Below are 57,184 nucleotides of genomic sequence, written 5' to 3'. Positions count from 1 at the left end.
ACCACTGTCCCCGCAAAAGGGCCCAGTCCGATTGCCCGTGTCTTTTACTCTGCTTTTTTAAATTACTTAGCTTTTGTCGTGGCGGGCATCAGTTTTATTTTGATTTACCAAAACGTCCAAATTCCCGGAACTGAAGAAGTTATCCTTAGAGTACTGGCGGGTATTTTGGCTCTGATTTTTAGCGGAATAACCCTTTTTGCTCCCAAAAATAAAAAACTACTCACCAGCAGCTTGAAAAAAATGATGATTAGTGTGGTCTTTTTACTAAGTTTAGCCATTTTCCCTGCAAATGCAGCGGGTACGTTTTACGAATTTCTTTTACAAGTCGTTGTCTATGGTGGGATGTATTTTATTTTCAGCATCGCTTACAGCGGTGCTTTAGACCGAATGGCAATGGCCGACATCCCGGCATTTATTAAAGGATTGCCACTAGCAATTACTACGCTTTTTCTATTCTATTTGAGCTTTTCTTTTTTCAATGGCGTCTTTTTCGGCTATTTATTTTAAAGCAAAAAAATTGCGCCGCTGCTTTTAACAACGGCGCAATTTTTTATTTATTCAACGCCCACTCGACAGCCTTTTGCGAGTGGATTTTTGTGGTATCAAAAACTTTTACTTCCACATCCGCAGCTTGAATTAATAACCCAATCTCTGTACAGCCTAAAATAACGCCAGTCGCTCCTTTTTCAGCTGCTGCTTGAATCAGCTTTTGAAAATAAACTTTGGAGTCGGCGTGAATTTCCCCATGACAGAGTTCATCAAAAATAATTCGATTTACCTGCTCGACCTCTGACTCCTCAGGAATAATCACCTCAATTCTTTCGGCAATAATCCGTTCCTTATAAAAATTCTGTGTCATCGTATACTTTGTGCCCAGTAATAAAACTTTTTTTACCGCTTGCTTTTTTAGTTCCGCAATTGTCGCATCAGCAATGTGCAACAGCGGCAGTTGGCTTACCTCTTCAATCTGTGGAGCAACTTTATGCATCGTATTGGTACAAATGACTAAAAAGTCAGCGCCTGCTGTTTTCAATTCGTAAGCTTTTTGACCCAGTACGGCTCCGGCTTTTTGCCAATTATTTGTTGCTTGCAGCTCTTCGATTTCAGCAAAATCAACACTGGCCAGTAAAATTTTAGCTGAATGCAGCCCACCTAGTTGCTGATTGATGAGTTGATTGATTTCTGTATAATACGTTACTGTACTTTCCCAACTCATGCCACCTAATAAACCGATTGTTTTCATAAGCGCCTCCTTAAACTACTTTCATTCTTTAAGCTTACCCACTTTTTTCAAATTAGCAAGCTGCAAATCATCAAATCAACAAAGCTAGTATTTTTTTCATGCCTATTTGTGCTATACTCAAAAAAAGAAATCGCTATCATTTCAAAGAGAAAGGGAACCGCTATGAGCCAAAAATTTAAGGACTACTATGATTATCTCTACTGTGAGGAGCTGGCTGAGAAATTTACGAGAGTCTACCCGGATTTTGACACTAAAAAATTTATTGACCAGCTAGCTGATTTAGAAAATTTAGCCTTCAATGATCGGCAAGTCCTGATTGCTGAAGCTTTAAAAAATTGCCTTTCTCTTTCATACGAAGAGACGATTGCCGTTTTCACTAAAATTCTAGGACCTGAACTCAAAGGCAGTCTGGGAATGTTTACTGAGGGCTATTGGCTGTGGCCGTTAGGAAAATATGTCGAGCTCAATGGCACAGCTAATTTTTCTGTCAGCACTGAATTTGCAAAAGAATTAACCAAGCGCTTTACTGGCGAATTTGCCATGCGCCCAATAATTCAAGCACAGCCAAAAAAGGCAATGAACTTATTGATTGATTGGAGTACAGATGACAATCAACGGGTGCGTCCTCTAGCCAGTGAGTGTATTCGCATTCGCTTGCCTTGGGCCAAAAAAATGACAATTGCTTTGGATTATTTTCCAGAATACACAGAAGTTTTAACCAACTTAAAGGATGACCCAGATAAATCCATTCAAAAAAGCGTCGCCAATAATTTAAACGACCTATATAAAGAAGACCCAGAAAAATTTTCTGAAATTATTTCCGCCTGGTCTACTACTAATTTAAGCAAAGCGACAGCATGGATTATACACCATGCCTCCCGCACAAAAAGGAAAGTCGAACAAGCAGAAAGCTAGAAAAAACGACCACAAAAGTTAGGCGCTTCACCTAACTTTTGTGGTCACTTTACGTGGGATTTCTTTAAAAAATTGTTTCAAGGAAACTCGGCAGCTCTCAACTTTTTGACTGCCTAACACAGCAGTCAACAGAAAACTTCCTGCTAACAACAAGAGAAAACCGAAGAAATTAATTTGAAAATCGCCAAAATTAAGTGTCCGCAAGCCCCTGATAAGAAAACCATGAAGCAGATAGACGGTCAATGTATGACGGCCCCAATTCGTAAAGAACATTTTTTGCGTTGGTATTAGACTTAAAAAGCTGAAGATTCCCACTACACCTAAGGTCAAAACAATCCCCCGCACGATTGCCCCCAATTCAGGAATTGATAGAAAATCATCGTAGGGTTTTGAGCCAAATAGCCAGTATTTATTTAACGATTCATTAACTTGAATGAAAATATAAATACCGATTAGGAGCACCAGACCCTTGACACGAGCGGCATTATGTTGAATTTTTTTAAACACCTGCGGCGATAAATAAAAGCCTAGAACAAAAAACGGTAGAAAAACTAGTGTCCGCTGCAATGTCAATTCACGATTAATAAAAGGCAGATAGCCTGCTGTAATGGCAATCAAGAAGGCTAAGATAACCCCGGTCAACGGTGGAATTTTTCCAAAGATAAAAAGCAGCAGATTCCAAAAAAACATCGACAAGAGAAACCACAAGGACCAATGGGGAATCGAAAAATCAATTTGAAAACCCTGCGTATTTCCGACAGCCCAATCATACACAGAATAAATAATTTGAAAAATGAAATAGGTCAGAACAAAGGTCTTAAAGCAGTTTAGTAAATACCCTGGCCTTTGATACTTTTTAGAAAAAAAACCGGCAATCATAATGAAGGCTGGCATATGAAAGGTAAAAATCGTGTAGTAAATATCCCGATAAAAATCACCATCTTCAATAAACGGCTGCAAGAGATGGCCAAATACCACCAGCACCATCAAAATAAACTTGGCATTATCAAAATAGCTATCCCGCTCCTTCATACTTCCCCTCCTCAGCCTTTAATTATCACATACTTCCATTATAATTTCCTGTGAAGAGATGATTAAAAAAGTGCGAATTGCTAATTAAAAATCAACCATATTACCGCGAAAACGTAACGGCAGATGGCCCATCTGTGCTCTGGGGTTGATGCGTTCTTTGATGGTCACTGCTTCAAGAAACGTCCGCCACTGGTCTTGTTTTTCCCGCTCGATAATATTTTCGGGAATATCGGGGGCCTGAACATCCTCCATCAAGGTAGTCTGACCTTTTTCGATAACTGCTAATATTTGTCGAGTCTCATCATAAATCATCAAAGTTTCTAGTGGATAACGCTCAGCAAAGTGCGGGCAAATATAGGGTAAAGAAAAATGTTTGGGATTGATTTTGCCAAACAAAATCTTACCAACATATTCAAAACGCAGAAAGCCTGTCAGTAAATGTGCTTCACCATACATGGCTTTAATGGCTTTTTGTAAAGTCAAAATTGCCGGGTGGCCAATAAAGTTTTCTAATGAATCTTTGGTTTGTAAGGCGATCTCAATTGCCTCTAAAAGACAGACCTCTTTATTAGCCGCAGAGGAATAAAAACCATCTTGAATAAATTTGAGATTGCTGGCAGTCAAGCGTTTTTGTAAACGAAAAAAAATCCTTTGCGCTAGCTCTGCTTGTGTTTCAATCATTTCTTTGACAAATAAAGTAATTGTTGTATCTTCGATTGGATAAATTTCACCGGGAAACTGCTGCCGGTTGAAGGCCGTTAAGACAACGGTCATAAAGCCGGCAAAGCTGCCATCATATTCCCAAACGTCAGTTGTCTTTTCCATCTTTAAGCTCCTCTCAACTTAATTTGCTAAAAGCAAACGTTGCTCTTTTGCTTTCTGATATTCAAATTTTTCAACATCAAAAAAGCTTAATTGTTCACCTGCACTTTGAGTATTCAAGTTTTTTAAAACTTGATATTGTTTGGAGGAAATCAGCGAAGCAATAATCCATTCTGGGTCATGAATTAAACCAGCCACAGTCTGATTGCCACACTTAATGAAATACTGAGCCCGCTTCATGACGATGCCGATTTTTTTTAAATCGGCAACATGCAGCGTGTAGTATTTGCGGGCCTTCAAAATATTTTTTGCCCCCTTAGGACCAATACCGGGAATCCGCAGCAATAAATCATAACTAGCTGTTTGAACATCCACCGGAAATAGCTGATAATTTTGAATTGCCCAATTGGCTTTGGGATCCAAGTACAAATTAAAATTTGGTTTGTCTACTGTCAAAATCTCATCTGCTGAAAATTTATAAAAACGCATCAAAAAATCCGCTTGATACAGGCGATGCTCTCTTAATAAAGGCGGCTCACTGTCAACAGCCGGCAACAAGCTATCTTGATTGACTGGAATATAAGCAGAATAATAAACTCGTTTAAGCTGATATTTTTGATATAAATTTTCGGCAATTTTTACAATTTGCCGATCACTTTCCGGCGACGCTCCGATAATCATCTGTGTCGACTGACCCGCTGGCACAAAGTTTTGTCGACGCCGTATCGCTGGCACTAATGAATGTTCATTTTTAGTCTGACTAATTTGTTTCATCGGCTTATAAAGTGCGTAAGGATCTTTGTCCGGGGCCAGCAATGCTAAACTTTCCCGTGAAGGCAGCTCAACATTGACACTCATCCGATCAGCAAGATAGCCTAACGTGTCGACAAGTTTTTCATCCGTTCCAGGTATCGCCTTTACATGAATATAGCCGCGAAAGCCTTTTTCATTCCGTAAAATTTCCAAGGTTTTAATAATTAACTCAGTGGTGTAATCGGGATTTTTAATAATTGCTGAGCTGAGAAACAGACCTTCTATGTAATTGCGCATATAAAAATCCATCGTCAAATCGGCGACCTCTTGTGGTGTGAAGGTCGCCCGCGGGATACTGTTCGATTTGCGATTAATGCAATAGTGGCAATCAAAAATACACGCATTGGTAAATAATAATTTTAATAAGGAGACACAGCGGCCATCCGCCGTAAAGGAATGGCAGATGCCGGCCGCTGCTGTGCTTCCAACTGTTCCTTGTCGTTGATTATTTTCAACACCGCTACTAGAACAAGACACATCATATTTTGCGGACTCTGCTAAAATTTCAATTTTTCTGGCTAGCTCCATATCCATCCTCTTTCCCAAAAACGAACAAACGTTCCCTTTTTGTTTATTGTAATGGATAGTGGGCAAACTGTCAAAAAGAAAAAGCTCAACTACTTATTTTAAGCAGCTGAGCCTGAAAATTATCCTAAAAATTCAAAATTAATATCATCATTTGAAGTATACACTTCAATCGTTTTACCCCCACTACCGCCATTACCTAAAGTATTGCTACCATTTGAGGTATCAGAGGTCACCGTATAATCACTGCGTTTACCCCGCAGGTTGCCATCGACCATACCGTTACTTGTTTTTGCAACAAGAGATTCTGTTAAAATTAGATCATCCAAATAAATTTCATCATTGCTAGTCGTTAAATAACCTGAACCGATACGGGATGAATATAAACTAATTTGTCCATTGCTAGTAGTTGCCATCAAGGATTCTGCAACTTTGCCGTCTGAAAAAGTAATTTCACTATTACTAGTTTCTAAATTGGCATTCTGACTGACTACATTGACAATTGAAATATCGCTGTTGCTGGTTTTGATATTTAAGTCCTCCAACGCTGCTTGCGAAATTTCAACATAAACGGAATTATCCCCCAGCTGAAAATTATTTAAAAAGGAAGTTAAAAAGGCAGACCAATTCTTATGCTTGACCAACACTAGCTCCCCACCATTTTGTTCTATCTCGTAACGATACTTATTATTTTCCATATAACTGATAGAAACATGCGGCTCATCCCCATCAATCGCTTCCAGGTAAACTTCTGAATTTTGATCTTCAATCGTCAATGAGCTGAGTTCCTCATAGGATTCGTAAATTTTTTTGTCTTGACTAATACTTTGATTCAACTGAAAACCTGCCAATAATACAGCTCCAACTAATAACAATCCCACCACTATCTTTTTCATTTTCTCGCCCCCGCTTCATTTTGATACCCTATTATCAGTATACCCGACTATAGTAGCCAACAGATTGGACCTAAGACTGATTTTCTCTTACACAATCAGACTGAGTGATCAAAATATTTAAAGTAAACATTTGTTAGCATTTTGAAACTCAATAAAATATTTCAGGTAAACTATCTAACAAATCTCAAAAATTTTGGAGGCAGTATTTATGTTTAAAGAATACGGAAAACTCAGCAGTTTGATGTACGAACTGACAAAACCCGTTGGCAGTTCACTAAATGGTGATTTGGAGTATTATTTAGAAAAACTACAAGCCGTCAATGGCCCCATCCTTGAAGCTGGTGTGGGAACGGGTCGCTTGTTGATTCCTTTTTTGCAAAAGGGACTTGAAATGGAGGGGCTAGACTTATCGAAGGAAATGTTAGCCTACTGTCAAAAAAATCTAAATAAGGCTGGCCTGACAGCTTCAATTTGGCAGGCTGATTTAACCAATTGGTCCACAGAAAAGCAATACGCGGCAATTATTATGCCGACTGGCAGTTTTGGCCTACTGCCAAATAAAAAACTCGAGTCAGTCTTAGCCAACTTTTATCGGCAGTTACAGCCAGCTGGCAAACTAATAATCGATTTAGAATTACCAGTGGGGTATGACAAAAACCAACTAGGCCTTCGGGAAATTCCGATTGATGAAACATCCGGAATTCTCTTTACAGGAACACCAATCCAAATTGACTGGTATCAGCAAAAAGCTAGCTACCTGCATCGTTATGAACTAGTCAAAAACGGCACGGTGCTGAAAACTGAGCTTTCGCATTTTGAGCTTGCTTGGTATGGCTTGCGGGAATTCACCCTGCATTTAGAAAAAGCGAATTTTAAAAATATTCGTTATGAGCTTAATTATAATAAACAAGACACAGGTTCATTGGTTACTTTTCTTGCAGAAAAATAAATCAACAGGACTGAATTTTTTATAAAAATGAGTTGACGCTTGAAGTTATTCCAACTGATTTGCAAGAAATGCTGGTCTTCCGTGATGAAACAAAGCAATAACCTTTCATGATTTCATCCTGCACCTCAAAAATTTTTGAAAAAGTAAGTTTGCAGCAACTCCTAAAAGTTAGACCAAAAATCTTTTTTTGAGGCCATTTCAGTTTAGCTTCTATCAGCAAGTCTCATTTTGAAATTGTCTTTTTTCTTCTGCTAAATCAGCTAAGTAACTATCTTTTTCCAGCATGGCTAAAGCGGCTTCCCCTTTAGTAATTAGCGCTTTATCCCTTTCAAAAATACCTTTTCGCACCATAGTGAAATAATAAAAATGATACATTTCCAACTCTTTTGCCAAAGTCAGGGCCTGTTGATTTAGATTTTCAGCCTGAAGATAGTCTTTGTTTCGAACAAAAAGACTGGTGAGGTTCAGATACACCGTTAGAAAATAACTTTGCAGTGGAGCAAAATCTTCATAGCGAGTTAATTCTTTGAGAATCCTTCGGCCAATAGCTAACGCTGTTTCACTAGGAAAGTAAACGACAATCGTGCTGGCCATTTTTAATTCTGATAAGGTCCAGCCATTCATTTGGTTCAACCGCTGCCAAAGTTGTGCCAATTTTTGTTTTTCAGGTTCCTTTAGGTCACTAGCGGCAAGATTTGGCACAGCTAGCATAACCTCTGCAATCAATTTAATTTCGCTGATTTGAAAATCAGCTTGCTTTTTTAGGTAGTTTTCTGCCAGCTGAATCACACTTTTCAATTCCTCTGAATGACTATCATCAGGAATTTGCGAAAATTTTGCCAAAATCTTTTTCTTAGGATTGTCTCTTTGTAGCAAAAAAGCCAGCTCATCAAAACTGACGTCTAGTCCATCCAAAATATGGACTAGCGAATGATAGCTAGGACTGTTTACATTATTTTCAATTTTTGATAACGTCATCCGTGCCAGATAATCGCCACAAATCTGCCTTTGCGACAACCCTTTTGCTGTTCTGATTTCTTTTAGAACGGTGCCAATTGGCTTTTTAGTCATGGCAAACTCCTCCACTTACAAAATGAAATTTTAAAAAGCAATAATCTCTTAATCGATCCTTGAAAAAAATCATTAGTCAAAGAACAAATTTAGCGGTCAGAAAGCTCAATCTCTGTTGCCAATTTCGCATTAATCTGCTTAATTTTTTTCTGTGTGTGGTCCACGTAAAAAACCGCAATGTTTGCTACCTCAGGTACGGCTTTCTGATAAGCAATTAGACGCTCCAGCTTCAAAACGAGCTCTTGTTTGTTTCCCTGAACTGCGGCCACCAAAATTTGCAAATGGAGATAGCGAATCAAATGGACTGTGTACCAATTTAAGCGGGGATTGTTTTCCATCAGCTCTTGAATAGCCACCAGCTCCTCTGGCAAGTCTTGAAAATCTTGTCTATGGGATGTGTTCATAGAATAATTCACGAGGTTTAGCATATAATGATTGGCCCAGTCAGAAAAATAGTCTTGATACCGCAAAAAATTGCTTTTAAAGCGGGGCAATAGCAGGCGACGAGTCTCCCGATCAAAGCAGCCGCTGAGAAAGCCAAAATTTTCTAACTCTCTAAGTCCCCAGCTCTCAATTTGCAGGAGATAATTTTGCATAAATTGATATTCATGGTTAAATTCTGGCGGCAAGCTTAACTCCTGTTGCCAGCTGGTCAAGATATTATAATGGACTAAATAAGCGTAAAAGCGCTCTTCCTTTTTTGAGCTGTCTTTATATTGCTGATAAAATGCCATGGTAGTCCCATCTGATTTTGAAAGGACATCAGCTGAATCCTGCTGCATTAATTTTGAAACATAGAGATCGAGATTTTGCGGTGGCAGCTGATTGCGCTGGTTATGGAGAAATAAAAATTCATCGACTGAAAAAATTCCGATATTATATAATAGCGGCTGCAGATTTTCGATACTGATTTGATTTTCGCCTGACTCGAATCGATACGCAGTCGTGCGGCTGAGTAACCCACCATAAACTTCCATAATTTGAAAGCCCCGCTGAATTCGTAAATGTTTAAAGGTTGCCCCATACGTTGCCATTGAATCACCTCGTTTTGTTTCAAAAATGAAACAATAATTTCCTTCAGTTTACGCTAGCCTTCTTTTAAAAACAATCATAAATTTTTTTCATCTTTTGAAAAAATTAGAAAACCAGCTGGTATGTAAAATGGCTGAACAATCAGTTTCGCTTAAAACTGCCAGATTAATTAATCTTTTAAGTGTCATAAGTTTCCATGATAGAATATTTTTCCTACAAAAGCTGGCTGCCACTAGTACTTTTGTCTGGCAAAAAAATCCAATGTTCTTCTGAGTTTAGACAGATTACATACAAAAAAACCAAGACACCGAATGTTTCAGTATCTTGGTTCATCATTAGTGAGTAGTTTAATTACTACTGGCCGTTGTATCTTCAGGAATATTTAATTCGCCGAAGCGGTCAAAAGGCCACATCGCAAATTTCGCATTTGCGGTGATGGATGATTCTGGGATTGGACCAAAGTAGCGACTGTCCTTGGAGTTTTGGCGGTTATCTCCCATAACAAAGTAATAGCCGTCAGGCACGGTAATTGCCGCAAAATCATCCGTTAATTGCTCTCCATAAGCTAGCTCGCTTTTGTATTCATCTAGATAAGGCTCATCAACTGCCTCACCATTTACATATAAAATATCTGCTTGATAGGTAATCGTATCCCCCGGCAGACCAATCACACGTTTAATATATTCTTCTCCTTCATGACCTTCATCGGGAGCATCTAAAGCCACGATATTAAAGCGATTGATACCACCAACTTTTAAACTAAAGAGCCATTCGCCATCCTGTAGCGTAGGATCCATCGATTCGCCGATAACAATCACCGGTGTGAATAAAAAAGCTCGAGCGGCGAAAACCACTACCACTACAATTACTAACCAAAGAATATCGCGAATATTATTTTTTATCCAATTCATTTGTCACCCTACATTTCTTCTTTTATCTAAATAATTATAGCACTCTTGCCAAAATCAGCAAACCAAATTTCTAGAATTTGACAGATAATTAATCCGAAACGTTTATGTAGCATAATTTTCAAATTTAGTGAGAGTGCCATCTGCAATTCTCAACTCTTGTCGGCAGATTTTTTTCAAGAAAAACCGGTCATGGGAAACCAATAGTAACGTACCGGGATAGTTTAAAAGAATTTCTTCGATTTCTTCTCTAGTGGCAATATCCAAGTGATTGGTGGGCTCATCCATAATTAAAAAATTGATTTCTTTTTGCAAGATTTCTAAAAGTGCCAAGCGTAGCTGCTCACCACCGGATAAGTTTTTAACCCGTTTAAAAACATCCGTCGCATAAAAACCAAATTGTGCTAGTTTTCGTCGCGTCTTTTCTTCCTCGCCGATAAATTCTTGGGTGTAGGAAAGAAGTGTTTCAGAGCTGTCTTTAGTAGGCAGAATTTGCGGCAGATAGCCGACTTTGACAGAAGCGGCGAGCTTAACAGAGCCTTCATCAGCAGCAAGCTCATTTAAGATAGCTTTAATCAAGGTACTTTTACCACTACCATTTGCCCCTTTTAAAGCAACTCGTTCTCCTCTAAAAATCGTGAAATTCGCATCTGAAAATAATAATTCTTCTCCCCCGAACAGAGCTAAATCCTTTACAGTCAGGATTTCTTTGCTGACTTTTTTAGTTGTTTTGACATCAGCTAATTTATTTTTATGCTCTGTCGGCGCTTTGATTATTTCAATCTTAGCCAATCGGCGCTCTAGCTCTTTGGCTTTACGGAAGAAATCTTCGTTATCCCCTTCATGGCCCCACTGGCGGAATTGGCGAATTTGTTTTTTCAGCCGCAGAATTTCCTTTTGCTGCAGCTCAAAGTTTTTCTGAATTTCGGCAATCCGGGCTTTTTTCAGCTCGATAAAGCGTTCATAATTACCGGGATAGTCAATCAGCTTGCCTTCTTCAATCTCAAAAATTTGATTGACTGTACGATTTAAAAATTCCCGGTCATGACTAATCAAAACGTAGCTTTGCTTAGTATTTTTTAAATAATTTTCCAGCCATTCAATTCCCGCTAAGTCCAGATGATTAGTAGGCTCATCTAAAAACAAACAGTCGGCTTCGGTCAATAAAACCTTCGCAAGTTCTAAGCGTAACCGCTGACCACCGCTTAACTGATTGACACACACGTCAGCTTTATCTCCTAAGCCAAGACCTTTCAAAGTGGTCGTGATTCGATCGCCTAACGTATAGCCCCCCAATTCTTCATAGGTTTGTTGCAGGCGACCATATTTTTCCAATAGCGAATCAAAATCAGCCTGAGGATTTGCCAGTTCCGTTTCAAAGTGTCGCATTCGCTGAGCAACATTATCAATCTCAGTAAAGTTTTTTAATAAATAGGCCTCAACTGTTAAAACAGAATCCATTTGAATCTGAACAAGTTGGCTAATACGAATTCCTTTTTGGCGGCTAACTGTGCCGCCATCGACACCCTCTTCACCAGCTAAAATTTTCAGCAGGGTTGATTTACCACTGCCATTTGCACCGACTAAGCCAATTTTTGCACCTTGGTTAATCGTGATCGAAAGTTCGTTGAAAAGCGGATCTCCGCCGAAATTTTTGTTTAATTTATTGCCTTGAATAATCATTTGTCTGCTCCCTTGTCAGACCATCAAAAAAAGTCATGGAAAAATCCATGACCTGTTATCTTTTTAATCGTAATATATTACGAGAATACTTTTAATGGTCATTGATTTACTTGTTTTATGCTATTTTTAGACACACTTCTCCCTAAAACAGTCCAAGTGAAACCAATTGCATGGCTAAAACTGACATGATATCTTTGATAATGATCAATGTTTGTTATTTTTAACCAGCGTCCCATCTCTGTATCCTCCTCTCTGAAAGTTTAAATTAATTTAAGTATAGCAAATTTCATAAAAAGTGCAAGCTGTTCAATGCCTCAATGCAGCCATTTGAAATGCTGGATTGGATAATAGACCAACCGGACAATGCCTAAAATATTGTCACCGCTCACGGCTCCAAAAGAGCGGCTATCCTTGGAAGCCCGCCGATTGTCTCCTAACACGAAGTATTGGTTCGTGCCTAAAGTCGTTGAACCAGTCAGCTCCTCCAATGTAAAATTGGTCGTATAAGGAGCATTGCTAGCGGTGTCTCCCTGCTGATTATTCGTTAAAAAATCTTCGGCAACTATTTCGCCATCAATTAAAAGCTGATCATTTTGATAGCTGACACTTTCGCCAGGTAGGCCAATGACTCGTTTAATATAAATCCGACCATCAGGTTCCTGAAAAACGATAATGTCAAAGCGGTCGACACTACTGATGCGCTCCATCGTCACCATATCGCCTTGACTCAAGGTATTTTCCATCGAATTGCCAACCACAGGTACTGGAATCAATAAAAAGCCACGAATCACAAAGGCCAGCGCAATCGCAACAACTGTCAGTTTTACAATTAGCCAAAAACGCCCCCAAACTTTAGTTAATTTTGCCCGCTTTTCTGGCGGCAGCTCCTTTTTAGGAAAACGTGATCGCCAATTTTGGCGAACTGCTGTCCACCAGGATTTAATTTTATCGATCACGTAGCCTGCCTCCTTTTTTAGCGATTATTTTCGGTATATTTTTCCCAAAGGACATCAAAGTCATCCATATTTTCAACATAATGGCCTTCAATTTCCAAATAGCTGGAGATTTCATGATAATCACTGGATTGTTTGGGAAATTGAATATCATTGCCGATCTCATTGGCTAACTTGGTTTCAGTGATTTTAGTATTGGGACCTCTTAACGTCATTACATAATGATAAAAACTGCGTTTCATCCGTTTCTTCCCTTCGTTAAATTTTTACCAGTTTTCTTTGAGGAACTGCTCTCTTCTGGCATGATTTCGCTTAAAGTTCTCAGGATTTTTTTTATAATAATCCTGATGATAATCCTCTGCTAAGTAAAATTTTTGTGCCGGTTCAATGGCTGTGACAATCGGTTCTTTAAAGCGACTACTGGCAGCTAGTTCAGCTTTGCTGTTTTCAGCAGCCACCCGTTGTTCTTCATTGAAATAAAAAATCACTGGCCGGTAATTATCGCCACGATCTTCAAATTGGCCCAAGGCGTCAGTCGGGTCCGTTTGCTGCCAATAGATGTCAATCAAATCAGAAAAACTGATTTTCTCAGGGTCAAAAATAATTTCAACAGCTTCAGTGTGACCTGTCTCATGAGCTTTAACTTGTTCATACGTTGGATTTTCGACGTATCCACCGGTATAACCGGAAAAAATCGATTGAATGCCTGGCAGCGAATCAAAAGGCTGAATCATACACCAGAAACATCCACCGGCAAAAATTGCTCGTTCCATCACTATCTCCCCCATCACTCTTCGCTATCTGTCGTTGAGTCTGTTGTGCCGACTGTTTCTCCCGGCAAATAAATACTCAAACGTAGCTCATCATCAATTAGATTAATTCTCTCTGCCCGCAGTCGCAAGCCCCCCACATCAAATTCATCAAGATGCAGGATGACCGTCTGATCGTCGGCATTAAATTCGACCCAGTCAGGAAAATCAAAATTGCGCCGCACCATATTTAGCATATCTGTAATCGGCATATTTAAGGCACCAATCGACAAACTGGTGGCTCTTAATTGAACATTGCCATTTTCCAAGACATAAGGATCAAAATAAAAATAAAAGGTAATCGGAAAACCGAATAGTGTGAATTGACCGGTCAAGAGTGCTTCATTGTCCAAATAAAAAGAGTAAGTTACCTCTTGCCCTTGTTGAAAATCTTCTAAGTAATGATCAATCAAGGCATTCACATGTTCTTTATCCGTATTAACTGACAAGAGGGCATCTCCCGTTGGAATCTCAGTTTCGACTAGATTTGTCGCATCTTCTCTGGGCTCAAGCACCCGCATGACAACAAAAATTCCACTGCCGACAACAATTGCTAGCAAAGCAAAAAAAGCAAGCTGCCAAGGATTAAGTTTTAGTTTTTTAGGATTTTTTGGTCCGCCGTTTTTTTTGATTTTCCCTAATGATTTCTGGGGATTTTCTTCAACCGACTGCTCTTGCTCATGATTATTGACTTGTTTCACTTGGTACTCCCCCTTCAGGCATCCATAATGCTTCTGTATTGATTAATTCATTGCGTACAGCATTGGCGATTAGCTGATAGCCTAAATTGTTTGGATGAAAATTATCACCGTCATATAATGCATTGTTGCTGGTACTTCTGGTGCTAGAGTCAATTGTAGAGGACTCAGTTGTGCTGGATTCAACCGTTGACGAAGAGGTCGTTTCAGCCGTATCTAAAGTAGCGGCCGAGTCCATCTCCTCATCAGAAACATCTTCTCCAACTCCTACATTTCCGTTAACTCCTTGATACAATAAATCATTTACCGGAATAAAGAAAGCATTCGCCTCTGCTTCGACAATTTCTTCTGTGCTGACATTCCAATTATCAAAAATTGTCTGGATTTCAGTAATTTCCGAAAAAGTCAGATAATACGGATTGTAAATGCCAACAACATAAATCGGCGCTGTAGCATTTTGCTGGCGAATCAGATCAAACATTTCCTCAAGGCGCCCTTGATACTCTTCCATCGGTTCGGTAAAAGTATCCACGCTTAAATTATTAAAAAAGTTTTGCTGAAAAACCCGCAGCAAATCATTGCCGCCAACTGTCACTGTGATAAAGTCAGCAGCCTGCAAACTCTCCTGCAGGTCGGTATCGTTGGTTAAGCGTTTATTAATTTGATCGCTGCGCTCACCTGCAACGCCAAAATTACTATCATTCACTGTTTTAAAGCCGTAATAATCTTCTAAATTATTGGCTAGCAGATGAACAAAGCCTCCTTGATTGGTGACATCGCCAACGCCTTCTGTCAAAGAATCACCGACCGCTGTGTAATTTAGCTCCGTTCCCGCATTGGCTTCCCTGACTTCTTCAGAGGCCACGTTCCAGCGGGGCTGGGCCTTTGGTACCAATTGATTTAAAATGATAATCGTCAAACCTAAAACCACTAAAAAAGCCATGATAATTATCACTATTTTTTTATGAATTGTTTTCATTTTTCGCCACTCTACTTCTTTGAAATCGATAGAAAAAAAGGAATTGGCAGTTAGTTTCACAGGATACTTCCTGAAAAACTAACCAATCCAATACCTGCTTTCAATCGTTAATCAGTATAATACATGATCGCAAAAGCACCCGGTCCAGTATGGGTTGCAATAACTGGATTGGTGTGCAGTACAGTTATATCTTTATCTGGGAAAAGATCCTTTAACCCACGATAAAAATCTTCCGCCAATTCTGCGGCATTGGCATGGGAAATGCCAATCTTACGAACAGTTGTCAGTTTTGACAACTCGGTTTTTAATTCATCAAACCACTTCATAAAAGTTTTAGTTCCCCGGCCTTTTACAACAGGCACTAATTCTGCATGTTCAAAATTCATCACAACTTTAATATTTAAAAAACTAGATAGCATCCCAGTCACTCGGCTAATGCGGCCACCTTTGACTAAGTTATCTAAGCCAGCAATGCCGATAAATAATTTGCCGTTGTTTTTAACAAGCTCAATTTCTGCTAAAATTTCTTCGCGGCTGGCGCCTTCTTCGGCTAGTTGAGCCGCTTGAATCACTTGAAAAGCTAAAGATTGATCAGTAAAGTCACTATCAATTACCGTGACCTTCGTGTTGGTCAGATGACTGGCTTGGCGAGCGGCTTCCACGGTACCGCTTAAATTTTTCGTCATGTGGATGGATATGACTTCACTGCCATCAGCCCCTAATTGATCGTACAACTCGACAAATTCACCGATTGGTGGCTGCGAAGTTTTTGGTAAAGTTTTCGCTTGGGCCATCATTTCCATGAAATCTTCACCGCTTAAGTTATCATCGTCTCGGTAGACAACACCGTCAATCATAACAGACAAAGGCATCATGTGTATGTTTAAATTATCCCGTAGCGATTGCTCCATTGTACACGAAGAATCCGTCACGATCTTAATTTTTTTCATTGATTGATCACTCTCTCTTTAAAAATATGGACATTACGTGGTAAAATAATCCTAGAATTTATTCTTTCATAGTATAACAGACAAAAGTTTTTTTTTCATTAAATTAAGAAAAGGAAGTCGATTTCATGGAAAACAGCAAATTCACCAGAAACTATTGGATTTTAAATGAAGTCCTAAATGCCGTGACCCACGGAATTGGGTTTGGCTTAAGTGTAGCCGGACTAGTCTTATTAATCATCAAAGGAGTTGGCTTAGACTCACCGATTCGGGTAGTCTCTTATACGATTTACGGCTCGATGATGATTCTTTTATTCTTGGCCTCAACACTTTTTCACAGCCTGATTTTTACTAGAGCGAAAAAAGTTTTCCAAGTCTTCGATCACAGCTCAATTTTTTTACTAATTGCCGGCAGTTATACGCCGTATTGTTTGGTTAGTATCCAAGGTTGGCTGGGCTGGACCCTCTTTGGTTTAATTTGGACCTTTGCAATTATTGGCGTGGTCTTTAAGGCAGTCACTTTGCACCGAACTAAAAGTGTTTCCAAGGCCTCGACAATTATTTATATTATCATGGGCTGGCTCTGTTTGATTGCGGCAAAACCTTTGTATGATTCCTTAGGTGTCGCCGGCATTAGCCTGTTAGTCGCTGGCGGCCTTTCTTACACAATTGGAGCGGCCTTTTATAGCTTGAAAAATGTTCGCTTTATGCATGTTGTTTGGCATCTGTTTGTCATGCTAGGCGCAGGCTTTATGTATTTTTCAGTTTTATTTTACACCTGACAAAAATTGACGGCCTAAAAATAATTTTAAACAAAAAATCCCCCGATGAAAATCAAGTCATCGGAGGATTTTTTGTTTATTTTGAAGTTCTTTTTGAAAATTATGTAAAGTAAAATCACTACTAGCCTCTTTGATACGTTTCATAGGATTGGCTATAACGGTTTTTCTCATCAATTTCCCCTTCGCTGACACTTACTAGATGCCACTCATCCCAATCTAAATTGGGAAAATAAGTGTCCCCTTCAAACACATGACCAATCACGGTTCGGTATAAAATCGTGCAATAGGGTAAAAACTCTTTAAAGACAACTGAACCGCCAGCAATAAAGGTAATCCCTTCGTTCTCTTCAGCATAACTTAAAACAGCTTCAATATCATGAAAGACCTTAACGCCCTCTACCTGATAATTCTCATCACTCGTCAAAACGATGGTCTGACGATTAGGTAAAGGCCGCTTGCCCATGCCTTCAAAAGTTTTACGCCCCATCACTACTGTATTATTTTCAGTCATATGTTTAAAAAATTTTAAGTCGTTGGGAACGTGCCACGGCAGTGTTTCATCCTTGCCGATTAATCCCTTCTCATCTTGCGCCCAAATAGCTGCTAACATTTTTGTTCTCCTCGTTCGTATTAATGTAATAATTTTTTTTTGCAAAAAAATTAGGTCGAGTCTCACTCCGTATACCATTCCGTTAAACTGGATACCTCTTTGTGTTGTTTAAACATTTAAATAATTGTCTCTCAACTCTTGATACTGCAAAAAAACGGAACTGGCATCCTTGTTCGTATTAAGGTAATAATTTTTTTCAAAAAAATTAGGTTGATTTTCACTCCGTATACCATTCCGTTAAACCGGGTAATTCTTTGTGTTGTTTAAAAAGCTTATTAAGTGCCACCTAATCTTTGATACTGCGAAAAACGGAACTGGCATCCTCGTTCGTATTAAGGTAATAATTTTTTTTGCAAAAAATTAGGTCGATTCTCACTCCGTATACCATTCCGTTAAACTGGATACCTCTTTGTGTTATTTAAAAAGCTTATTAAGTGCTACCTAATCTTTGATACTGCGAAAAACGGAACTGGCATCCTTGTTCATATTAAGGTAATAATTTATTTTACAAAAAATTAGGTTGATTTTCACGCCGTATACCATTCTGCTAAACTGGTTTTCGTTAATCCATTAACTACCAAACTATACAGCAATCGGTGCTTTAATTGTTGGATGAGGATTATAGTTTTCAACGGTGATGTCTTCCATTTCAAAATCAAAAACCGATTGTTTGTCGGGATTTAAGACCAAGGTCGGAAATTCTCTAACCTCTCTGTTCAGTTGTTCTTTCATTTGCTCTATGTGGTTGCTATAAAGATGCGCATCTCCTAAAGTATGGATAAAATCACCAACTGCTAAACCTGTTTCATGGGCAATTAAATGCGTCAGCAAGGCGTAGCTGGCAATATTAAAAGGAACCCCCAAAAAGACATCGGCACTGCGTTGATAAAGCTGGCAGCTTAGTTTGCCATCATTGACATAAAATTGGAACATCGTGTGACAAGGCGGCAAAGCCATTGTTGGCACATCTTCTGGATTCCATGCTGAAACAATTAAACGGCGGGAATCAGGATTGGTTTTAATCATTTCAATGACATCTTTAATCTGATCGATAAAACTACCATCTGCAGTCTCCCAGTGACGCCATTGATAGCCATAAACTTTCCCTAAATCGCCATGCTTTTTAGCAAAGGCTTCATCGGCGACAATTTTTTCACAAAAGTCTGCCAATTCTTTTTGATACTCCTGATTAAAGGTTTCATCCACTAGACTGCGACGACCAAAATCCGTCATATCAGGTCCGGTATAATCCTCACTTTGAATATAACGTTCAAAGGCCCACTCGTCCCAAATATGGTTTTTATTTTGCAACAGGTAGCGAATATTGGTATCACCTTTCAAAAACCAAAGCAACTCACTTTTAATTAAACCAAAAGGCACTCGTTTAGTTGTTAATAACGGAAAGCCTTTTGTTAAATCAAAACGCATTTGATAGCCAAATAAACTATACGTACCAGTACCAGTGCGGTCGCCTTTGTGATTTCCTTCTGCAATTAATTTGCGGCCTAATTCTAAGTAGGCTTGTTCCACAAAAATCCCTCCGATTAACTGAATTCGCTGAGATATTCCCAACGTTCTAATTTTTCATCTAAACTTAATTGGGTTACTTCAACTTCTTGTTGCAACGCCTGTAGTTTAGGAAAATCAGAACCGGTATGATTCATCTCTTCCTCTAGTTCAGTAATTTTTTCTTCTAATAGGGCAATCTCATCTTCGATTGTTGCCCATTCTTTTTGTTCCATATAAGACAATTTCGTTTTTTCTTTAACTGGACTGTCGGATTCCCCACTAGTTGTGGGTGTTTTGGCTAGTGGAGTCTCTTTAGGTTTAGCGAGCGTTTCAGCGGCTGCTAAATACTCACTCATATTCCCAAAATAGCTGATAATCTTCGCTGCCCCTTGAAACACGAGCAGCTTTTGGGCAACTTTGTCTAAAAAGTAACGGTCATGGGACACGCAGATAACAGCGCCAGGAAAACTTTGCAGATAATCCTCTAAGACGGTTAATGTGGCAATATCTAAATCATTCGTCGGTTCATCCAACAATAAAACATTGGGCTGTTGAATCAACAACTTTAGTAGAAATAATCGGCGTTTTTCACCGCCGGATAATTTGCCGATTTTCGTGCCATGCATAAAACGGGGAAATAAAAATCGTTCCAATAATTCAGCGACGCCAATTTGAGTCCCATCGCTTTGTTTGGCTGTCTCAGCAGCCTCTTGCAAATAAGCAATCATCCGTTTTTCGGGATCCATCTCTTCGTTTTGTTGGGTGTAATAAGCCAAGTGAACAGTTTCGCCGATTATATAGGTTCCTGAATCCAATGGCAAGCGTCCGGCTAGAATATTTAAAAGAGTTGACTTACCGGCACCATTTTGACCGGTAATACCTAAACGTTCACGGGCTTGAATCAGTAAATTGAACTCTCTGAGAATTGGCTGCTGAACAATCGTGTAGTCGCCGTTTTGGATTTCTAAAACTTGCTTGCCTAAGCGCTGTGTCGAAATATTGATTTCCACATCATCATTATTTTTTACCTGATAAAGATTATCCTGCAAATCTTCAAAACGATTAATCCGCGCCTGCTGTTTCGTTCCCCGACCTTGAACGCCCGCCTGCATCCACGCCAGCTCTTGTTTATACAACTGCTTGCGTTTGCCTTCTTGTTCTTGAGAAATTCGTTCCCGCTCAGCTTTTTCAATAATATAAGCTTCATAATTGCCTTTGTATTCATACAGCTTGCCAAAGCTCAACTCAAAAATTCGGTTGGTGACCCGATCTAAAAAGTAGCGGTCATGGGTGACCATCAAAAGAGCACCACGATATTGATTCAAATAGCCCTCCAGCCATTGAATCGCTTCGTAATCCAAATGGTTGGTCGGTTCATCCAACAATAATAAATCCGGTTCATCAATCAAAACCTGCGCTAAACCCACTCGTTTTTTTTGACCGCCGGAAAGCTCTTTAATTTTTTTCCCAAGGGTTGAGATGCCTAGTTTTTGCAAAATAATTTTGGCATTGGTGTCCGTCAGCCAAGCGTCTTCTTTGTTCATCGCTTCTTCGGCTTGAGCATATTGTCTTTGAACACTTGCCTCGCCGCCTTGTTCATCCAAGGCTAACAACGCTGCTTCATAATTGCGAACTGTGCGAATCAGTTGATTGTCCCCTTGAAAAACCGCCTCTAAGACGGTGAGCTCTTCATCAATCGCCATGTCCTGTGAGAGATAGCCAATCCGATAATCATTAGGATATTGAACGGCAGCAACATCGCCGTCACCACTGTCACGCCCCGCTAAGATATTTAGTAAGCTTGTTTTTCCGGTTCCATTGACGCCAATCAAACCGATGCGGTCTTTTTCATGAATCAAAAAAGACACTTGGTCAAACAACGTCTTTTCACCATAAGTTTTGGTTAATTTGCTAACTGTTAGTTCTTTCATGTCAGCCTTCTTTCCCTATTGAACGGCCAATTTTTTTTAAAACAGAACCGTCTTATTTTTCTGATTTTACCACAAAAAAAGTGAGAATTACATTGCTAATTCTCACCCTCTTCATTTTGTGACACTTGGGGTACATTTTTTTTGGTACCGCCTTTGCGCCGAATTAACAGACTCAAAGGTTCCCGTTCATTGAGATTATTAATCGAATAAGATTCCAACAAATTGACTTCTTGACGGAAGGAATTGGCCTCTAGTGTCGAAATTTTCTCAGAGACTTCATAGCTATCAATAATCTTCCGCTCTAAATAGTAGCCACGAATCATTTCTTTTTCATAAACAGGTTCTTGCTGAATGGTCATGGCCGTAATTAACGTGCCTTGATTGATTCGGCTTAAAAGAATTTTCCGTTTATTCGTAAAATATTGTAACAAACTCTCATCGTAAACCCCTTCTAAGTTTTCAAAACTGTCAAAGATTAATTGGGAATTATGCTCCAATAACTCACGAATTGCCGTCACATCTTTTTCATTTAACAAACGGTTTCTCGGGGTACGATTGCGTTCCCACCATAGTCTTGGATGGGTGAAAATGACAATTATCTGACGGACAAAGATGAGCCAAAAGCCTAAAAAGGACAAAATTTGCCGTGTCACAGAATTTTCAAAGTCTGCGATAAAACGGGAATAAAAACGATAACCATTGGCACTGATTTTTCCCTCTCTATAACTGCGGTCCAGGCTGTCTTTTTCAATCGAAATAATTAAGGCTTGTAACTCTTGGACTTCCTGTTTTTCTGAATTGGTCATATGCTGGCCATGGAGTTCACTGATACGGTCCTGATAATTATCAATCACCGTTTCAGCGGCAATATTTTGAATGGCCTCAGGTTTAGTCGGCAACTCTTGATTCAATTCATCCATCACTTCCCGCAAAATATCGATATTTAAACGGTCAGTTTCAGAGACTTCCTCTGGTTCATCGCCAGCTAATAACGGTAAGACTAATATTCCCACCAAAAGCGTCATTAAGATGACGCAAGCGGTGATAAAAAGTAAGAGTGAACGATATTCAAAGGTCATATCATTAATAGTAATCGGCAAAATAAAAATAGTCGCTAAACTGACGGTTCCTTTTACTCCACCAAAGGTTAAAACTAAAATATCATGGAACTGACTGCGCAATTTTTTAAAGCCGTCTTTAAAGCCCCAAAAAACTGTAATGAAAGCAAACCGTAAAACAAAAAGCATAATCGTTATCACGACGACGACAAAAAATAAATGCCAGTTGGAATACACACTACTTTGCCAAATTGGCGAAAAGACTTGGGATAATTCCACACCTAGAAAAATAAAAACTAAAGCATTAAGCATAAAGGCCATCGTAGACCAGGTCGTGTCCGAAACATTTGAAAGTTTAGCATCAAAAATGCTGACCTTTTGAAACTCAGAGGCCTGCAAAACACCAGAAACGACAACTGCGATAATCCCTGAGACATGAAATTCTTCCGCAATCAAATAGGCTAAAAATGGCAGCAGTAATTCGATCAGCAAATAGCCGGCTACATCTTTGGCTGCCGCTTTTTCAATTAATTGAACGACCTGTCGTTTCAGCCAAACTAAAATGACACCCACCAAAATACCACCGATGGTTGAGAAAATCAAAGTTTCAGAGGCATTGATGACAGAAAAGCTGCCGGTCGTTAGGGCAGCGATGGCAAACTGAAAGGCGGTAACGCCGGATGCATCATTTAATAGCCCTTCTCCTTCAAGAATTTGTAGGGAGCGTTCTGGCAAGGAAAGACGGCCAGACAACGATTTTACTGCGACTGCATCGGTTGGGCCTAGCGCTGCGCCAAAGGCAAAGCAGGCGGCCAAAGGAACCGTCGGCAGCAAATAATAAAGTGTAACCCCCACACCTAAAAGTGTGAGGATTACACCACCGAAAGCCAAAAATATGATTGTTCCGAGATTATTCAGCAAAGCGCGAACATTAATTGTTTCACCCTCACGAAATAATAACGGCGCAATAATCATTACCAAAAATAATTCAGGGACAAAGGTAATATCACTGCCAATCTCCGTCATCCCGATTAAAACTCCAAAAAATATTTGAATCAAGGGTAAGGGGATGTTCGGTAAAATTCGGTTTACCACATTTGAAATGGTTACGGCAAATGCAAAGACGATAATTATCTCAACTAATGTCATAACATCCCTCCCGTTCTATTTATAATTTTTTAGGCTTTCTTCCCACACAGGGTTTCCAACCAATTTTTCTTTTTCTCTAAAATCTTGTCTTCAACTTCTGTCAATTGGGCATTATTGCCATCAATTTGCATTTGGGTTCTCTTAGCTTCCAAACGCAATAATTCATGTTTCGCCCGTTGACAACGATAATAAAGAAGCGGATTACCATGCTTTAGCTCGTTTTTCTTGTTTTTAAGCTCCTCAGGGGTTAACTGTTTGTATTGTTCCTTCAAGGCGCTTAAGCGAGCTTCAAAATCCTTAGTCATGATCAAATGATCCTCCTTTTTAACTGCGGTAATTATAGCAGAGAAAGAATAAAAAAACGACTATTTTTTGCTACAAAAAGAAACTGGCTAAAATTCTATCAGCAATTCTTAATAATTCAGTTTTCCTGTTGGCGGTGGCAGCTTTTATCACTTCAAAAAAATTTCACAGCTAGCTTTATTGCCGAAAAACAGTGAAGTCAAAAAGACGAAAAAAAAGTTTGAAGAAATCCTCTTCAAACTAATTTTACCACGATTTAGTTTATTTGTTTAAAAATCTGTCCAATCTGCTGTTCTTTGATCATCTTGTCTGTTTTGATGGCGACAACCTTTTGAAAATTCACCATGATGATGGGGATGGTGGTGGTGGTGACCCGGTCCGTGATGTGGGTGTCCACCACCGTGAGGACCCTTAGGACCAAAGTGATCCATGAAATCTTTACGACTGTCAAAATCATCGCCAACTCTTTCGCTAATGGCTTCATTCAGCTTTTCAATCAAGGCTGAAAATTGAACTTTTTCTTCATCGGAAAAGACATCAAATAAATCAATGGCAAAGCTCGGTTCTTCGGCAATTCTTTTGGCCTCTGCTTCACCTTCAGCAGTCAAGGAAACCAGCATTACCCGTTTGTCTTCATCAGAAGACGTCCGAACGATAAGCTGATTTTTTTCTAATTTCCCCAACAGCTCACCAACTGATTGTGGGCGCAAACCTAAAATAAAAGCCAAATCTTTTTGAGAAATATTATCCCGCATCGAAAGTAGCGTTAACACGCGGCCTTGTCCCCGATGAGGTGAACCAGTTTTTCCTTGTTTGTGCATTTCCATTGCAAAATAGCGCCGTAAACGACCATCAAATTCTAAAAATTGTTTAGTTAAATCTTTTTCTTCTGTCATCATTCATTCTCCTTTTTGAGATACATTTTCGTTTTTTAAAAATTAATAAGGTACCTTATGTCTATATAATACAGGTACCTTATTAAATTGTCAACTGCATATCGATTACTTCTTAAGAAATGTTTAACGACAGTGATATTTTTTTCATTTAAACAGCAGTTGAAATTTTTTATACGGCAAAAAACCCGCTTGATTGCAGCAATCAAGCGGGTTTAATAAAATTATGCTTAAAAGAATTCAGTGTAGACTTCATCAACGGTTTGCGTTGGGTCAATCACAATGTATAAGCTCTTATTTTTTTCAGAAACTTTGGTGGATTGATAGACATTATCCAAGCCTTCAGTGTCTTTATCTTTGTAAGGGAAATAAACCAAGTCAGGAGTTCCCGCACGATAGATGATTTCCATTCTTTCGATATCTTCATATTTCAATGCTCTAGCAAACATCCCTAATTCTAGGCCACCTAAGTTAATATCCGTTGTGGTTACATGATCGCCTTCTGGGAAGATTTCAATTTTAAAACCTTCACTTGGATGAATTTCAACGAATTCACTGCCGTTAATCCGACCAAAACTTGTTGAAATACGTTTAATCCATAAGTCACCAATATAGCGACGTTCAACAGTCCATGTTTCACCATTGCGGAAATAGAATTTTAATGCTGTCATTTCTTTTGCCATGATAAATTCTCCTCACTTCTTTTTACTAACAATTTAATTTTATCATATTTTCAGTAATTAAAGCCATCAATCTGATTGCAGATTGAGAATTTAGCCTTTCTCTGCTGCCATCGTCAATAAAGCCTTTGAATCATTGGCAACTTCACCATTTAAAACTGCTAACTCCAGCTCATGTAAAAGTTCGCTGACCCATTTGCCAGGAGGCTGGTCTGAACTTGCCAAAATTTCTTTACCGCCGATTGCCAGTTCTTGTAGATGATGAATCGGCAGTTTTTGATATTTTTTTTCTGCCAATAGACTTTGATTTTCTTGAGAAAAAAAGGGCCGCAGCTCTTCCACTAAAATGACATCTGCTCCAATTTCATAAAGCATCGTGGCTGTCCATTCCTGTTCCAAGCGAAAATTTAAACCCTTTAATAAATTCTGTACTTGTTTAATCATCTGATTCGATGTTTTCCAGGCCTTTAAAAAGGGTTCGACTGCTTCAGGCGACAAATCCAAGCATTTTAACAATAAAGTCCACGCTTGGGCTTCTGTTTTGATAGTATCCTCGGGTAAATCCGCAAAGCGCAGCAAGGCTGCCCCTTGATTTTTTAAGCCTGGACAGTATTCAAAGCATTCCGTCTCCACAAAATATTTCAAGCCTAAAGAGCGGTATTCTCCTAAGAGTAATTTTACAAATTCGACGTTGATGCGTTCGACGGAAATTTTTGCTAAAAGCGCATGATTTTCTTCAATTGCCGCTGCCGTTTCTGACTCTAAAGAAAATCCCAATTGGCTGACAAAACGCAGGCCCCGCATCATCCGCAGAGCATCTTCACGAAAACGTTCATGGGGATTGCGTACAGCCCGGATAATTTTTGCCGCTAAATCCTCCAGTCCATCAAATAAATCAATAATTTCGCCATCTTCCTCTAAAGCAAATGCATTAATCGTAAAATCCCGCCGCTTTAAATCCTCGGCTAAACTGCGAACAAATTCAACTTGATCGGGGCGACGAAAATCTTGATAGGTCGACTCCGTGCGAAAGGTGGTAATTTCATAGGTCTCTTGATTGTCGGCTAAAACCATCACCGTACCGTGCTGAATGCCGACATCAATTGTCCGGGAAAAAAGAGCTTTAATCTCCTCTGGAAACCCGCTGGTGGCAATGTCCACATCATGAATCGGTTTAGCCAATAAAACATCCCGCACGCTGCCACCAACAAAATAAGCCTCATAACCGGCTGCTTTTATTTTACTTAAAACTGGCAAAGCTTTTTTAAACTCTTCAGGAATTGTTTTTAATCTCATAATAGCTGATCAAGTCCATAAACTAATTCCTGCAGGCCAACAACTTTTTCACAGCCAATAGCAACACCGGTCATAAAGGAAGAACGATCATAGGAATCATGACGGATGGTCAACCCTTCGCCGACACCGCCAAACTGCACTTGTTGATGAGCAATTAATCCCGGCAAGCGGACACTGTGAATCCGCATGCCGTCAAATTCAGCCCCACGAGCGCCGACTAAAGTTTCTTCTTCATCAGGATTGCCTTGAATTTTCGGCTGGCGGACTTGACTAATCATCTCAGCCGTTTTAATCGCTGTGCCGCTAGGAGCATCCAATTTTTTATCATGATGCAGCTCAATAATTTCCACATCAGGAAAATACTTAGCCGCTTTTTGAGCGAATTCCATCATCAAGACCGCACCTACCGCAAAATTGGGAGCAATCAAGCCACCAGTCTGCATTTCTTTTGAAAAGGCAATTAATTCGGCCACCGTTTCCTCAGTAAAGCCAGTCGTGCCGACAACTGGAGCAATTTTATTGGCTAAAGCAAAGCGGGTGTGCTCAATGGCATAGGCTGGAATTGTAAAATCAATCCAAACCTCTGGAGCAACAGCGAGGATCGCTTCTTTTTCATTGAACACCGGCACATCAACAGCACCATATTCTGAGATTTCATTTAAATTTTTTTCTTTGGCAATCGGGTCCAATACCCCCACCAATTCAAAACCTTCGTGTTCCAAAACCATTTTAGCAGCTGTGCTGCCCATGCGGCCTTTAAAGCCGGCGACAACGATTTTAATCATGGGTCAAGCCATCCTTTCTTTCAAAGCGAAATTTATCCCGCCGATTAAATTTTTCCATATTTTTTTCAAAGGCTTCCGTTAAATCAATGTCTAAAGAATTCGCCAGCATCAATGTGACAACTAAAACATCAGCCAATTCTTCACTGACGGGTTTTAAACCCTCAGAAGCTTTTTTTTGCTTCTCCCCGTAATAATGATTGATTTCTCTGGCCAACTCGCCAACTTCCTCCGTCATGCGGGCCATCTGGGCCAACGGCGAAAAATAGCCAACTTTAAATTGGGAAATATAATCATCAATTTCTTTTTGCAGCGAACTCAAAGAGCGTTCTGTCATTCTTTTTCACCTCAAATTCTCCTCTATCTTATCAAAACCAACAAAAAATTCCTAGTTGAAATACCTTTTTTAAAGCCCTGACTAAAAATTGAGAAAAAAGACAAAACGTGCTAAATTGGATAATAGAGTAGGAGGATGGTTGTGAAAAGAGTTCGTGATGTGTCATTGATTATTATTGGAGCGGGGATTTATGCCTTTGGCTTGGTTTATTTAAATATCGCCAATCAATTGGCTGAAGGTGGCATTTCTGGAATCACCTTAATTTTGCGGGCCCTCTTTCAAATTGACCCCGCCTATTCCACACTGGTCATCAACATCCCTTTAATTTTAATCGGTCGGCGGGTTTTAGGAAATCAATCATTTATTTACACAATTATCGGGACCTTGAGTCTCTCTGGTTTTTTATGGATTTGGCAACGAATTCCCATCGTGATTAATTTGCAGCATGATTTACTGATTGCCGCTTTATTAGCCGGTTTAATCGGCGGTGTCGGCAGCGGTTTAGTTTACCGCGTTGGCGGCACAACGGGTGGGACCGATATTATGGCACGGATTTTGGAGAAAAACTTTGGCGTCTCGATGGGGAAAACGATGTTTGGCTTTGATGTGATTGTTCTGTTGCTTTCATTAAGTTATATCGATTTGAAATTGATGATGTATACCTTGATTGTTTCCTATGTTTTCAGTCGCGTCATTGATTCGATTTTAGACGGCGGGTATTCAGCTAAAGGCTTGATTATTATTTCCAATCAGAGCCAAGCTATTGCACCAGTTTTGATGAACGAGTTAGAACGAGGCCTGACCTTTTTAGAAGGCGCTGGTGGCTATTCTGAACACGAAAAACGCGTCATTTATATGGTGGTCAGCCCTCGAGAATTGCGTCAGGTGAAAGAAATTGTGATTGGTGTTGACCCAAAAGCCTTTTTCTCTGTAATCAATGTTCACGAGGTTGAAGGAGAAGGCTTCACTTATTTAAAACCACAGGTGAAATTATTTAAACCAAAAACAAAATAAATTTAAAAATCGAGCCTGTGACATTGGTCTTTTTAACAGAAGAAATCTCGAACTATATTCTATTTGCTTCTGCGGTCCAGTAGGTCCGAAACGCAAATGAACAATATCTAGTGGCTTTCACTAGATATTGTTCGTAAAGTTCGGCTCTGTTCTAACTAATGTCACAGTCTCGATTTTTTTCAATCAATGTAATTTTTCAGCATCTGGCTCCCGCAGTTTTAACTTCAACTGATTAATTTCAGTTGATAATTCCAAGAAGCCATTTTGGTCGCCTTTTTCGATGGCCAAATCGACTTGATGATACAATAAGTCAATTTTTTGCCGCAATTCTTCTTGTTGAAAGAAGCGTTCAATTTCTTCGGTGACCTCTGAGCTGATTTGTTCATTCCAAGGAGCTGCTGGATTATCTTCTAAAATGGAAAGATACAGACTATTTTTCCAGGCATCTCTGAAAAAACATTCTAAATACAAGGGATTTTTCCAGTTCAGGCGAATCTCATGAAAAATTTGATCGCTGTCAAAAAAAGCTTTGTCTTTGATAAACAGCGTCATGGCCGATCCGACAAAGGATTCATCACGAATTTGCAAGCCACGAGTCGTTTTCTCCGCTTGTTCAACAAAATGAACATTGGCTAAAATCGCTTCATGATTGGCCAAGTAATTTAATATCCAAATCGTTTCCCGCTGTTTAAAGCTAACATTTGCTACTAACCAGTTGAGAAAATTTTGTTTTTCCTTTACTTCAATAAGCATCCTGATCACCCTCCAAATCCTCTAAAATTGACGCAACTTCCAAATCACCCGGCTCATGGTGCAGATAGTGCTGCAATAAAGCCTTCGCCTGCGTTAAATTGCCTTCATCCCGTAGGAAAATTCCGTAATCTTTTAAAAATTCTGCTTCGTGTTCTAATTCGTGGGCGGCTTGCTCGTAATGAACCCGCGCCACATCAAAATCCTCCAATTGTTCATAGGCTTTCGCCAAATTCCATTCAGCGTAAGGATTGTCACTTTCTTCCATGCGATTAATCGTGTCGACAACCTCTTGATAGCGCTCCTCGCTCAAGTAAAGATTACTTAAGGTCAACAAAGTTTCCTCTTGCTTTTCCCCAAGCTCCAAGGCTTGCAGCAATAATTCTTCTGAGCACTTGACATCGTGCAAACGAAAGGCATTTTCCGAAGCAAAGTGATAGAGATCCACTTGAAAAGGATTTTCTCTGAGGCCTTCTTCAATCACATCCTGCGCTTCTTCCAACAATTCCTCCTCCTGTAAAGCCTCCGCTAAAAATAAATACAGAGATTGATACTGGGGATTAGTTTCTCTTAATTGTTGCAAATAATGAATCACCTTTTGATTTTCTTTAAGCTGCAAATAAGTAAAGGCCAATTGAAATAGTCGGTCGTCGGTGGCTTCCACCGCCACCGCAGCTTCCAGATAAGGAATGGCTTCTTCAAATTCGCCGGCCATCCCTAAGGCCGTCCCAATTCGTTCATCCATCAAAACACCGCTGATTTCTGAAACACCTTGATGAACTAATTTTTGATAGCGGGCAATTGCTTCACTAAATTGGTCGTTAGAAAAATACAATTCGCCTAAAGCAAAATCAATTAATGGTTCCTCTGGCAAATACGTTTGCACTTCTAAGAGCTTCGCTTCGCTCACCTCAGGAATTCCTAACATTTGATACAAATCGGCGGTCACCAATAAACTTTGCGGATATGCTTCATCATCGGTGGTCACTTTTTCTAAATACTCAAAGGCTTCCTCCACCTGGTTATTATCGATCGCAATCTCCGCCAAAGGAATATAAAAGGCTCCGGTCTCAGGAGAATTCTCCACTAATTGTGTGAAAATTTGCTGAGCTTCTTCTAAAAAGCCACGAGTCAACAGTTCATCCCCTAAGGCCGCCAATAAATCGGCCTCATCGTGCTTTAAAGCCGCCTGCAAATGCTCTTGGGCTAAGACTAAATCCTCATTTTCAATGGCTTGAATTACTTTTTCACTGTCTGTCATAATACGCTCCTACTCCTGTAAATAGCCCTGGTAATCTTCTAACATTGTAATTAACTCCTGGCTACTGGGAATTTCTCTTCCTTCTATTGTACCGATTTTTGCTAAAGTTAACAGTGATTCGCTTTTTTCCAACACTTTTAAAACAGCCGCCGCATAATCACCAATTAAAAAATTAGTCGGCAATTCCAAGGGATAATCTAATCTTTTTAACCATTGCAGGAAATTCAGATAATTGAAATTCAGCTGCTTTTGATTGATGTTCCACAGTAAATGAAATAAAATTCCCAAAAATTCCTTCATACTATCCGATAATAGCTGACCGGCTTCGACCATATAAAAAGCTCTTTTAAAGACCTGACCATACTCATCTAGGGCAGCGCCATTTTTTTCATAATAGGCAACTAGATTCACTAGCATCCCAGATAACGGCTTACTTAAAACACTTTTTTCTTGGGGATAATTAAAAAATAATTCCTTTAAAAAATTCCGATCGACAAGAAGTCCGCACTTGATAAAAACTAATAAATCCAACAGTTTACCAGCAGTTTGCTCCTGAGTTAATGTCTGATCGAAAAAAATCAATTCCGGCAGATTTTGACTTTGTAAAATCGGTTGCTGTTTGGAATCGAGAATTTGCCCACTGCCTAAAAGTCCCTTTGCTAATGAACGCAATGAAATCGGCAACACCCAAAATCGACTGTCTAGTAACGTATTTTTTTGTAGATAATTAGTCAGTTCGACAACGCCTTCATTTCCAAAGGCGATAAATAAAAAGTCTTGGCGCTTAAAACGCCCGACAAATTCTAATAAGCTGGTTAATTCTTTTAACGAATTGCAGTTGCGGTGGTTGGGACAAATGTACCAATCAATGTCATCTGCCGCTGCTAATAATTGCGTCATTTTCATCGAAAATAAATCGTAATAGCGTTGGTTGGTGATAATCACTACATGCTTGTCGGCATAATCCAAATCAGCTAAACTGGCCGCTAAAGTTTCACCGTAAATTAGCTGGCTTTCTTTGCCAGCTTTTTTGAAACTCAATTCCATTGATTCCACCTCCCGCTTACTTATATTTTATCATAGCTGACCTTGTGAACCTATTAATATTGAAGAAATAAACAAATGATTTTCTTGTCAAACTGTTATTTCTATTAAGGTAAACTGACCTTGTTTAGCCACAATTTCAAAAACTAAAAAAATTTCGCAACTCAGTCTAAGGGCCTATGAAAAAAATCGCCTTCGAGTGTACTATTATAAGTAGTACACTAAATTTTTAAGGAGTAGGATTATGAAAAAAAATAAAGCTGCTGGCATTCTTTTACTTTGCTATTTAGTAGTGGTCGTTTGGATTATCTTGTTTAAAGTCGCCACCTCTGTCGACACTGTGAAATTTTTTTTGGAGCATCCAAGTCGCAGCCTCAATCTAATTCCTTTTGGCGAATCCGTCATCGTCAATGGCAAAATTTATCTGCAGGAAATTATTTACAATACCCTGATTTTTGTGCCCTTCGGCGGCCTATTGAGTCTTTATGACAAACGGAGTTCTCTAATAAAAAAATTGTTTTATATCTTTAGCTTGAGTTTGCTTTTAGAAACAGTGCAATATGTATTAGGAATTGGGGCAAGTGATATTACAGATGTACTAGTCAACACTTTAGGCGGCTTAATCGGTTTGCTGATTTATCAGCTATTAAAGCATTTTGTAGCTGAAGGAAAATTAGACCGCCTACTTTTGCGTTTAGGTAGCATTATTTTTTTAGCGGGGCTGTTGTTTATCTGCTTTATGTTGTTAGTAAATTAATGCTTTTTTTGAAACTTGAAAAATCAAATAAAACTTTTCAATCAACTTTACAGTTCTTTTATTTGAATGTCTGAGAAAGAAATTCTAGCCAAAAAAAAACCCTTGATAAACAAGGGTTCAAAGTGTCAGTCTTATTTAACTGCATCTTTAAGTGCTTTACCTGGTTTGAATGCAGGTACTTTGCTAGCTGGAATTTCGATTTCTTCACCAGTTTGAGGGTTACGTCCTTTACGTGCAGCACGTTCGCGCACTTCGAAGTTACCAAAACCGATCAATTGAACTTTTTCACCGTTAGCTAAAGCATCTTGAATAGTTGCGAAGACTGCATCTACTGCTGCAGTTGCGTCTTTTTTTGTTAATTCAGTAGCTGCTGCAACTTTTTCGATTAATTCTGCTTTGTTTGCCATGGATAGTTTCACCTCCTCGACAATAAAATTTGATGTTATCCATCTTTAGTTCGTTTTTTTGAGTGGTCCAAAAAAGTGAACTACAAATATTGATTTGGTTCAATATTCTTTCTAAACGATATCATAAGAACCCTTTTATAGCAAGGGTTTAGACAGATTTTTCATCGTTTTTGGACAGCTTTTTGTCCAAATAAATAAAATCGCCGAAAATCGCTATTATTCTTTTACAAAAATAACCAACTGTGTTAAAATGCCTATTTTCTGCGGCGAGGGATGATTTTAATCGGTGTCCCCTCAAAGGCGAAGGCCTTGCGGATTTGATTTTCTAAAAAGCGGGAATAAGAAAAATGCATCAATTCTTCTTCATTGACAAAAATTACAAAAGTTGGCGGTTTGACAGCTACTTGTGTCGCATAAAAAATCTTCAAGCGTTTGCCCTTGTCCGTCGGTGTCGGATTGATGGCCACAGCATCCATAATGATATCATTTAAGACAGCTGATGGCACCCGTAGATTTTGATTGTAGCTGACCTCTTCAATTAAAGCTGGCAATTGATTTAGCCGCTGCTTCGTTACAGCAGAAACAAAAATAATCGGCGCATAATCTAAATAAGCAAACTCTTCACGGATTTCTTTTTCAAAATCACGTAAAGTATTGGTTTCTTTTTCAACGAGGTCCCACTTATTAACAACAATTACCATGCCTCGGCCGGCTTCATGGGCATAGCCCGCAACCCGTTTATCCTGTTCGCGAATTCCTTCATGGGCATTTAGCACCATTAAGACAATATCAGAACGATCAATCGCCCGCATCGCACGCATAACGCTGTACTTCTCAGTATTTTCGTACACTTTGCCTCGTTTGCGCATACCAGCTGTATCAATCATTAAAAATTTCTGACCAGTTTCTGAAACAAAACGGGTGTCGATAGCATCTCTGGTGGTTCCTTCAATTTCTGAAACAATTACCCGATCTTCACCAAGAATGGCATTGATCAAAGAGGATTTCCCGACGTTTGGGCGGCCAATCAAACTAAATTTAATGACATCGTCTTCTTCAACCTCAGCTTCTGTTGAAAAATGTTTTACAGCTTCATCTAACAAATCCCCAATTCCGAGACCGTGGCTACCAGAAATCGGTAACGGTTCTCCTAAGCCTAAAGAATAGAACTCATAGACTTCGCTGCGCATTTCAGGATTATCCACTTTATTGACGCCAAGAATCACCGGTTTGTGGCTGCGATATAAAATTTTTGCGACAGATTCGTCGGCATCAGTAATGCCTTCGCGACCGCTGACAACAAAAATAATCACATCCGCTTCATCAATCGCAATTTCTGCTTGATGCTTAATCTGATCCATAAAGGGTTCATCACCGAGGTCAATTCCCCCCGTATCAATAATACTGAACTCCCGACCTAGCCATTCTCCAGTCGCATAAATTCGATCTCTAGTTACTCCTGGGGTATCTTCAACGATTGAAATTCGTTCTCCGGCAATCCGATTAAAAATTGTAGATTTCCCGACATTCGGCCGCCCTACAATGGCGATAGTTGGATTTGACATATATACTCTCCTCTAAGATGTTGCAACTACTAAAAAACTTCTGCTGATTTTGTTAGGCATTGGTGAATATTTTTTCTACATACAATAAACATCGAAAAACTTTCATCAGCCGTTTAACGAAACAGCTTTTCTAGCTTATGTCACAACCTTCGTCATTTCACAATTGCTTTACAATCTCAACTAGTTTAACGAATCTTTTGTTAAGTTGCAAGAATAATTCCGTTTGACTGCACTTAATAGCTCTAGCAATCATTTTTTTCCAATAAAAAACCAGACAGCTTGTGAAAGCCATCTGGTCTGCAATCAGTTTAATCTTCAGAATCTTGATTCTTTAAAGCTTCCCCCAAAATATCCCCCATGGTAAAGCCAGTATTTTCCTCTGGCAATTCATAGCTTTCAACTTCTGGGTCTTCCACCTTTGAATCCTCTGGTTTTTCTTCCAAAGCCTTAATGCTTAAAGCAATCCGATGTTCGTTTGGATTCACTTCTAAGACCTTCACTTGAATTTCGTCCCCTTCATGCAGCACTTCATGAGGTGTTGCAATATGTTTATGGGAAATTTGTGAAATATGCACTAAGCCTTCTACACCAGGGAATACTTCCACAAAGGCGCCAAAGCTTGTCAGACGTTTTACAACACCGTCTAGCACGCTACCAGCTGCAGCTTTATCTTCAATGTCTGACCAAGGTCCAGGCAAGGTGTCTTTAATAGAAAGTGACACTCTTTCTTCGTCAGGATTAATCGCCAAAATTTTCACGTTGACTTTATCCCCGACAGATAAAACATCACTTGGTTTGTCTACGTGATTGTGGGCAATTTCGGATACGTGAACCAATCCGTCAATGCCGCCTAAATCAACGAAGGCTCCAAAGTCAGTTAAACGAGCGACTGTTCCTTCAACAGTTGCACCCACTTCAAGATTTGCTAATACTTCATGTTTTTTCTCTTCTTTTTCAGCTTCAACAACTGCCCGATGGGAGAGAATCAAACGATTTTCTGAAGGTTCGATTTCGACAATCTTCAACGTCAACGTTTGTCCTTTGTAGTCTGAAAAATCTTCGATGAAATGATCTTCAACCATTGATGCTGGTACGAACCCACGTACGCCGACATCAACTACTAGACCACCTTTAACAATATTGGTAACAGGTGCTTCTAGAATCTTACCTGCTTTGAAATCTTCTTCAATTTGTTCCCAAACTTTTTTCGCATCAATGCGACGTTTAGACAACAAATAGTTTCCGTTCTCTTTGTCTTTACCAATTGGGGCAATTACCACCAATTCCATAACATCGCCAACTTTTGCAAGTTCATTGATGTCATCCACAGGTAATGTCGATAGTTCTTTTGCTGGGACCACGCCTTCTACCCCGGCACCTTCTATCCCAACGATAATTTGTTTGTCTTCGATTGCTAAAACTTCACCCTTAACAATATCGCCGACCTTTACTTCGTGGAAACTACTTAAAGCATCCTCCATCGTTTCATTGCCTAAATCTTGTTTTTCATCAAATTCTGTCATGACATTGATCCTCCTAACCAACAGATGTCCAAAATAACACTCTATTACTAGTTTAATTGATATTTGTCAAAAAATAAAGCGATTTCTGGAAATTTCTTAACTTTGTAATTTTTGCGACAGCTTTTTGCTATTAAAAGCCCTTATCTGTAACTATTTCCTCAATTTTTTCTACTACTTGAGGAATCGTCAAGCCTGTTGTATCCAATAACACCGCATCCTCTGCCTGTTTTAATGGGGAAACCTCTCTGGTGGAGTCTAAAAAATCTCGTTTTTCAATTTCTGTTTTTAAGATATCGAATGGTGTCTCAATCCCATTTTCAATATTTTCTTTATAGCGTCTCTCAGCTCTCTCTGTCACGCTGGCAATAAGAAAAATTTTGACTTCTGCTCGCGGCAATACCTGTGTTCCGATATCTCGTCCGTCCATCACAACTCCGCCATCTTCGGCCATCTCCTGCTGCTGAAAAACTAATTTTTCTCGGACTAAGGCTTGTGCAGAAACTTCTGACACAGCATTCGTGACCTCCGGCTGCCGAATTGCCAAGGTACAATCCTTTTCTTCAATAAAAACCAATTGGCCATTTTCTCCTTGTTTAAAACGAATTGGATACTGCTCAATTAATTCCACCAAGCCCGCTTGATTATTTAAAGCGACATGATGCTTCAAAGCCAGATAAGTCACACTGCGATACATCGCCCCCGTGTCAATATAAATAAAGTCCAATTTTTTTGCCAAAATTTTTGCGACAGTACTTTTGCCAGATGACGCTGGGCCATCGATTGCGATATTGAATTTTTTCATGATTCGACTCCTCTTTTAAACTAAAACAAAAAAGATACAGCATCTTTTTACAAGACGCTGTCTCTTCAAAATGATTGATTGTGCACCCATCTTCTTAGGAAATCCGTAATTCATCCCCTGGCATAATCACGGAGTTTGCATTTAAGTCATTTAACTCATAAACAGTCTCTAAAGAAACACCATTTCGTTGAGCAAAGACATACAGTCCGTCGCCAGCTTGAACTGTTGCATAAACTGCTTCACTGTCGGTATCATTACTATCCGTAGCGTCACTTTCAGATTCAGAAGTTTCTGTCATGTTTTCGCTAGACTCAGTTGCCGCTGTTTCTTGTGATGAAGTCGTGGTATCACTAGTTACTTGAGAACTACTGGTCGAAGTTCCTAAGGTAGCTGGAGTGGTAGAATTACTACTGTCATAACGTAAAAATACGAGCCAGCCGATAATAATCACAGCCATCAATGCCAACATGGTCAATAATAATTTTACAAAAAGCACGTTACCGCTTTTCTTTTTGCGATGCTGGCTACGGGAGCCAGTCACTTCATAATCAGTATCATAGATGGGTTGTTCCCATGGTTTTTTTTCAGAATTTTCACTTTTGCCTTTGCCGCCTTGTTTGTCTTTCTTGCTCAAGTTTCTTTTACCTCCCAGTTGTCATAAAGGATTTCTCTCTATTTAAATGAATCATCATTTTTAAAATTTCATACATGCTGATGTTGCTAGCAGCAGACTCTTAATTTGAATGAGCCTTCATACTGTCGTTCGTTATTATAGCATATCCCACAAATCTCTGTCCTTTAGATTTTCAGATTAATTTATTCTTTAAATAATTTTAGCAAAACCTCCTGCCAGTTAGGCAATGTCTTTTCAGCTGTAAAAACTTCCGTTGACTTTTCCAGTAGCTTAGCCTGATGAAAATCACAACAATTTCTAGGAATTTCCGCCAAGCTTTCATCAAAATAGGCAAGCATTTTTGCTCTGCGGCAGCCGCTTGCTTGAATATAGTCCAGCATGTGATTGAGCTGCGAAAATTTATCAGATTCATGCTGGGTCAAGCGCTGGATAATCGCTGCTGATTCTTCCATCTGACTTTCAGCATACCACTTGCGTTGCAATTCAGAAAAATTACTTTCATCAACATTTGGTTGCTGAATTAAAAATTGGAAGACTCTTCGTTCCTCTTGCCGCTGTTTTTGAAAATAATAATGCAGACTTTCATCGCCAGTTTGATACAGCAAAATCGCTTGGCTGGCCTGACCATCACGACCAGCCCGCCCAATTTCTTGAACATAGTTTTCTAAACTGTCGGACAAATCATAATGAATGATACTGCGGATATCGGCTTTATTAATGCCCATTCCAAAGGCATTGGTAGCTACTAGCCAGTCCAGTTGTCCTTCGGTGAATTGCTGTTGCAGTTGCCTGCGTTCATTACTAGCCAGGCCTCCATGATAATAGCCGATTCTCAAATATAGCTTAAATTCTTGATAAATTTCCTCCACCATTTTACGGGTCCCACAATAAATAATGCCGGGAGCGGCTGTTTTATGTACAAATTTTTTTAAGGTAGCAGCCTTATCTTCCGTTTTTTCTACAAATAAGGCAATATTATCCCGCTCGACTGACCCTTGGTAAACATAAGAATCATCATAAAAAAATAAATTCTGAATATCGGCGATAACCTTTGGTGTTGCCGTGGCCGTCAATCCCAATAGTAAAGGATTGTCTAATTGCTGCAGGACCTGCGCCAATTGACGATACTCTGGCCGAAAATCATTGCCCCACAAAGAGACACAGTGGATTTCATCAATCACTAGTTGGGCAAGTGTCAGTTGCTGCACCTTTTGTAAAACCTGTGGCTGCAAAAACATTTCTGGACTCATAAAAATAAAACGAAATTTCTCTAAGTGTTCCAAAAGCCATTTTTTTTCGGCAAAGCTATTGGAGCTATTTAAGGCGATCACCGCCTTTTCCCCTTGCTTTTGCAGCTGTAACACTTGGTCTTCCATTAAGGAAATCAGCGGTGAAATAATAATGGTGCTTCCAGCTAACAGATAGCCGCTAAATTGATAACATAAAGACTTGCCGCTTCCGGTTGGCAAAATTCCTAGAGCATTTTTGCCTTTTAATAAGGCGGTAATCAGTTCCTTTTGCCCCGGGCGAAACTGCTGCAGCTGAAATTTTTTCTGTAAAATTTTTTCTAGTGATTGCCCCACAGTCCTACCCCTTCTTTTTGAAAAAATCAATTTGACACAGGCGAAAAGCTAAGTAATCCAACTGACCACTACCCGCAAGCTCCTTATAATTCCAAGTGTCAGGCGGCAAAGAAAGCTTCGCTAATTCCGCCTTTACAGAGGCTGGCACAAAGTCAGCTGTCGGAAAATCTGAATCTTGAATGGCCCATTCAATCAAATGGTCGTTAATAGTGCCGATCTTTAAGCGGCGCTTGGCGGCAATTTCAGCAGGTGTCTTTCCCTGTTGTGCTAAAAATTTAGTTTGTTGCATACTTTGATTCAGATTTTGTAAATTAAAAGGAGCCAGTAAATCACTTAAAAGCGGCGGCTGCGTTTTTTCAATCAGCTCAAAAAAATAATGCAGCTGGCTGCGGGCGCTTAAAGCAGCCAGTGGTCCATTCGATTGTCCTGACAATTGAAATGGTAGCGAGCCTAACAGCTGATACCCGCTGAATTGACGAGCCAAAAAATCAGCCGTTTTTTGGGGCATCTGCGCAAAAATTTCTGTTAATTCTTGTGGTAGCTGTTTGATTAAGGTTTCTTTAGAAACTTTTTTCAACCATTTTTTCTGCTGGTTGATTAACAGAGGATTGTTTTCAATCGGAACATATTGATTGTTGTGGAAGCTCAGCTGAGAAACAACCTGCACCGCTAATTTAACACTGCGCCACATTTCCTCCTCCGACCGGCCATAAATGTAACTATTAAAGTGTTCCAAGGGGTACTGGATCAAAAGCTCCTCTAAAACGGCTTTTCCTAATGCTGTTAATTCTAAATAGTCCCCGCTGCGGATGAGATATTTTTTTTCAAGCAGCTTGAAAAGCAGCTGCTGATAGTCCTCTTGGGAAAGCTTTGGATAAATGCCAAAGAAGTTTAGATTTTGCTGAAAAAAACCAAAGAGCAATACCGAAGTCGAACCTTTCCCTTTTAACAAATGAAACAAAGTCGTTTCCTTAAGCTTGTTCCCAGCTTGAAACAAGAGTAAAATAGTTTTAGCCATAATACACCCCTTGAAAGGTTGGAAAATCTGTGAAGTGTCTGATTGTACCTGAAAAATGTATCGCCTGCGGACTTTGTCAAATCGTGGCCCCAGAAATTTTTGATTATGATGATGATGGCATTGTACTTTTTAAACAAGAACCAGAGGCCCAGCAGCAATTTATCGCTGAGGCAGCTAGACCGGCACTTTTAGAAGCCTACCGAAAATGTCCGGTGCGGGCAATTCTTATCGAAAAATAAATGCAACTTCTATTATACTAAAATCAGATAAAGAGAACCAGCCTGTTTTTTTAGGCTGGTTCTCTTTGAATTATGTCGAAATTTTTTATTCTAACAAAGTTGAACTTCAAACTTAAAAACTTGACGAATCCTTCGTCTTTAAAACGACGACAACTGTTAAACAGTTTTTTTCTTTTTAACTTTGCCTTCCCAGCCATCGTAGCCTTCTTTTAATAAGAATAAATTTTTAAAGCCAGCTTTTCTCAGTTGATTGGCCATGCGAATACTCAACGCTTTTCGCTGATCGTAAATATAGATTGGTTGATCTTTTCTTAAAGAATCGATGTATTGCTGGCGATAACTTTTATCCTTAATCATTGTATAAGGTAAGTTACGAGCGCCTAAAATATGACCCGCATCAAACGTATCTTTTTGTCTGACATCAATCACTTGGGCCTTTCGCAAGCCTTCACGAAATTCATCTTGATTTAACCAGGTGGCTGACCGTTTAGCCATTATACGCAAATAGCCTTCATATGCTCCCCAAATAACTAAAAGTCCTAAGAGGAAAAAATTCAAATACCATAAATTCATTTTAAAACGCTCCTTCTAATCCTGATCAAAATCTAAAGCTAATGAAGCGGCACCGATGACGCCTGCATCATTACCCAATTGGGCTAATTTAATTTGTGTACTCTCTCTGACTTGCGGGAAAGTAAATTCTTTAAAGTAGTTTTCCACCCGAACTCGCAAAAATTCGCCGGCAGCTGAGACGCCACCACCCAACACAATACTCGCCGGGTTCAATGTATTTCCTAAATTGCCGCAGGCTAAGCCTAAAAAGAAACAAACCCGATCGACGACCATTAAAGCAAAGGGATCATCACTTTGAGCCGCTTCAAAAACATCTTTACTAGTAACGGCTTGGCCATCATCTAAATTTGCCTTCAGTTGAGAATCTCCGGCATATTCTTCGGCTAATTGCCGAGCAACCCGCACAACGCCTGTTGCACTGGAGATTGTTTCCAAGCAACCTCTTTTGCCACAGGTACATTCAAAACCGTTTGGATCAACCGTTACGTGACCAATTTCGCCGGCACAGCCAGCTACCCCGTGCAATAATTTTCCTTCGGCGATAATACCGCCGCCGACACCAGTGCCTAAAGTAATGAAGACGACATCAGGATTATTTTCACCAGCGCCCTTCCAGCGTTCACCTAAAGCTGCCACGTTGGCATCATTATCAATCGCAAAACGAATACCTGTGCCTGTTTCAATTTGTTGGCGAACATTTTGCAAGGTTGTCCAATTTAAATTATAAGCGCCGATTACAGTCCCCGCCTGTCGGTCCACACTACCGGGAGTCCCCATGCCAATGCCAACAAAATCCTGCGGCTGCATGTCATATAAACCGAGATGATGATTGATGGATTCGACAATATCTGGCACAATATGGCTGCCATCGTCTAAAATATTTGTGTCGATACTCCATTTTTGCTGGATATCGCCGGCCGCATTTAAAATAGCAAACTTCACTGTCGTGCCGCCTAAATCAATCCCAATGATTTTTTTCGTCATTACAAATTCTCCTCTTGTCTAGATTCTTCAATACGGTGCTCTCTTTTCAAAATGCGCCAAGCCGTCAGATAAACCTCCCGCTCAATCAAGCGGCCCTCATACAAATTCTGCAATTCAATTTGCATCAATTCAATATCATAAATTCGCTTGCCGACATAGACATAAATACCGAATTGTTTAAATAACTGCTGCACATCATATAAAGTTTTCATAAGAAGCCACGTCCTTAGCTATTATACAAGTAAACCGGAACTTTTTAAAGCTACCAAAACACAGATTATGCATAAAAAGATAAAAATGACACCGCTGATTATTCTGAGATGAATCGAAAAATTCCCGCGATTTTTCGGCAAGGCGATAATTGCCGCAGTTAACGCGCCGCCAAGCAAGCCCCCTAAGTGACCATAAAAATCGACATTGATAAACAATCCGGAAATTAAATTGAGAAAAACCAATAAAATAAAGTTGCGCATCATCACACTCACGGCCGGATTATTGCGAAAATGATACCCAAAGACTAAAAATGCGCCAAAAAGTCCCATGTTGGCAGTCGAGACACCAGCTGAAAGAACATTCGGATTATTAAAAGCAAAGGAAAATACATTGCCTAAGAGCCCACTGAAGAAAAAGATAGCTAAAAAGCGGCCATGACCAAATAGCATTTCAATTTGTCTTCCTAAAAAGTACAGCACAATCATATTGAAGACAATGTGTTCTAAATTAAAATGTAAAAACATCGGCGTCACAAAACGCCAATATTGATGGAATTCGATAATTGCGTAGCGGCTCATTCCGCCGCTATATACTAAATTCAAACTCGGAAGCAGCCAGCCAATCACAAAGACTAACACTTCAATCGCTACTAAAGCATACGTAATAAATGGTTTATTCAGCCAACGCTTCAGCTGCATTTGTTGTTGATAATTCAAACCCATTCCTTCTTTCTATTCATCTGTAATCAGCAGGTCAACCGGCAAGTCAAATGCCTCAGCCTGCCAATCATCACAAAGCTGTTCAGTAAAAACCAAGCTGATTGTCTGCCCTTTAAAAGTTGTCAGAAAACGATCATAAAAACCGCCGCCAAAGCCAATTCGATAACCTGATGGTTTAAAGACGACACCTGGGACAATTAATAAGTCCGGCTTATCAAAAAAAATATCTGTATGTAATGGTTCTTTAATACCAAATTTGCTTACGTTGTATTCCGTTTCTTCAGAAATCTCGATGAAATGCAGCTGCCGTTTGGGATAAGTCTTTGGTAATGCGACTTTCTTGCCAGCCCTCATAGCCGCTTCAATAATCGGCAAGGTATTTAGTTCGGCTGTTGTCGAAAAGGTGATGCCAATTGAGTTGGCTCCACGCCATTGATCACTGGCGAACAATTTTTGATAAATTCTCGCTTCTTTTGCTTGTTTGTTCTCCGGCTGGTGAGCCAACTTATCCAGACGCTGGATGCCAAATTTTCTAACTGTTTTTTTATCCATTCCCTCACCTCTCTCAAGAATAGTACCTAAAAACCGGAATTTCCGCAAACCTTCTATAAAAAAAAATAAAAAAACTGAAAAACAGTTAGTCTCCGTACCGTGAATTTACAGTATAACTTTGTTTTGTGAACTCAAAATCAATTCATGATTTCAGCCATTCCCACAAAAAATTATACTCCAGATAGGTCTAACTATTTTTCAGAAGGTTAATAACTCTTGCGCATTAATAAAAAGACAAAATATGGCGCTCCAATTAAGGCAACTAAAATTCCTGCGGGGATTTCTCCGGAGGCTAAAATATTTTTCCCTAAAGTATCACCGGCTAAAACAAATAGTGCGCCGATTAAGCCACTAGTGAGATAGGTGCTGATTTTAGCAGAACCCAGCAAGCGTTTGGCTGCGTGGGGCGCTAACAAACCAACAAAGGAAATACTGCCGGCCATTGAAACACAACAGCCTGCAATTAAAATGGCCAATAATAAACTGACCTGCCGTAAATTTTTGATTTTTACCCCTAGACTAATCGCCGCTTCATCGCCAAAGCCTAAAACTTCTAAAGCTTTGATTTGAGTCAACGTAATAGGCAGTAAAATAATCAAAGCAACTGTCAAAATCAACACATACTGCCAAGACACACCCCAAATACTGCCAGCGAGCCAAGAGGTCACAAAATTATAGGTCTGCTCTGACATATTGACTGTCAAAAACAAGGTCAACGCTGAAATGCCAGCATTGACTGCAATCCCTGCTAACAAAAGCCTGTTGACAGTGATGCCTCCGTGACGGCGGTGGGCTGTCAGATAAACGACACTGCCAGCCAATAAACTGCCCAAGCTAGCAAATAATGGTAATAGCCATGGCCGGCTGCCATCGCTAAAAAAGCCGAGATACAATAAGACGAATAAACCAGCCCCGCTATTGATGCCTAAAATACTTGAATCCGCTAAATCATTGCGGGTGACTCCCTGTAATAAAAAACCAGCAAAGGCCAAGCCGGCGCCAGCTAAAATAGCCACCAGTGTACGGGGCAATCGAAAATTAATTAACAACAGACGTTGAGTCGCCGTGCCGCCGCCTTGAATAATTTGCCAAAAAGTTTCCAATGATAATTGATTGCTACCACTCAATAAAGAAATAATAAATACCAGTAAAATCAAACAGCTTAAACTGCTAATTGCAAAAACTTTTTTTGACATCAGCTTTCCCTCCAAACTAGATAAAGTAAGAAAGGTACGCCGATTAAAGCGACCAAAATTCCAAACGGCGTTTCAAAGGGTGGATTGACCATGCGGGCGCAGACATCGGCTATCGTCACTAAAAGTCCACCGAAAATGGCTGAAAAAGGAATTACCAGACGATAATCATAGCCGACAAGACTGCGGACAAAATGCGGCACAATCAAACCGATAAAACTGACTGAACCCACCAGAGAAACGGCAATGCCCGCTAAAAATAAAACCACAACCATCGTCAGCCCGCGAATACGACTGGGATTTTTCCCTAAGCTGATTGCTGTCTCATCTCCCATACTCAATAGCGTAATGCTTGGCGCAATGAAAAAGCTAGCAATTAGCGCCACGAAAAAAATAGGACCGACAATTTTTAACTGCGCCCAAGTCACATTGGCCGCTCCGCCGACAAACCAAAACGCCAAATCCTGTGATAGATTAAAAGATAGCGAAATCGCTTGGCTCAATGAAGTCAGCAAGGAGTTGATTGCCGTCCCTGCAAGAATCAAACGCAGCGGCGACATGCCGCCTTTGGCATAGCGGGTCACTAAGTAAACTAAACCAGTCGCCAACGCCGCTCCAAAAAAAGCGGCCAGACTTATCACTAAATAATTACTGCGGGAGAAAAAAGCAAACACCAACGCCATACTTAACGCTGCCCCGGCATTGATTCCTAACAGACCCGAATCAGCCAGTAAATTGCGGGTAGCGCCTTGCATCATGGCGCCGGCAACTGCTAAGCAAGTGCCTACTAAAAACGCTGCTAAGGTGCGGGGCAAACGAATATCACGGATAATTAATTCTTGTTGAATGCCGCTGTCAAAATTCAAAAAACTTTTTACAATTGTCGTGGTATTGACTTGCGAAGCACCAAATCTCAAAGAAATAAGAAAAACCACAACCATTAACATAAGTGAAAAAAATAGTAGCAGGCGCCAATTTATTCGTCTACTCATCTTGATCACGCCCTTTAAGCAAGTCGTAGGCTAAAACGATTGGTTTATTCGTTTTTTGATTCAAAATAATCTCGGCTTGGATTTCAAAAACCTCCGACAAGTTGTCCTCTGTAATCACCTGCTGAGGTGTGCCTGTGTGCAGTAGTGTGCCGCTTTTTAAAGCTAACACTTGGTCAGAAAATCGCGAAGCCAAATTCAAATCGTGAATCGACATGATAATCGTTTTACCGTGTTCTTGATTAATTTCCTGCAACAATAATAAAATTTCCAGCTGATGAGCAGGATCTAAAAAAGTTGTCGGCTCATCTAAAATTAAAAATTCAGTATCCTGCGCCAAGGCCATCGCAATCCAAACTCTTTGCCGCTGACCTCCAGATAAGGTCTGCATACTCCGGTCAGCCAATTTTGAAAGATTGGTGACTGCTAAAGCCCATTGAATTTTTTCTACATCCTTTTGACTAAAACTGCTAAAACCTTTTTGATACGGATAGCGGCCAAAGGAAACGACTTCTTGCACGGTTAAGCCTGTGTCGGACTCACTGCTTTGAGCTAACAAGGCAATTTTTTTTGCAACTTTCTTTGTACTCATTTGAAAAATCGAATTATTTTCTAAAAGAACATCCCCTTGCCTTGGTTGCAACACACGGGCTAGTGCTTTTAATAAAGTCGACTTGCCACTGCCGTTTGGCCCGATTAAGCTGGTGATTTTTCCTTTTGGAAAGGACAGGGATAATTCTTGGATGATTAATTTATTTTGATAGCCCACGGAGAGACTGTTTGCTGTTAAAGTTGTCATGAAAACCCTCTTTTATTGAAAATCATTCTCAATTATCCATCGAAAAAAGCATGCCGTCAATAGTTTTAGCAGAAAAAAAGTTATTGACTTTTAAAATGAAAAATTTGATAATAACAAATGAGAATAGTTCTCAATTATTTCAAAGGAGTTTATACATGATTAAAAAAAAGAATTTCACAGCTATTTTAGCTGCCGGATTTATTTTGTTCAGCTTAACAGCTTGTTCAACGGGTACCGATTCAACAGCCTCCTCCACCGAGACTTCGACTGATGCGTCAACTAAAGAAGTCACGGATTATTTAGATCACACTTTAACTGTGCCAACTAATCCAAAACGAGTGATTGGAACTTATCTCGAAGATTATTTAGTTTCTTTAGATGTGACGCCAGTTGCGCAATGGACAGTCGGCTCTGGGAGTGTCTTAAGTTATTTACAGGACTATTTGACCGACATTCCCACTTTAAATTACGACATGCCTTATGAAGATGTGTTGAGTTTTGAACCAGATTTATTATTTGTTAGCTCTTCTGATTTAGTCGAAGGCGATAAATATACACAGTACAGTCAGATTGCCCCTACTTATGTCGTTGAAAATGGCGACGGCGTTACTTGGGAGGATACTTATCTGGATATTGCCAGCGTTTTAGGTAAAGAAGAACAAGCCGAAACGACAATTGCCCAATATCAAACAGATGCAGAAGAATTAAAAAATGAATTGACAGATGCAATTGGTGAAAAATCAATTGCCGTCTTATGGGTCACTAACAATAGCGCCTTTGTGGTAGCAGAAAATCGGGCGAGTGGTACACTTTTATATGAAGACTTAGGCTTTCAAGTCCCGAATGTTGTCGCTGAAATTTCCGAAAGCGCCACTGCTGACTGGTCTGCTATCTCCACAGAAGCTTTAGCTGAATTGGATGCTGATTATTTAATTTTAGTTGATAGTGATGAAGAAGCCGCCCTTTATAATGAAAGTGCGTGGCAAAATATTCCCGCTGTTGCCAACAATCAAGTCTTCTCCTTTGATTCCAATCACAGCTGGCAATATACCGGCCCAATTGCAACGCAGATGATGCTTAATGATGTGCGGGAAGCTATCTTAGGAGCGGAATAAAAAAATAATTTACTTAACCTCAAAAAAAGCCGCTACTTGATTCACATCAAGTAGCGGCTTTTTGACTTGCTATTTAATTTTTTTAATTCGGGAATAATTGATTACTGTTTTATTGTTCAGCTGCTCGTATTCATTCGAGCCGCTTTTATCAAGGCTGACAATCGCTGAGTTGGTTAACAGGCGGACAATTACCACAGCTTCGCTCTTGTGATCTTGCTCAATCATCACAGTTTCCCCCACCGCAAATTTTTGTCCCAATGCGGAAGGAATCGGTTCTTGATTACCATAAGTCTTTGCCATTCAATACTCCTCCATTTCAAATTAAAAAAAGAAGACCATCGCTGATCTTCTTAAGGAATTAACAAACTAACCTTTAACGATGTTAGTCGCTTGAGGGCCACGTTGACCGTCTTCGATATCGAAAGAAACAGCTTGACCTTCATCTAAAGTTTTGAATCCGTCACCTTGGATAGCTGAGAAGTGAGCAAACACATCTGTTCCGTCTTCTGCAGTGATAAAACCAAAGCCTTTGTCTGGGTTGAACCATTTTACTGTACCGTTATTCATAATAAGTACCTCCAAATACACATCAATTGTGCTTATTTGCAATATAATCATGAAGTGTAAGAAGAAGCATCAAAAATTATTCGTTAATGATAAACCAATTTCACAATCAAATTCTATTACATCAATAACCTTACCACGATAAAGATTTTATTACAAACTATTTGTGAAGAAAATTGAAATCTCATCTCTAAAACTTAAGGTAAGCGTTTTCTTGTTAAGTTTTACAAATTAGCTTGACAAATAAAAAAGCCGCAACACTGTTACAGCAGAAATTCTTCTGTCGCAACGCGTCGCAGGCTCCTTTTATTCCGGTGTTCCGATTAAAGCGATATAACTATCTATGTTAATGATGCGCATATGCTTGACATTAAATTGACCACGCTCATTATATTTCCCTTTCACTTCGATTGTATACTTGTGCATCGGCAGCGACAAAACGTAATTTGCGAAAATTTTATTTTTAATCACGCAATTGATACATTCGTCGTTTTCCCAAATTAACATTCCAGTGATAGCATAGGGCTTCTCTCTGAACACTTTGATATGTGTAAGTAATCCAGTATGAGTTTCCATGCATTTAGGATACACAGTTATGCCTTTGAAGTCAAAACATTTATCAGCAAATTGTTTTGTGCTATGAACAAATGATTTAATCTAAAGAATCATACTCAACCGTTGTTTTCTTGATTGTTTTTGTCAAAGCTAAAATGGCCAAAATATTTGGAATAATCATCAAGCCATTAAACAAATCTGCCATACTCCAGACAAATTCGACTTTTAAAGAGCTCCCTACTGCAATAAAAATCGCTACTAAAACGGCATAGATGGGCACGGCTTTTTTCCCAAACAGATATTTTATATTGGCTTCTCCAAAAAAGTACCAGCCAATTAACGTAGCATATGCAAACAATGTCACACAAATTGCAATGAAGGGATAACCAAACCCGCCCAAAGTTTGCGAATAGGCATATTGAGTCAATTCAATTCCGTCAAGAAAAGCGCCGTTTTCCATCACACCTAATGAATTGGTTGTCAAAATAACAAAAACAGTCATCGGCAGCAGAATAATCGTATCAATAAAGACTCCCATCATCGCCACTAAGCCTTGCTTTGATGGATGGGAAACTTTGGCAAGGGCGTGGGCATGGGGCGTTGACCCCATCCCAGCCTCATGGGTGAACAAACCCCGGGCAATCCCAAAACGAATGCTCTCTCTGACACCGACACCAAGTACACCTCCCAGAACCGCTTCTGGTTTGAAAGCTCCCACAAAGACATCTTTCAGCGCCTCAGGAATACTTCTAAAATTAATGATTACTACAATAATGGAAACAACCGCAAAAAAGACCGCCATCAATGGTACGATTTTTTCAGTAACGGCTGCCACTCGCTCTGTTCCGCCAATAAAAACATAAAGACTAGCTAAGCCTAATAACGTTCCCGTTAAAAGCGGTGGCACTCCAAAGGCCGCCTCCATGGCTTGACCAACTGAATTTGCCTGCACCATATTGCCCATAAAACCCAGCGCCAAAATTAATAAAATCGCAAAGACAACTGCTAATACTTTTCCCAGCTGTCCTTTAAAGGCAGCTTTAATATAATACACCGGCCCACCGACTACTTCATTGCCCCGTTTCGTTCGAAAAATTTGCGAAAGAGTTGCTTCCGAATAAATTATCGCCATCCCCAATATTGCGCTAATCCACATCCAAAAAACCGAACCTGGGCCGCCCATAACCATTGCTGTTGCCACACCCGCCAAATTTCCGGTACCAATTTGCGCTGCAATCGACGTCATCAACGATTGAAAAGAGGTCATCCCCTCTTCACCAGCTTTGTCTCCTCGAAAGGAAATATTGCCAAAGGTTAATTTGAAACTCTCCTTCAATTTTCTAAATTGAATAAAGCGAGTCTGGAATGAAAAATAAATTCCTGAAAAACATAAAAGTGCAATAATAATATAGTCCCATAAAAAATCTCGAATCCCATTAATAATAGCCATTTTCTCCAACCTTTACTCTTTTTATGAATAAAATTGTATCACAATCCTTAGAGTTAGAAAACACATTTAAAAATTTAATCAAATTTTCATAATCGAACTACTCTCGTTTTTATGATGAACAGGTTTTTTAAACTAATTTTTCCGAAAAATTTTTGTTTCAGCTGTGAGAATTTTTATTCGAACTGAAAAGTTTTTATTTCCTCGCGAGAAAAAACCTTATTGAAGCGACTGAATATGCTAAAATTATTTTAAAGAATAGGATGAGAGATTGGGGGAAATATCATGAAAAAGAGAAAATGGGTTATTTTAAGTATAGCTGGGTTAATTCTTTTGCTGCTTGGAGGTGGAACCTTTTACTGGTATAACAATATTCAATTACCTCACCAAGAGGCCATTTCAGAGTTTGATGCAGTCAAAGCCGATAGAGAAGCAGACAATGACCAGCTGACAGCAGCCATTGATGCTGCCCAAACTGTTTTAGATTCTGGTGAACAGCCCTATGATTCTGAAACTTTTACCGCATTGGAGCTTTCAATCGAAAACGCAACATCAGCGCAAAACAAGATTCCAGAGCTACCAGACAGCACCGCTGAAATTATTACCCTTTCTGAACAATTAGCAACTCCCTATGACTATTCAGAGTTTCTCCATGATTTAAAAATTAAAACGACTGCTGCAAATGTCAGCATTATTCAGCTCAAACAAGTCACAGCACCAACTGAGCAATTTATTGTTGAAAAAATTGCACCCTTATTAGCAACCTCCATGACCAGCTACCAACCCGTCACTGAAACCGACGACCCTAACGGAAATCTCAATAAACCTGGTGGATATACTGCTACTATTTATTTTAGCTCTCCATTGATTAATCAAGATGAAGTCTATGGAAATACGCTGATTGAAAAAGGTACCGAAGCTGGCGGCGCTATCGAGGTCTACGCCAACGTTGAGGATGCAACGAAAAGAAATGATTATCTCGCCATTTTCGATGGCGGCCCGATTAATTCGGGGTCGCACAATCTTTACGGCACAATTGTCATCCGCACCTCAGATAAATTAACCGCCACTCAACAACAAGAACTGGAAGCAGAAATTGCTAACACACTGCTGGCGGTGTGAAAATAAAAAAGCTGAAGCTCACTTTTAGTGGAGTTCAGCTTTTTTTGTGGGTTGGAAGATATTTTGGATGCTGTGGTGGTTGGGATTTAGGGGATTTAAAAAATAGGAATGCCTTAAGAATTTTCTTTATAGCTTTGATTAAAAGGCTCCGATTTATCTTGATATAGATCAGTCTCTAAAAAACAATTTTATGCAACCAAGCAGATAAACAAAATCAATTTGTTTTATAAAATTCTGATGATAAATTCTATTTAAAAAGAAATTATGCCTGCCAAAGAGAAATAAAAAAGTTGCGACAAATAATTATTTTGATTTTCCTGTTGATTTTTCCGCCGCTGAAGTTGTGTATATAGTGAGGACTCGATTTTGTATAAAAAGGAGTGCACATCATGCGAAAATTACATTTACAATTTAAAAATGCGGACGGTAGCCGCAAAACAATTATCATTAAACTTTGCCATCAAAATTTATCACCGGAAAGCGTGCGTCAAGCAATGGAGGACTTAATCGCTTTAAAGCTTTTTGAGCGCAATGGCATCCAGCTTTATACCGAGATTGTCGGGGCGAAGTATGTGGAAACTCGTGTTACTAAAATCTTTGATCGCTTTACTCCAAAGGATACTTCACCTGCCGACTTACAAAAAAGCACTTCCAAAAAGCTTTCGCTTAAAGAGGAACCGCAGATTGCCTCTACCTCCGAAAAACGAAAAGAATATCAAGAAACCATTGAAATGGCCAAACTACTGAGAATCGAATATAAGCAAGAGCTCAATCTATTTTTATCTGAAAAACAACAGCAAAGTTATCAAATTTTCTTGATAAGAAGGTTGCTGTGGCTTTATCTTGCGAAGAATTGCCGAGACAGAGCTTTTATTTCATTTTCGATGGTTAGGATTCAGTAAGCAATTTAAGAAAATAAAAAAGCTGAAACCCTTATAGCAGAAGGGTTTCAGCAGATTACTAAATAGCTTATTTAGTTTCGCGGTGTAAAGTAACTTTTCTTTCGCGTGGGCAATATTTTTTCTTTTCCAAGCGATCAGGGTTGTTACGTTTATTTTTGCTTGTTAGGTAGTTACGTTCTTTACAAGAAGTACATTCTAATGTAATGTTTACGCGCATGATTTTCCCTCCCCTTGTTTTCTAGAGTCAACTAAGATTGCTCTCAGACTTTAATATATTATCATGAACAAGGGAAGAATACCAGTGTTTTAATAAATTTTGTTAAGTAGTTTTACTTGACGAATAAATGTATGCTTTTAAAGTAGTTTTTCAATATCTGCTTTGATTTCTTCTGGTTTTACAGTGGGTGCGTAGCGGGCAACGACTTCACCGTCTTTATTGACTAGGAATTTGGTGAAATTCCATTTGATAGCTTTGCCGGCCAGACCACCCTGTTCTTTTTTCAAAAATTGATATAATGGCGCTTCGTTTTTACCGTTGACATCGATTTTTGCAAAGGTTTCAAAGGTGGTTGCGTAGTTGAGTTGACAAAATTCGACAATTTCCTCATTGGAACCTGGTGCTTGATGGCCAAATTGGTTACAGGGAAAATCCAGAATTTCAAAATCTTGGTCTTCAAATTCTTTATATAAGTTTTCCAATCCTTCATACTGCGGTGTGAAACCGCAGCCGGTTGCTGTATTGACAATCAGCAAAACTTTCCCCTTATAATCGGCCATAGATTTTTCAGTGCCAGAGACTTCTTTTATCTGATATTCATAGATACTCATGTGAATTCCTCATTTCCTAAAATTTACTATATTTTCTTCCATCTTCTTCATAAATGCAATTAATCAAACTGAACTCCACAAAGTTTAGCTAAAAATATAAAAAAATAGGTTGGCACATTAAGTACCCAACAAAAAGAAATTTTTGTCTTGAGATACTTAGGTGCCAACCTGTAACGCTTTAGCTTTCTGAATTGTAATAAGCGTTTAAAATTTGTAAGGCAATGCTGGTGTTTTCCCCCCCGGCAGTCGTTAACTGCGGTAAGATAACCGAGATTGCGATGTCATTACCATCATCCGTTCGTGTGTATACGACCAGATTACTATTGTCTGTATTGACAGTCGTTCCGTTTGCAGTAATATATTCCGTTTCAGCAGTCCCGGATTTTGCATAAGCCGTAACTGGTGACGCCTGCAAAGCTCGCACAGTCGTTAAACTACTAGAGCCGTGAACCGCATTGTACATACCTGTATCAATAATATCCCACTCAGCTTGGCTCAAATCACTGATTTGGCTCAGACTATTGCCGCCTAGATCTTGAATCAAATTATTGGTGTCAATATTTCCTGAAGCATCATTGCCGTACACGCCATCGACTACATGGGCCTGGACACGATTTCCATAATTGTGAACTGTCGAAACATATTGAGCTAATTGCATCGCTGTATAGGTATCAAACTGACCAAAGGATAAATCGAGAATATTACCGGCATCGATATCTTCAAAGTTCGTCGGCACGTACCCCGTATTTTCATTTGGTAAATCTAAACCAGTTGATACGCCCATTCCAAAAGCAGCGTAAGTTGCCCGCAATTTTGCATAAGCATTTTCCTGCGTATCAGAATTTGCATACGGCAGATTCATGCCCGAGGTATATTCTAAGCCCATCATTTTTAAAGCTAGCTGCATCATGTAAGAGTTGGAAGAATATTCTAAGGCCTGTTCAGTCGTAATGTTCATCGTACTAGATTTATTAAACCAAGAAGATTTTGAAGCCGTCCCTGCTAAACGAATCGGCTGATCGACTAACGTTTGGTTGCCGGAAATTAAATCATTTTCATAGGCTGAAGCAACTGTCGCAGGTTTGACTGTTGACCCTGGTACAAACTGGTTCAAATAAGTTCCTGTGATATCAGCCGACGTTGTCGTAGTTTCTTCTTCATGGGAAACTCCTGCCATTGCCAGAACGGAGCCGTCGTTAGGATCCATTACAACAACATAAGCTCCTGGTGAATAAAGTCCCGTTGAGCCGGCAATGCTGTTGAAAGTTGTTTCAACAATGCTTTGCACTTGATTTTGAAAATCACTGTCAATCGTCAGCATCAAGTTATTGCCCTTTGTACCAGCTTCCGTCTGCGTACGGGATTCAATCGAGCCATCAGAATTTAGGTTAACCGTGTATTTTGATTTGGTTCCTTGTAAAACATTTTCATACTGTAACTCAAGATTGCTATTACCGACCCGATCTGTCAGTAGATAACCTTCTGATAAATACTGTTCAGCTGTATCCGCTAAAAGCCCATCCTGCAGATTTCCTAAAAGCCCGCGAATATTTGCATTGTCCGTGTATTGACGAGCCCAGTCGGTGCCGGTTGATACGCCATCTAATTCTGCTTCGTTCTCAGCAATGATAGCCACCTCGGCATCAGAAACATCGGTATTCTTAATGAAAATTGTGTTCAAAGCAGACGCTTCATTCATCTTAGTAAAAATTGTCGCAATTTCTAATTCTTCATCGGAAAACACAATTTGCTCAGCTGAAACTTTTGCCACCACAGCGGCATACATTTCACTGGTGCCCAATTCATCGCCATTTTCATCTTGTTTTTCAGCATCGGTCATGGAGGCAACTACGGCATCATAATTGTCCGAATTGGCCAAGAAATAATCCTTCAAATCCCGTTCGGTTAAATCTGCATCGACGGGTACGTAAATCAGATTAGCCACTCGTTGAGCGATTGTCAAAACAGAAGCGGAGGAAACATTATTCCCACGAGTATAGGTGATGGCTTTGTTTGCTGTATTAGCAGCCAAAACATTGCCGCTTGCATCGTAAATCATGCCCCGCGGTGAGCTCTGAGTAATTTCAACAGTGTCTGAGGTATCGACTTGCGCTTCAATACTGGAAGCTTCAATAATTTGGACGTAGCCCAAGCGAGCAATCAACGCCACAAACAATCCAAAAATAACTAGAAATAATAAATTTAAGCGGAAAGGAATATGTGATCGTTTGCCGGGTTTTTGCTGTGGCTCCTCGCCCCCCGAAATCAGTTTGCCCACGAAGGCCTTCGTGTCAAACTTATCATTTTTTTTCATTGTATCCACCTTTCCAAAATTTCTACAAATACCTGTCTTATTGTAGCGAATTTTCCCCTAAGAAAAAAGCCTTAAAGGAGGAATAAATAAATATTTAAAAATTTTGTCCGTTCTCGGATGTTTCACAGTTACACAGCGACAAGTTTTCATTTCCAAAAAAAGCTTGCTAAATCAATTTTTAAGACTGTCAAGCGTTTGTGAAACAAAATAAAAATTTTGTTGATGTGGATAACTAAAAAAAGCGTAGCTGTGCCATTAGTCTTTTTTAACAGATGAAATCCCGAAGTATCTTGTATTTGTCTCTGTAATTCACTAGGGCCGCAAAACAAAAAGTACATTTGTTCTTGCGACCCAGTAAATCCTCGAAACAAATCGACAACCTTGATTGCTCTTTTTAGATAGTATTCGTGAATTTCTCTTCTGTTTTGACTAATGTCACCGCTACACTTGCTAAAAAATCTTAGACTCTGCTGTAGTTTTTGACATCTGCTGCCATTGATTCAACAAAAACATTTAAATCTTCAACGGCTGTTTCTTTGCTGCCATAGCGACGAATATTGACAGTCACTTCTTCAAGCTCTTTATCGCCGACAACAATTTGATAAGGAATTTTTTGCGTTTGCGACGCCCGAATTTTATAACCCATTTTTTCATTGCGATCGTCGACTTCAACCCGCAGACCTTGCTCTTGCAACCGTCTTTTCACTTCATAAGCATAATCGCTATGGGCTTCAACGGAAACTGGAATAATTGTTGCCTGAATTGGTGCCAACCAAGTTGGAAAAGCGCCTTTATAAACTTCAGTCAGATAGGCGACAAAACGTTCCATTGTAGAAACGATTCCTCTGTGAATGACCACAGGCCGATGAGTATTTTCGCCATCTTCACCGACATAAGTTAATTCAAACCGTTCTGGTAATAGGAAATCTAATTGAATAGTTGATAAAGTTTCTTCATTACCTAACGCAGTTTTAACTTGGACGTCTAATTTTGGACCATAGAAGGCCGCTTCTCCTTCGGCTTCAAAATAATCCAGCTCTAAATCATCCATGGCTTCCTTCAGCATCTTTTGGGCATTTTCCCACATGGCGTCATCGTCAAAATATTTTTCCGTATTATTAGGATCACGATAGCTCAGACGGAAACGATAATCAGTCACGTTAAAATCAGCGTACACATTAATCATCAAATCTAAGGTCCGTTTAAATTCATCTTTAATCTGATCTGGACGCACAAATGTATGCCCATCATTTAACGTCATTTCCCGCACCCGTTGCAAGCCAGATAAAGCACCAGATTTTTCATAACGGTGCATCATACCTAATTCGGCAATCCGAATTGGCAATTCCCGATAAGAATGGATATCGTTTTTATAAACCATCATATGATGAGGACAGTTCATTGGACGTAAAACCAACATTTCCCCGTCTCCCATATCCATCGGCGGAAACATATCTTCATGGTAATGATCCCAGTGACCAGAAGTTTTATACAACTCGACATCTGCCATGATTGGTGTATAAACATGTTGGTAACCCAAACTGATTTCTTTATCTGTAATATAGCGTTCAATTGTTCTACGAATCGTTGCTCCTTTTGGCAACCAGAAAGGCAAACCAGAGCCGACTTCTTGAGACACCATAAATAAATCAAGTTCTTTGCCTAATTTACGATGGTCTCTTTCTTTAGCCTCTTCTCGCATTTTGATAAATTCCTTCAAAGCTTTTTTATCAAAAAAGGCTGTCCCGTAAATTCGTTGCATCATGTGATTATTGGAATCACCCCGCCAGTATGCTCCGGCCACTGAGAGCAATTGGAAAATCTGCATGCGGCCTGTTGACGGTACATGAGGTCCCCGACATAAATCAATAAAGTCTTTTTGTTCATACGCAGTGATAATTTCATCAGCCGGCATTTCATTGATTAATTCAACTTTATAAGGATCACTTGCAAAAATTTCTAGCGCTTCTTCTTTTGTCAGCACCTTGCGGACAATCGGATTATTTTCTTTTACGATTTTCATCATTTCCGCTTCAATTGCTGGCAAATCTTCAACTGTTACTGGATTTTCACCGTTATCGGTATCGTAATAAAAACCTGAATCAATTGCCGG

At 39.6% G+C, this 57,184-nt stretch carries 61 protein-coding genes (2 of these 61 only partly in view); 10 read left to right on the top strand and 51 right to left on the bottom strand.

The features are described 5' to 3' along the window. Positions 1-507 carry the 3' portion of a hypothetical protein gene (locus ORH16_RS05480; RefSeq protein ID WP_265456963.1) on the top strand. 75 nt of this gene lie to the left of the window's left edge, so 507 of the gene's 582 nt are visible here — the last part of the coding sequence; its start codon lies off the left edge, out of view; it ends in the stop codon at positions 505-507. A 43-nt stretch (positions 508-550) separates the two neighbouring features. On the opposite strand, the gene ORH16_RS05475 is transcribed toward ORH16_RS05480, so the two are convergent. Then, entirely contained in the window at positions 551-1,243 is a 693-nt protein-coding gene (locus ORH16_RS05475) for an aspartate/glutamate racemase family protein (RefSeq protein WP_265456962.1), read from the bottom strand. A 162-nt stretch (positions 1,244-1,405) separates the two neighbouring features. Between ORH16_RS05475 and ORH16_RS05470 the strand changes: the two genes are divergently transcribed. After that, on the top strand, positions 1,406-2,158 hold the full coding sequence (locus ORH16_RS05470; protein ID WP_265456960.1) for a DNA alkylation repair protein: 753 nt from the start codon (positions 1,406-1,408) through the stop codon (positions 2,156-2,158). A 27-nt stretch (positions 2,159-2,185) separates the two neighbouring features. On the opposite strand, the gene ORH16_RS05465 is transcribed toward ORH16_RS05470, so the two are convergent. The 4 genes from ORH16_RS05465 to ORH16_RS05450 form a co-directional block, all read right to left on the bottom strand. Next, positions 2,186-3,190 (bottom strand): acyltransferase family protein, encoded by a 1,005-nt coding sequence (locus ORH16_RS05465; RefSeq protein ID WP_265456958.1) that lies wholly within the window; start codon positions 3,188-3,190, stop codon positions 2,186-2,188. Positions 3,191-3,274: 84 nt separating this feature from the next. Next, positions 3,275-4,015 (bottom strand): TIGR03915 family putative DNA repair protein, encoded by a 741-nt coding sequence (locus ORH16_RS05460; RefSeq protein ID WP_265456957.1) that lies wholly within the window; start codon positions 4,013-4,015, stop codon positions 3,275-3,277. 18 nt (positions 4,016-4,033) lie between these two features. Further along, positions 4,034-5,353: a putative DNA modification/repair radical SAM protein gene (locus tag ORH16_RS05455; protein WP_265456955.1), complete on the bottom strand. Its 1,320-nt coding sequence runs from the start codon at positions 5,351-5,353 to the stop codon at positions 4,034-4,036. Positions 5,354-5,472: 119 nt separating this feature from the next. Beyond that, positions 5,473-6,246, bottom strand: coding sequence for a DUF4097 family beta strand repeat-containing protein (locus ORH16_RS05450; protein WP_265456953.1), 774 nt, complete (start codon positions 6,244-6,246; stop codon positions 5,473-5,475). A gap of 208 nt (positions 6,247-6,454) precedes the next feature. On the opposite strand from ORH16_RS05450, the gene ORH16_RS05445 reads away from it, so the two are divergent. Continuing rightward, positions 6,455-7,195, top strand: coding sequence for a class I SAM-dependent methyltransferase (locus ORH16_RS05445; RefSeq protein ID WP_265456951.1), 741 nt, complete (start codon positions 6,455-6,457; stop codon positions 7,193-7,195). Between the two features lie 213 nt (positions 7,196-7,408). On the opposite strand, the gene ORH16_RS05440 is transcribed toward ORH16_RS05445, so the two are convergent. The 11 genes from ORH16_RS05440 to ORH16_RS05390 form a co-directional block, all read right to left on the bottom strand. Continuing rightward, positions 7,409-8,266, bottom strand: a complete 858-nt coding sequence (locus ORH16_RS05440; protein WP_265456950.1) for a helix-turn-helix domain-containing protein — start codon at positions 8,264-8,266, stop codon at positions 7,409-7,411. Between the two features lie 89 nt (positions 8,267-8,355). Continuing rightward, the gene (locus tag ORH16_RS05435) at positions 8,356-9,300 is read right to left on the bottom strand and encodes a hypothetical protein (RefSeq protein ID WP_265456948.1); all 945 of its coding nucleotides are present in this window, start codon (positions 9,298-9,300) and stop codon (positions 8,356-8,358) included. A gap of 345 nt (positions 9,301-9,645) precedes the next feature. After that, positions 9,646-10,209 carry a signal peptidase I gene (gene lepB, locus ORH16_RS05430; RefSeq protein WP_265456946.1) on the bottom strand — a complete coding sequence of 188 codons (564 nt, stop codon included), beginning with the start codon at positions 10,207-10,209 and terminating at the stop codon, positions 9,646-9,648. Between the two features lie 102 nt (positions 10,210-10,311). After that, positions 10,312-11,889: a ribosomal protection-like ABC-F family protein gene (gene abc-f / locus ORH16_RS05425; protein WP_265456945.1), complete on the bottom strand. Its 1,578-nt coding sequence runs from the start codon at positions 11,887-11,889 to the stop codon at positions 10,312-10,314. Between the two features lie 98 nt (positions 11,890-11,987). Beyond that, positions 11,988-12,125, bottom strand: a complete 138-nt coding sequence (locus ORH16_RS05420) for a hypothetical protein (protein WP_265456944.1) — start codon at positions 12,123-12,125, stop codon at positions 11,988-11,990. A gap of 78 nt (positions 12,126-12,203) precedes the next feature. Next, complete coding sequence (lepB, locus tag ORH16_RS05415; RefSeq protein ID WP_265457765.1) at positions 12,204-12,773, bottom strand: signal peptidase I; 570 nt, start codon at positions 12,771-12,773, stop codon at positions 12,204-12,206. An 89-nt stretch (positions 12,774-12,862) separates the two neighbouring features. After that, on the bottom strand, positions 12,863-13,084 hold the full coding sequence (locus tag ORH16_RS05410) for a YozE family protein (RefSeq protein WP_265456943.1): 222 nt from the start codon (positions 13,082-13,084) through the stop codon (positions 12,863-12,865). A gap of 24 nt (positions 13,085-13,108) precedes the next feature. Then, complete coding sequence (gene msrA / locus ORH16_RS05405) at positions 13,109-13,615, bottom strand: peptide-methionine (S)-S-oxide reductase MsrA (protein WP_265456942.1); 507 nt, start codon at positions 13,613-13,615, stop codon at positions 13,109-13,111. A 14-nt stretch (positions 13,616-13,629) separates the two neighbouring features. Continuing rightward, positions 13,630-14,352, bottom strand: a complete 723-nt coding sequence (locus tag ORH16_RS05400; RefSeq protein ID WP_322597289.1) for a YpmS family protein — start codon at positions 14,350-14,352, stop codon at positions 13,630-13,632. After that, positions 14,336-15,328 carry an SGNH/GDSL hydrolase family protein gene (locus ORH16_RS05395; RefSeq protein ID WP_265456940.1) on the bottom strand — a complete coding sequence of 331 codons (993 nt, stop codon included), beginning with the start codon at positions 15,326-15,328 and terminating at the stop codon, positions 14,336-14,338. Before ORH16_RS05395 ends, ORH16_RS05400 begins: the two co-directional genes overlap by 17 nt. Positions 15,329-15,435: 107 nt before the next feature. Beyond that, positions 15,436-16,278, bottom strand: a complete 843-nt coding sequence (locus tag ORH16_RS05390; protein WP_265456937.1) for a DegV family protein — start codon at positions 16,276-16,278, stop codon at positions 15,436-15,438. 125 nt (positions 16,279-16,403) lie between these two features. Here ORH16_RS05390 and trhA point away from each other — a divergent pair, with 125 nt between their 5' ends. Continuing rightward, positions 16,404-17,057, top strand: coding sequence for a PAQR family membrane homeostasis protein TrhA (gene trhA / locus ORH16_RS05385; protein WP_265456935.1), 654 nt, complete (start codon positions 16,404-16,406; stop codon positions 17,055-17,057). Positions 17,058-17,178: 121 nt separating this feature from the next. Here the strand turns inward: trhA and ORH16_RS05380 are convergent, their stop codons facing one another. From ORH16_RS05380 to ORH16_RS05335, 10 genes are all read right to left on the bottom strand, one after another. After that, on the bottom strand, positions 17,179-17,667 hold the full coding sequence (locus ORH16_RS05380) for a dihydrofolate reductase (RefSeq protein ID WP_265456934.1): 489 nt from the start codon (positions 17,665-17,667) through the stop codon (positions 17,179-17,181). A 582-nt stretch (positions 17,668-18,249) separates the two neighbouring features. Next, positions 18,250-19,197: a thymidylate synthase gene (locus ORH16_RS05375; protein ID WP_265456932.1), complete on the bottom strand. Its 948-nt coding sequence runs from the start codon at positions 19,195-19,197 to the stop codon at positions 18,250-18,252. Positions 19,198-19,211: 14 nt separating this feature from the next. Beyond that, entirely contained in the window at positions 19,212-21,107 is a 1,896-nt protein-coding gene (locus ORH16_RS05370) for an ABC-F family ATP-binding cassette domain-containing protein (protein ID WP_265456930.1), read from the bottom strand. A gap of 95 nt (positions 21,108-21,202) precedes the next feature. Next, a complete protein-coding gene (locus tag ORH16_RS05365) occupies positions 21,203-23,314 on the bottom strand; it encodes a cation:proton antiporter (protein ID WP_265456929.1) in 2,112 nt (703 codons plus the stop codon). Between the two features lie 29 nt (positions 23,315-23,343). Beyond that, a complete protein-coding gene (locus tag ORH16_RS05360) occupies positions 23,344-23,619 on the bottom strand; it encodes a hypothetical protein (protein WP_265456928.1) in 276 nt (91 codons plus the stop codon). A 267-nt stretch (positions 23,620-23,886) separates the two neighbouring features. After that, positions 23,887-24,513: a MarR family winged helix-turn-helix transcriptional regulator gene (locus tag ORH16_RS05355; RefSeq protein WP_265456926.1), complete on the bottom strand. Its 627-nt coding sequence runs from the start codon at positions 24,511-24,513 to the stop codon at positions 23,887-23,889. Positions 24,514-24,740: 227 nt separating this feature from the next. Next, entirely contained in the window at positions 24,741-25,193 is a 453-nt protein-coding gene (locus tag ORH16_RS05350; protein ID WP_265456924.1) for a hypothetical protein, read from the bottom strand. Between the two features lie 90 nt (positions 25,194-25,283). Next, a complete protein-coding gene (locus ORH16_RS05345) occupies positions 25,284-26,486 on the bottom strand; it encodes a CCA tRNA nucleotidyltransferase (RefSeq protein WP_265456922.1) in 1,203 nt (400 codons plus the stop codon). Continuing rightward, positions 26,483-27,271: a 4-hydroxy-tetrahydrodipicolinate reductase gene (dapB, locus tag ORH16_RS05340; protein WP_265456920.1), complete on the bottom strand. Its 789-nt coding sequence runs from the start codon at positions 27,269-27,271 to the stop codon at positions 26,483-26,485. Before dapB ends, ORH16_RS05345 begins: the two co-directional genes overlap by 4 nt. Next, on the bottom strand, positions 27,264-27,605 hold the full coding sequence (locus ORH16_RS05335) for a nucleotide pyrophosphohydrolase (protein WP_265456918.1): 342 nt from the start codon (positions 27,603-27,605) through the stop codon (positions 27,264-27,266). Before ORH16_RS05335 ends, dapB begins: the two co-directional genes overlap by 8 nt. A 141-nt stretch (positions 27,606-27,746) precedes the next feature. On the opposite strand from ORH16_RS05335, the gene ORH16_RS05330 reads away from it, so the two are divergent. Beyond that, a complete protein-coding gene (locus tag ORH16_RS05330) occupies positions 27,747-28,619 on the top strand; it encodes a YitT family protein (RefSeq protein WP_416207836.1) in 873 nt (290 codons plus the stop codon). A 183-nt stretch (positions 28,620-28,802) separates the two neighbouring features. Here the strand turns inward: ORH16_RS05330 and ORH16_RS05325 are convergent, their stop codons facing one another. The 3 genes from ORH16_RS05325 to ORH16_RS05315 are packed head-to-tail and all read right to left on the bottom strand — an operon-like array spanning position 28,803 to position 31,677. After that, positions 28,803-29,372 carry a YpiB family protein gene (locus tag ORH16_RS05325; RefSeq protein WP_265456915.1) on the bottom strand — a complete coding sequence of 190 codons (570 nt, stop codon included), beginning with the start codon at positions 29,370-29,372 and terminating at the stop codon, positions 28,803-28,805. Then, positions 29,362-30,630 carry a tetratricopeptide repeat protein gene (locus ORH16_RS05320; protein WP_265456913.1) on the bottom strand — a complete coding sequence of 423 codons (1,269 nt, stop codon included), beginning with the start codon at positions 30,628-30,630 and terminating at the stop codon, positions 29,362-29,364. Before ORH16_RS05320 ends, ORH16_RS05325 begins: the two co-directional genes overlap by 11 nt. A gap of 9 nt (positions 30,631-30,639) precedes the next feature. Next, positions 30,640-31,677, bottom strand: a complete 1,038-nt coding sequence (locus ORH16_RS05315; RefSeq protein WP_265456912.1) for a hypothetical protein — start codon at positions 31,675-31,677, stop codon at positions 30,640-30,642. Between the two features lie 241 nt (positions 31,678-31,918). Between ORH16_RS05315 and ORH16_RS05310 the strand changes: the two genes are divergently transcribed. Next, a complete protein-coding gene (locus ORH16_RS05310) occupies positions 31,919-32,431 on the top strand; it encodes a VanZ family protein (protein ID WP_265456910.1) in 513 nt (170 codons plus the stop codon). Positions 32,432-32,562: 131 nt separating this feature from the next. Here ORH16_RS05310 and ORH16_RS05305 read toward each other — a convergent pair whose 3' ends face one another. The 7 genes from ORH16_RS05305 to ORH16_RS05275 form a co-directional block, all read right to left on the bottom strand. After that, complete coding sequence (locus tag ORH16_RS05305; RefSeq protein ID WP_265456908.1) at positions 32,563-32,838, bottom strand: HU family DNA-binding protein; 276 nt, start codon at positions 32,836-32,838, stop codon at positions 32,563-32,565. Between the two features lie 254 nt (positions 32,839-33,092). Beyond that, positions 33,093-34,403: a ribosome biogenesis GTPase Der gene (der, locus tag ORH16_RS05300; RefSeq protein ID WP_265456906.1), complete on the bottom strand. Its 1,311-nt coding sequence runs from the start codon at positions 34,401-34,403 to the stop codon at positions 33,093-33,095. Between the two features lie 308 nt (positions 34,404-34,711). Further along, positions 34,712-35,926: a 30S ribosomal protein S1 gene (gene rpsA, locus ORH16_RS05295; RefSeq protein WP_265456905.1), complete on the bottom strand. Its 1,215-nt coding sequence runs from the start codon at positions 35,924-35,926 to the stop codon at positions 34,712-34,714. A gap of 130 nt (positions 35,927-36,056) precedes the next feature. Beyond that, a complete protein-coding gene (gene cmk / locus ORH16_RS05290; RefSeq protein WP_265456904.1) occupies positions 36,057-36,728 on the bottom strand; it encodes a (d)CMP kinase in 672 nt (223 codons plus the stop codon). 94 nt (positions 36,729-36,822) lie between these two features. After that, entirely contained in the window at positions 36,823-37,362 is a 540-nt protein-coding gene (locus tag ORH16_RS05285) for an SAG1386/EF1546 family surface-associated protein (protein WP_265456903.1), read from the bottom strand. 182 nt (positions 37,363-37,544) lie between these two features. Beyond that, positions 37,545-38,945 (bottom strand): RecQ family ATP-dependent DNA helicase, encoded by a 1,401-nt coding sequence (locus ORH16_RS05280; protein ID WP_265456901.1) that lies wholly within the window; start codon positions 38,943-38,945, stop codon positions 37,545-37,547. Positions 38,946-38,949: 4 nt separating this feature from the next. Next, positions 38,950-39,963, bottom strand: a complete 1,014-nt coding sequence (locus tag ORH16_RS05275) for a helix-turn-helix domain-containing protein (RefSeq protein ID WP_265456899.1) — start codon at positions 39,961-39,963, stop codon at positions 38,950-38,952. Between the two features lie 29 nt (positions 39,964-39,992). Here ORH16_RS05275 and ORH16_RS05270 point away from each other — a divergent pair, with 29 nt between their 5' ends. Continuing rightward, on the top strand, positions 39,993-40,202 hold the full coding sequence (locus ORH16_RS05270) for a ferredoxin (protein ID WP_265456897.1): 210 nt from the start codon (positions 39,993-39,995) through the stop codon (positions 40,200-40,202). Between the two features lie 156 nt (positions 40,203-40,358). On the opposite strand, the gene ORH16_RS05265 is transcribed toward ORH16_RS05270, so the two are convergent. The 8 genes from ORH16_RS05265 to ORH16_RS05230 all read right to left on the bottom strand — a co-directional run bounded on the left by ORH16_RS05265 (position 40,359) and on the right by ORH16_RS05230 (position 46,224). Beyond that, positions 40,359-40,775 carry a rhodanese-like domain-containing protein gene (locus ORH16_RS05265; RefSeq protein ID WP_265456896.1) on the bottom strand — a complete coding sequence of 139 codons (417 nt, stop codon included), beginning with the start codon at positions 40,773-40,775 and terminating at the stop codon, positions 40,359-40,361. A gap of 15 nt (positions 40,776-40,790) precedes the next feature. Then, on the bottom strand, positions 40,791-41,759 hold the full coding sequence (locus tag ORH16_RS05260; protein WP_265456895.1) for an ROK family glucokinase: 969 nt from the start codon (positions 41,757-41,759) through the stop codon (positions 40,791-40,793). Beyond that, on the bottom strand, positions 41,759-41,971 hold the full coding sequence (locus ORH16_RS05255; RefSeq protein WP_265456894.1) for a YqgQ family protein: 213 nt from the start codon (positions 41,969-41,971) through the stop codon (positions 41,759-41,761). Before ORH16_RS05255 ends, ORH16_RS05260 begins: the two co-directional genes overlap by 1 nt. A gap of 21 nt (positions 41,972-41,992) precedes the next feature. After that, complete coding sequence (locus ORH16_RS05250) at positions 41,993-42,694, bottom strand: rhomboid family intramembrane serine protease (RefSeq protein ID WP_265456892.1); 702 nt, start codon at positions 42,692-42,694, stop codon at positions 41,993-41,995. A 9-nt stretch (positions 42,695-42,703) separates the two neighbouring features. Continuing rightward, a complete protein-coding gene (locus tag ORH16_RS05245) occupies positions 42,704-43,243 on the bottom strand; it encodes a 5-formyltetrahydrofolate cyclo-ligase (RefSeq protein WP_265456890.1) in 540 nt (179 codons plus the stop codon). Positions 43,244-43,449: 206 nt separating this feature from the next. After that, positions 43,450-44,439, bottom strand: coding sequence for a FecCD family ABC transporter permease (locus ORH16_RS05240; RefSeq protein ID WP_265456889.1), 990 nt, complete (start codon positions 44,437-44,439; stop codon positions 43,450-43,452). Then, a complete protein-coding gene (locus ORH16_RS05235) occupies positions 44,439-45,428 on the bottom strand; it encodes a FecCD family ABC transporter permease (RefSeq protein ID WP_265456888.1) in 990 nt (329 codons plus the stop codon). Before ORH16_RS05235 ends, ORH16_RS05240 begins: the two co-directional genes overlap by 1 nt. Next, a complete protein-coding gene (locus ORH16_RS05230; protein WP_265456887.1) occupies positions 45,421-46,224 on the bottom strand; it encodes an ABC transporter ATP-binding protein in 804 nt (267 codons plus the stop codon). Before ORH16_RS05230 ends, ORH16_RS05235 begins: the two co-directional genes overlap by 8 nt. Positions 46,225-46,379: 155 nt before the next feature. Here ORH16_RS05230 and ORH16_RS05225 point away from each other — a divergent pair, with 155 nt between their 5' ends. After that, on the top strand, positions 46,380-47,339 hold the full coding sequence (locus tag ORH16_RS05225) for an ABC transporter substrate-binding protein (protein WP_265456886.1): 960 nt from the start codon (positions 46,380-46,382) through the stop codon (positions 47,337-47,339). Positions 47,340-47,408: 69 nt separating this feature from the next. Here ORH16_RS05225 and ORH16_RS05220 read toward each other — a convergent pair whose 3' ends face one another. The 3 genes from ORH16_RS05220 to ORH16_RS05210 all read right to left on the bottom strand — a co-directional run bounded on the left by ORH16_RS05220 (position 47,409) and on the right by ORH16_RS05210 (position 49,908). After that, entirely contained in the window at positions 47,409-47,639 is a 231-nt protein-coding gene (locus tag ORH16_RS05220) for a hypothetical protein (protein WP_265456885.1), read from the bottom strand. Positions 47,640-47,705: 66 nt separating this feature from the next. Then, positions 47,706-47,906 (bottom strand): cold-shock protein, encoded by a 201-nt coding sequence (locus ORH16_RS05215; RefSeq protein ID WP_265456883.1) that lies wholly within the window; start codon positions 47,904-47,906, stop codon positions 47,706-47,708. Positions 47,907-48,555: 649 nt separating this feature from the next. Next, positions 48,556-49,908, bottom strand: coding sequence for an alanine/glycine:cation symporter family protein (locus ORH16_RS05210; protein WP_265456881.1), 1,353 nt, complete (start codon positions 49,906-49,908; stop codon positions 48,556-48,558). 282 nt (positions 49,909-50,190) lie between these two features. On the opposite strand from ORH16_RS05210, the gene ORH16_RS05205 reads away from it, so the two are divergent. Then, on the top strand, positions 50,191-51,027 hold the full coding sequence (locus tag ORH16_RS05205) for a hypothetical protein (protein ID WP_265456880.1): 837 nt from the start codon (positions 50,191-50,193) through the stop codon (positions 51,025-51,027). Between the two features lie 389 nt (positions 51,028-51,416). After that, positions 51,417-51,929, top strand: coding sequence for a DUF2922 domain-containing protein (locus ORH16_RS05200; protein ID WP_265456879.1), 513 nt, complete (start codon positions 51,417-51,419; stop codon positions 51,927-51,929). Positions 51,930-51,996: 67 nt separating this feature from the next. Here the strand turns inward: ORH16_RS05200 and rpmG are convergent, their stop codons facing one another. The 4 genes from rpmG to thrS form a co-directional block, all read right to left on the bottom strand. Next, positions 51,997-52,146, bottom strand: coding sequence for a 50S ribosomal protein L33 (rpmG, locus tag ORH16_RS05195; protein ID WP_010753318.1), 150 nt, complete (start codon positions 52,144-52,146; stop codon positions 51,997-51,999). 137 nt (positions 52,147-52,283) lie between these two features. Beyond that, entirely contained in the window at positions 52,284-52,757 is a 474-nt protein-coding gene (locus tag ORH16_RS05190; RefSeq protein WP_265456877.1) for a glutathione peroxidase, read from the bottom strand. Between the two features lie 178 nt (positions 52,758-52,935). Next, entirely contained in the window at positions 52,936-55,071 is a 2,136-nt protein-coding gene (locus tag ORH16_RS05185; protein WP_265456875.1) for a penicillin-binding transpeptidase domain-containing protein, read from the bottom strand. A gap of 460 nt (positions 55,072-55,531) precedes the next feature. Further along, positions 55,532-57,184 carry the 3' portion of a threonine--tRNA ligase gene (gene thrS / locus ORH16_RS05180; protein ID WP_265456874.1) on the bottom strand. The gene runs 288 nt beyond the window's last position, so the window shows 1,653 of its 1,941 coding nt (coding positions 289-1,941); its start codon lies off the right edge, out of view; its stop codon occupies positions 55,532-55,534.

The sequence above is a fragment of the Enterococcus sp. HY326 genome (genome assembly GCF_026157065.1).
GTDB lineage: Bacteria > Bacillota > Bacilli > Lactobacillales > Enterococcaceae > HY326.
This window is presented reverse-complemented; position numbering and strand designations above follow the sequence as displayed.

Excerpts from the sequence above, each read along its gene's own strand:
- ORH16_RS05475 (WP_265456962.1), bottom strand. The coding sequence starts at position 1,243 with ATGAAAACAATCGGTTTATTAGGTGGCATGAGTTGGGAAAGTACAGTA.
- ORH16_RS05470 (WP_265456960.1), top strand. The coding sequence starts at position 1,406 with ATGAGCCAAAAATTTAAGGACTACTATGATTATCTCTACTGTGAGGAG.
- ORH16_RS05465 (WP_265456958.1), bottom strand. The coding sequence starts at position 3,190 with ATGAAGGAGCGGGATAGCTATTTTGATAATGCCAAGTTTATTTTGATG.
- ORH16_RS05460 (WP_265456957.1), bottom strand. The coding sequence starts at position 4,015 with ATGGAAAAGACAACTGACGTTTGGGAATATGATGGCAGCTTTGCCGGC.
- ORH16_RS05455 (WP_265456955.1), bottom strand. The coding sequence starts at position 5,353 with ATGGAGCTAGCCAGAAAAATTGAAATTTTAGCAGAGTCCGCAAAATAT.
- ORH16_RS05450 (WP_265456953.1), bottom strand. The coding sequence starts at position 6,246 with ATGAAAAAGATAGTGGTGGGATTGTTATTAGTTGGAGCTGTATTATTG.
- ORH16_RS05445 (WP_265456951.1), top strand. The coding sequence starts at position 6,455 with ATGTTTAAAGAATACGGAAAACTCAGCAGTTTGATGTACGAACTGACA.
- ORH16_RS05440 (WP_265456950.1), bottom strand. The coding sequence starts at position 8,266 with ATGACTAAAAAGCCAATTGGCACCGTTCTAAAAGAAATCAGAACAGCA.
- ORH16_RS05435 (WP_265456948.1), bottom strand. The coding sequence starts at position 9,300 with ATGGCAACGTATGGGGCAACCTTTAAACATTTACGAATTCAGCGGGGC.
- lepB (WP_265456946.1), bottom strand. The coding sequence starts at position 10,209 with ATGAATTGGATAAAAAATAATATTCGCGATATTCTTTGGTTAGTAATT.
- abc-f (WP_265456945.1), bottom strand. The coding sequence starts at position 11,889 with ATGATTATTCAAGGCAATAAATTAAACAAAAATTTCGGCGGAGATCCG.
- ORH16_RS05420 (WP_265456944.1), bottom strand. The coding sequence starts at position 12,125 with ATGGGACGCTGGTTAAAAATAACAAACATTGATCATTATCAAAGATAT.
- ORH16_RS05410 (WP_265456943.1), bottom strand. The coding sequence starts at position 13,084 with ATGAAACGCAGTTTTTATCATTATGTAATGACGTTAAGAGGTCCCAAT.
- msrA (WP_265456942.1), bottom strand. The coding sequence starts at position 13,615 with ATGGAACGAGCAATTTTTGCCGGTGGATGTTTCTGGTGTATGATTCAG.
- ORH16_RS05395 (WP_265456940.1), bottom strand. The coding sequence starts at position 15,328 with ATGAAAACAATTCATAAAAAAATAGTGATAATTATCATGGCTTTTTTA.
- ORH16_RS05390 (WP_265456937.1), bottom strand. The coding sequence starts at position 16,278 with ATGAAAAAAATTAAGATCGTGACGGATTCTTCGTGTACAATGGAGCAA.
- trhA (WP_265456935.1), top strand. The coding sequence starts at position 16,404 with ATGGAAAACAGCAAATTCACCAGAAACTATTGGATTTTAAATGAAGTC.
- ORH16_RS05380 (WP_265456934.1), bottom strand. The coding sequence starts at position 17,667 with ATGTTAGCAGCTATTTGGGCGCAAGATGAGAAGGGATTAATCGGCAAG.
- ORH16_RS05370 (WP_265456930.1), bottom strand. The coding sequence starts at position 21,107 with ATGAAAGAACTAACAGTTAGCAAATTAACCAAAACTTATGGTGAAAAG.
- ORH16_RS05365 (WP_265456929.1), bottom strand. The coding sequence starts at position 23,314 with ATGACATTAGTTGAGATAATTATCGTCTTTGCATTTGCCGTAACCATT.
- ORH16_RS05360 (WP_265456928.1), bottom strand. The coding sequence starts at position 23,619 with ATGACTAAGGATTTTGAAGCTCGCTTAAGCGCCTTGAAGGAACAATAC.
- ORH16_RS05355 (WP_265456926.1), bottom strand. The coding sequence starts at position 24,513 with ATGACAGAAGAAAAAGATTTAACTAAACAATTTTTAGAATTTGATGGT.
- ORH16_RS05350 (WP_265456924.1), bottom strand. The coding sequence starts at position 25,193 with ATGGCAAAAGAAATGACAGCATTAAAATTCTATTTCCGCAATGGTGAA.
- ORH16_RS05345 (WP_265456922.1), bottom strand. The coding sequence starts at position 26,486 with ATGAGATTAAAAACAATTCCTGAAGAGTTTAAAAAAGCTTTGCCAGTT.
- dapB (WP_265456920.1), bottom strand. The coding sequence starts at position 27,271 with ATGATTAAAATCGTTGTCGCCGGCTTTAAAGGCCGCATGGGCAGCACA.
- ORH16_RS05335 (WP_265456918.1), bottom strand. The coding sequence starts at position 27,605 with ATGACAGAACGCTCTTTGAGTTCGCTGCAAAAAGAAATTGATGATTAT.
- ORH16_RS05325 (WP_265456915.1), bottom strand. The coding sequence starts at position 29,372 with ATGCTTATTGAAGTAAAGGAAAAACAAAATTTTCTCAACTGGTTAGTA.
- ORH16_RS05320 (WP_265456913.1), bottom strand. The coding sequence starts at position 30,630 with ATGACAGACAGTGAAAAAGTAATTCAAGCCATTGAAAATGAGGATTTA.
- ORH16_RS05315 (WP_265456912.1), bottom strand. The coding sequence starts at position 31,677 with ATGGAATTGAGTTTCAAAAAAGCTGGCAAAGAAAGCCAGCTAATTTAC.
- ORH16_RS05310 (WP_265456910.1), top strand. The coding sequence starts at position 31,919 with ATGAAAAAAAATAAAGCTGCTGGCATTCTTTTACTTTGCTATTTAGTA.
- ORH16_RS05305 (WP_265456908.1), bottom strand. The coding sequence starts at position 32,838 with ATGGCAAACAAAGCAGAATTAATCGAAAAAGTTGCAGCAGCTACTGAA.
- der (WP_265456906.1), bottom strand. The coding sequence starts at position 34,403 with ATGTCAAATCCAACTATCGCCATTGTAGGGCGGCCGAATGTCGGGAAA.
- rpsA (WP_265456905.1), bottom strand. The coding sequence starts at position 35,926 with ATGACAGAATTTGATGAAAAACAAGATTTAGGCAATGAAACGATGGAG.
- cmk (WP_265456904.1), bottom strand. The coding sequence starts at position 36,728 with ATGAAAAAATTCAATATCGCAATCGATGGCCCAGCGTCATCTGGCAAA.
- ORH16_RS05275 (WP_265456899.1), bottom strand. The coding sequence starts at position 39,963 with ATGGCTAAAACTATTTTACTCTTGTTTCAAGCTGGGAACAAGCTTAAG.
- ORH16_RS05265 (WP_265456896.1), bottom strand. The coding sequence starts at position 40,775 with ATGAATTTATGGTATTTGAATTTTTTCCTCTTAGGACTTTTAGTTATT.
- ORH16_RS05260 (WP_265456895.1), bottom strand. The coding sequence starts at position 41,759 with ATGACGAAAAAAATCATTGGGATTGATTTAGGCGGCACGACAGTGAAG.
- ORH16_RS05255 (WP_265456894.1), bottom strand. The coding sequence starts at position 41,971 with ATGAAAACTTTATATGATGTGCAGCAGTTATTTAAACAATTCGGTATT.
- ORH16_RS05250 (WP_265456892.1), bottom strand. The coding sequence starts at position 42,694 with ATGGGTTTGAATTATCAACAACAAATGCAGCTGAAGCGTTGGCTGAAT.
- ORH16_RS05245 (WP_265456890.1), bottom strand. The coding sequence starts at position 43,243 with ATGGATAAAAAAACAGTTAGAAAATTTGGCATCCAGCGTCTGGATAAG.
- ORH16_RS05240 (WP_265456889.1), bottom strand. The coding sequence starts at position 44,439 with ATGTCAAAAAAAGTTTTTGCAATTAGCAGTTTAAGCTGTTTGATTTTA.
- ORH16_RS05235 (WP_265456888.1), bottom strand. The coding sequence starts at position 45,428 with ATGAGTAGACGAATAAATTGGCGCCTGCTACTATTTTTTTCACTTATG.
- ORH16_RS05230 (WP_265456887.1), bottom strand. The coding sequence starts at position 46,224 with ATGACAACTTTAACAGCAAACAGTCTCTCCGTGGGCTATCAAAATAAA.
- ORH16_RS05225 (WP_265456886.1), top strand. The coding sequence starts at position 46,380 with ATGATTAAAAAAAAGAATTTCACAGCTATTTTAGCTGCCGGATTTATT.
- ORH16_RS05220 (WP_265456885.1), bottom strand. The coding sequence starts at position 47,639 with ATGGCAAAGACTTATGGTAATCAAGAACCGATTCCTTCCGCATTGGGA.
- ORH16_RS05215 (WP_265456883.1), bottom strand. The coding sequence starts at position 47,906 with ATGAATAACGGTACAGTAAAATGGTTCAACCCAGACAAAGGCTTTGGT.
- ORH16_RS05210 (WP_265456881.1), bottom strand. The coding sequence starts at position 49,908 with ATGGCTATTATTAATGGGATTCGAGATTTTTTATGGGACTATATTATT.
- ORH16_RS05205 (WP_265456880.1), top strand. The coding sequence starts at position 50,191 with ATGAAAAAGAGAAAATGGGTTATTTTAAGTATAGCTGGGTTAATTCTT.
- ORH16_RS05200 (WP_265456879.1), top strand. The coding sequence starts at position 51,417 with ATGCGAAAATTACATTTACAATTTAAAAATGCGGACGGTAGCCGCAAA.
- rpmG (WP_010753318.1), bottom strand. The coding sequence starts at position 52,146 with ATGCGCGTAAACATTACATTAGAATGTACTTCTTGTAAAGAACGTAAC.
- ORH16_RS05190 (WP_265456877.1), bottom strand. The coding sequence starts at position 52,757 with ATGAGTATCTATGAATATCAGATAAAAGAAGTCTCTGGCACTGAAAAA.
- ORH16_RS05185 (WP_265456875.1), bottom strand. The coding sequence starts at position 55,071 with ATGAAAAAAAATGATAAGTTTGACACGAAGGCCTTCGTGGGCAAACTG.